This window comes from Roseibium sp. QJM3NY_11 (assembly GCF_056173175.1).
In genome coordinates this window covers 3,053,402-3,111,072 of sequence record NZ_CM149660.1, presented here as the reverse complement: position 1 = coordinate 3,111,072, position 57,671 = coordinate 3,053,402, and the positions used below count along the sequence as shown (strand labels likewise).

At 61.5% G+C, this 57,671-nt stretch carries 49 protein-coding genes, 1 tRNA gene and 1 pseudogene (1 of these 51 cut by a window edge); 18 read left to right on the top strand and 33 right to left on the bottom strand.

Annotated elements, in window-relative coordinates:
- Positions 1-84 precede the first annotated feature (84 nt).
- The gene (locus AC0VX3_RS14395) at positions 85-426 is read right to left on the bottom strand and encodes an FtsB family cell division protein (protein ID WP_475521096.1); all 342 of its coding nucleotides are present in this window, start codon (positions 424-426) and stop codon (positions 85-87) included.
- 138 nt (positions 427-564) lie between these two features.
- Here AC0VX3_RS14395 and AC0VX3_RS14390 point away from each other — a divergent pair, with 138 nt between their 5' ends.
- The gene (locus tag AC0VX3_RS14390; RefSeq protein ID WP_475521095.1) at positions 565-1,221 is read left to right on the top strand and encodes a protein-L-isoaspartate(D-aspartate) O-methyltransferase; all 657 of its coding nucleotides are present in this window, start codon (positions 565-567) and stop codon (positions 1,219-1,221) included.
- 69 nt (positions 1,222-1,290) lie between these two features.
- Here the strand turns inward: AC0VX3_RS14390 and mfd are convergent, their stop codons facing one another.
- Together mfd and AC0VX3_RS14380 are read right to left on the bottom strand one after the other, a co-directional pair.
- Positions 1,291-4,776 (bottom strand): transcription-repair coupling factor, encoded by a 3,486-nt coding sequence (gene mfd / locus AC0VX3_RS14385; RefSeq protein ID WP_475521094.1) that lies wholly within the window; start codon positions 4,774-4,776, stop codon positions 1,291-1,293.
- 18 nt (positions 4,777-4,794) lie between these two features.
- Entirely contained in the window at positions 4,795-5,091 is a 297-nt protein-coding gene (locus AC0VX3_RS14380; RefSeq protein ID WP_475521093.1) for an FAD assembly factor SdhE, read from the bottom strand.
- 229 nt (positions 5,092-5,320) lie between these two features.
- Here AC0VX3_RS14380 and recG point away from each other — a divergent pair, with 229 nt between their 5' ends.
- A complete protein-coding gene (recG, locus tag AC0VX3_RS14375) occupies positions 5,321-7,423 on the top strand; it encodes an ATP-dependent DNA helicase RecG (RefSeq protein ID WP_475521092.1) in 2,103 nt (700 codons plus the stop codon).
- Here the strand turns inward: recG and AC0VX3_RS14370 are convergent, their stop codons facing one another.
- Positions 7,424-8,164: a DUF502 domain-containing protein gene (locus tag AC0VX3_RS14370; protein ID WP_475521091.1), complete on the bottom strand. Its 741-nt coding sequence runs from the start codon at positions 8,162-8,164 to the stop codon at positions 7,424-7,426.
- 141 nt (positions 8,165-8,305) lie between these two features.
- Here AC0VX3_RS14370 and AC0VX3_RS14365 point away from each other — a divergent pair, with 141 nt between their 5' ends.
- Positions 8,306-8,707 (top strand): YbaN family protein, encoded by a 402-nt coding sequence (locus tag AC0VX3_RS14365; RefSeq protein WP_475521090.1) that lies wholly within the window; start codon positions 8,306-8,308, stop codon positions 8,705-8,707.
- Between the two features lie 126 nt (positions 8,708-8,833).
- Here the strand turns inward: AC0VX3_RS14365 and glmS are convergent.
- Together glmS and glmU are read right to left on the bottom strand one after the other, a co-directional pair.
- Positions 8,834-10,661, bottom strand: a pseudogene (gene glmS, locus AC0VX3_RS14360) (glutamine--fructose-6-phosphate transaminase (isomerizing)).
- A gap of 109 nt (positions 10,662-10,770) precedes the next feature.
- Complete coding sequence (gene glmU, locus AC0VX3_RS14355; RefSeq protein WP_475521089.1) at positions 10,771-12,174, bottom strand: bifunctional UDP-N-acetylglucosamine diphosphorylase/glucosamine-1-phosphate N-acetyltransferase GlmU; 1,404 nt, start codon at positions 12,172-12,174, stop codon at positions 10,771-10,773.
- A 182-nt stretch (positions 12,175-12,356) separates the two neighbouring features.
- On the opposite strand from glmU, the gene AC0VX3_RS14350 reads away from it, so the two are divergent.
- The gene (locus AC0VX3_RS14350; protein WP_475521088.1) at positions 12,357-13,580 is read left to right on the top strand and encodes a hypothetical protein; all 1,224 of its coding nucleotides are present in this window, start codon (positions 12,357-12,359) and stop codon (positions 13,578-13,580) included.
- 13 nt (positions 13,581-13,593) lie between these two features.
- On the opposite strand, the gene AC0VX3_RS14345 is transcribed toward AC0VX3_RS14350, so the two are convergent.
- The 3 genes from AC0VX3_RS14345 to AC0VX3_RS14335 all read right to left on the bottom strand — a co-directional run bounded on the left by AC0VX3_RS14345 (position 13,594) and on the right by AC0VX3_RS14335 (position 16,166).
- On the bottom strand, positions 13,594-14,334 hold the full coding sequence (locus AC0VX3_RS14345; protein WP_348147138.1) for a cytochrome c biogenesis CcdA family protein: 741 nt from the start codon (positions 14,332-14,334) through the stop codon (positions 13,594-13,596).
- Positions 14,335-14,449: 115 nt separating this feature from the next.
- Positions 14,450-15,520, bottom strand: a complete 1,071-nt coding sequence (locus AC0VX3_RS14340) for a TAXI family TRAP transporter solute-binding subunit (RefSeq protein WP_475521087.1) — start codon at positions 15,518-15,520, stop codon at positions 14,450-14,452.
- A gap of 352 nt (positions 15,521-15,872) precedes the next feature.
- Entirely contained in the window at positions 15,873-16,166 is a 294-nt protein-coding gene (locus tag AC0VX3_RS14335) for a hypothetical protein (protein ID WP_342895112.1), read from the bottom strand.
- A 373-nt stretch (positions 16,167-16,539) separates the two neighbouring features.
- On the opposite strand from AC0VX3_RS14335, the gene AC0VX3_RS14330 reads away from it, so the two are divergent.
- Positions 16,540-16,615: transfer RNA gene (locus AC0VX3_RS14330), tRNA-Lys, on the top strand.
- Between the two features lie 451 nt (positions 16,616-17,066).
- Here the strand turns inward: AC0VX3_RS14330 and AC0VX3_RS14325 are convergent.
- The 6 genes from AC0VX3_RS14325 to tpiA all read right to left on the bottom strand — a co-directional run bounded on the left by AC0VX3_RS14325 (position 17,067) and on the right by tpiA (position 25,793).
- Positions 17,067-20,213 (bottom strand): efflux RND transporter permease subunit, encoded by a 3,147-nt coding sequence (locus AC0VX3_RS14325; protein WP_475521086.1) that lies wholly within the window; start codon positions 20,211-20,213, stop codon positions 17,067-17,069.
- Positions 20,214-20,219: 6 nt separating this feature from the next.
- Positions 20,220-21,377 (bottom strand): efflux RND transporter periplasmic adaptor subunit, encoded by a 1,158-nt coding sequence (locus AC0VX3_RS14320; protein WP_475521085.1) that lies wholly within the window; start codon positions 21,375-21,377, stop codon positions 20,220-20,222.
- A 329-nt stretch (positions 21,378-21,706) separates the two neighbouring features.
- Positions 21,707-22,531 carry a VOC family protein gene (locus AC0VX3_RS14315; RefSeq protein WP_475521084.1) on the bottom strand — a complete coding sequence of 275 codons (825 nt, stop codon included), beginning with the start codon at positions 22,529-22,531 and terminating at the stop codon, positions 21,707-21,709.
- Positions 22,532-22,613: 82 nt separating this feature from the next.
- Positions 22,614-24,242, bottom strand: a complete 1,629-nt coding sequence (locus AC0VX3_RS14310; protein ID WP_475521083.1) for a CTP synthase — start codon at positions 24,240-24,242, stop codon at positions 22,614-22,616.
- 133 nt (positions 24,243-24,375) lie between these two features.
- Positions 24,376-24,756, bottom strand: coding sequence for a preprotein translocase subunit SecG (secG, locus tag AC0VX3_RS14305; RefSeq protein ID WP_342895107.1), 381 nt, complete (start codon positions 24,754-24,756; stop codon positions 24,376-24,378).
- Between the two features lie 272 nt (positions 24,757-25,028).
- Positions 25,029-25,793 (bottom strand): triose-phosphate isomerase, encoded by a 765-nt coding sequence (gene tpiA, locus AC0VX3_RS14300; RefSeq protein WP_475521082.1) that lies wholly within the window; start codon positions 25,791-25,793, stop codon positions 25,029-25,031.
- A gap of 226 nt (positions 25,794-26,019) precedes the next feature.
- On the opposite strand from tpiA, the gene AC0VX3_RS14295 reads away from it, so the two are divergent.
- From AC0VX3_RS14295 to AC0VX3_RS14275, 5 genes are read left to right on the top strand one after another with little or no spacing between them, the layout of a single operon-like run.
- Positions 26,020-27,912 carry a SurA N-terminal domain-containing protein gene (locus AC0VX3_RS14295; protein WP_475521081.1) on the top strand — a complete coding sequence of 631 codons (1,893 nt, stop codon included), beginning with the start codon at positions 26,020-26,022 and terminating at the stop codon, positions 27,910-27,912.
- A 23-nt stretch (positions 27,913-27,935) separates the two neighbouring features.
- On the top strand, positions 27,936-28,949 hold the full coding sequence (trpD, locus tag AC0VX3_RS14290) for an anthranilate phosphoribosyltransferase (protein WP_475521080.1): 1,014 nt from the start codon (positions 27,936-27,938) through the stop codon (positions 28,947-28,949).
- Between the two features lie 3 nt (positions 28,950-28,952).
- Positions 28,953-29,765 carry an indole-3-glycerol phosphate synthase TrpC gene (gene trpC / locus AC0VX3_RS14285; protein WP_342895103.1) on the top strand — a complete coding sequence of 271 codons (813 nt, stop codon included), beginning with the start codon at positions 28,953-28,955 and terminating at the stop codon, positions 29,763-29,765.
- 8 nt (positions 29,766-29,773) lie between these two features.
- Positions 29,774-30,286 carry a cyclic pyranopterin monophosphate synthase MoaC gene (gene moaC, locus AC0VX3_RS14280; protein WP_475521079.1) on the top strand — a complete coding sequence of 171 codons (513 nt, stop codon included), beginning with the start codon at positions 29,774-29,776 and terminating at the stop codon, positions 30,284-30,286.
- Positions 30,286-31,491 carry a molybdopterin molybdotransferase MoeA gene (locus tag AC0VX3_RS14275; protein WP_475521078.1) on the top strand — a complete coding sequence of 402 codons (1,206 nt, stop codon included), beginning with the start codon at positions 30,286-30,288 and terminating at the stop codon, positions 31,489-31,491. The genes moaC and AC0VX3_RS14275 overlap by 1 nt, the downstream gene beginning before the upstream one ends.
- Positions 31,492-31,508: 17 nt before the next feature.
- Here AC0VX3_RS14275 and AC0VX3_RS14270 read toward each other — a convergent pair whose 3' ends face one another.
- The 13 genes from AC0VX3_RS14270 to AC0VX3_RS14210 form a co-directional block, all read right to left on the bottom strand.
- A complete protein-coding gene (locus AC0VX3_RS14270) occupies positions 31,509-32,300 on the bottom strand; it encodes an HlyD family type I secretion periplasmic adaptor subunit (protein WP_475521077.1) in 792 nt (263 codons plus the stop codon).
- A gap of 540 nt (positions 32,301-32,840) precedes the next feature.
- A complete protein-coding gene (locus AC0VX3_RS14265; protein ID WP_475521076.1) occupies positions 32,841-34,592 on the bottom strand; it encodes a type I secretion system permease/ATPase in 1,752 nt (583 codons plus the stop codon).
- A gap of 287 nt (positions 34,593-34,879) precedes the next feature.
- Positions 34,880-35,680: an FAD binding domain-containing protein gene (locus AC0VX3_RS14260; protein WP_475521075.1), complete on the bottom strand. Its 801-nt coding sequence runs from the start codon at positions 35,678-35,680 to the stop codon at positions 34,880-34,882.
- Positions 35,681-35,860: 180 nt separating this feature from the next.
- Positions 35,861-38,221 carry a xanthine dehydrogenase family protein molybdopterin-binding subunit gene (locus tag AC0VX3_RS14255; RefSeq protein ID WP_348147091.1) on the bottom strand — a complete coding sequence of 787 codons (2,361 nt, stop codon included), beginning with the start codon at positions 38,219-38,221 and terminating at the stop codon, positions 35,861-35,863.
- 206 nt (positions 38,222-38,427) lie between these two features.
- The gene (locus AC0VX3_RS14250; RefSeq protein WP_475521074.1) at positions 38,428-38,919 is read right to left on the bottom strand and encodes a (2Fe-2S)-binding protein; all 492 of its coding nucleotides are present in this window, start codon (positions 38,917-38,919) and stop codon (positions 38,428-38,430) included.
- Positions 38,920-39,049: 130 nt separating this feature from the next.
- Positions 39,050-39,733, bottom strand: a complete 684-nt coding sequence (locus AC0VX3_RS14245; RefSeq protein ID WP_475521073.1) for an SRPBCC family protein — start codon at positions 39,731-39,733, stop codon at positions 39,050-39,052.
- Between the two features lie 260 nt (positions 39,734-39,993).
- Positions 39,994-42,237, bottom strand: coding sequence for a bifunctional diguanylate cyclase/phosphodiesterase (locus AC0VX3_RS14240; RefSeq protein ID WP_475521072.1), 2,244 nt, complete (start codon positions 42,235-42,237; stop codon positions 39,994-39,996).
- A 1-nt stretch (position 42,238) separates the two neighbouring features.
- Entirely contained in the window at positions 42,239-43,795 is a 1,557-nt protein-coding gene (locus AC0VX3_RS14235; protein ID WP_475521071.1) for a sensor histidine kinase, read from the bottom strand.
- Between the two features lie 489 nt (positions 43,796-44,284).
- Complete coding sequence (locus tag AC0VX3_RS14230; RefSeq protein WP_475521070.1) at positions 44,285-45,088, bottom strand: response regulator transcription factor; 804 nt, start codon at positions 45,086-45,088, stop codon at positions 44,285-44,287.
- 296 nt (positions 45,089-45,384) lie between these two features.
- Positions 45,385-46,731, bottom strand: a complete 1,347-nt coding sequence (locus tag AC0VX3_RS14225) for a FliI/YscN family ATPase (protein ID WP_475521069.1) — start codon at positions 46,729-46,731, stop codon at positions 45,385-45,387.
- Entirely contained in the window at positions 46,700-47,485 is a 786-nt protein-coding gene (locus AC0VX3_RS14220) for a hypothetical protein (protein WP_475521068.1), read from the bottom strand. Before AC0VX3_RS14220 ends, AC0VX3_RS14225 begins: the two co-directional genes overlap by 32 nt.
- The gene (gene flgF, locus AC0VX3_RS14215) at positions 47,482-48,213 is read right to left on the bottom strand and encodes a flagellar basal-body rod protein FlgF (protein WP_475521067.1); all 732 of its coding nucleotides are present in this window, start codon (positions 48,211-48,213) and stop codon (positions 47,482-47,484) included. The genes AC0VX3_RS14220 and flgF overlap by 4 nt, the downstream gene beginning before the upstream one ends.
- A 3-nt stretch (positions 48,214-48,216) precedes the next feature.
- Positions 48,217-49,005, bottom strand: coding sequence for a DUF1217 domain-containing protein (locus AC0VX3_RS14210; RefSeq protein WP_342895088.1), 789 nt, complete (start codon positions 49,003-49,005; stop codon positions 48,217-48,219).
- A 188-nt stretch (positions 49,006-49,193) separates the two neighbouring features.
- Here AC0VX3_RS14210 and motA point away from each other — a divergent pair, with 188 nt between their 5' ends.
- The 8 genes from motA (at position 49,194) to AC0VX3_RS14170 (ending at position 55,535) form a co-directional block, all read left to right on the top strand.
- Entirely contained in the window at positions 49,194-50,081 is an 888-nt protein-coding gene (gene motA / locus AC0VX3_RS14205; protein WP_342895087.1) for a flagellar motor stator protein MotA, read from the top strand.
- A 3-nt stretch (positions 50,082-50,084) separates the two neighbouring features.
- Positions 50,085-51,044, top strand: a complete 960-nt coding sequence (locus tag AC0VX3_RS14200; protein ID WP_342895086.1) for a flagellar motor switch protein FliM — start codon at positions 50,085-50,087, stop codon at positions 51,042-51,044.
- On the top strand, positions 51,025-51,630 hold the full coding sequence (locus AC0VX3_RS14195) for a hypothetical protein (RefSeq protein ID WP_342895085.1): 606 nt from the start codon (positions 51,025-51,027) through the stop codon (positions 51,628-51,630). Before AC0VX3_RS14200 ends, AC0VX3_RS14195 begins: the two co-directional genes overlap by 20 nt.
- Positions 51,630-52,022 (top strand): flagellar motor switch protein FliN, encoded by a 393-nt coding sequence (fliN, locus tag AC0VX3_RS14190; RefSeq protein ID WP_475521066.1) that lies wholly within the window; start codon positions 51,630-51,632, stop codon positions 52,020-52,022. The genes AC0VX3_RS14195 and fliN overlap by 1 nt, the downstream gene beginning before the upstream one ends.
- 69 nt (positions 52,023-52,091) lie before the next feature.
- Positions 52,092-53,156, top strand: a complete 1,065-nt coding sequence (locus AC0VX3_RS14185) for a flagellar motor switch protein FliG (RefSeq protein ID WP_475521065.1) — start codon at positions 52,092-52,094, stop codon at positions 53,154-53,156.
- Between the two features lie 52 nt (positions 53,157-53,208).
- Positions 53,209-54,282, top strand: coding sequence for a flagellar biosynthesis protein FlhB (gene flhB / locus AC0VX3_RS14180; RefSeq protein WP_342895083.1), 1,074 nt, complete (start codon positions 53,209-53,211; stop codon positions 54,280-54,282).
- A 25-nt stretch (positions 54,283-54,307) separates the two neighbouring features.
- Positions 54,308-54,754 (top strand): hypothetical protein, encoded by a 447-nt coding sequence (locus AC0VX3_RS14175; RefSeq protein ID WP_475521064.1) that lies wholly within the window; start codon positions 54,308-54,310, stop codon positions 54,752-54,754.
- A 523-nt stretch (positions 54,755-55,277) separates the two neighbouring features.
- On the top strand, positions 55,278-55,535 hold the full coding sequence (locus tag AC0VX3_RS14170; RefSeq protein ID WP_475521063.1) for a hypothetical protein: 258 nt from the start codon (positions 55,278-55,280) through the stop codon (positions 55,533-55,535).
- Positions 55,536-55,678: 143 nt separating this feature from the next.
- Here AC0VX3_RS14170 and AC0VX3_RS14165 read toward each other — a convergent pair whose 3' ends face one another.
- The 5 genes from AC0VX3_RS14165 to fliR form a co-directional block, all read right to left on the bottom strand.
- Positions 55,679-56,134 (bottom strand): hypothetical protein, encoded by a 456-nt coding sequence (locus AC0VX3_RS14165; RefSeq protein ID WP_342895080.1) that lies wholly within the window; start codon positions 56,132-56,134, stop codon positions 55,679-55,681.
- The gene (locus AC0VX3_RS14160) at positions 56,131-56,595 is read right to left on the bottom strand and encodes a hypothetical protein (protein WP_475521062.1); all 465 of its coding nucleotides are present in this window, start codon (positions 56,593-56,595) and stop codon (positions 56,131-56,133) included. Before AC0VX3_RS14160 ends, AC0VX3_RS14165 begins: the two co-directional genes overlap by 4 nt.
- A complete protein-coding gene (locus tag AC0VX3_RS14155) occupies positions 56,595-57,026 on the bottom strand; it encodes a rod-binding protein (protein WP_342895078.1) in 432 nt (143 codons plus the stop codon). The genes AC0VX3_RS14160 and AC0VX3_RS14155 overlap by 1 nt, the downstream gene beginning before the upstream one ends.
- A gap of 142 nt (positions 57,027-57,168) precedes the next feature.
- Positions 57,169-57,549, bottom strand: coding sequence for a flagellar biosynthesis protein R (locus tag AC0VX3_RS14150; RefSeq protein ID WP_342895077.1), 381 nt, complete (start codon positions 57,547-57,549; stop codon positions 57,169-57,171).
- A 30-nt stretch (positions 57,550-57,579) separates the two neighbouring features.
- Positions 57,580-57,671: the 3' portion of a flagellar biosynthesis protein FliR gene (fliR, locus tag AC0VX3_RS14145; RefSeq protein ID WP_475521061.1), read on the bottom strand. The gene runs 685 nt beyond the window's last position; only the last 92 of its 777 coding nucleotides appear in the window; its start codon lies beyond the right edge, outside the window; the stop codon is at positions 57,580-57,582.

The following is a 57,671-nucleotide window of genomic DNA, read 5'->3' as shown; positions in this document are numbered from 1 at the left end:
ATAAATCAGCACTAAACCAATGTTAATGCTTGTCTATTTATATTTTAACTGAATTTTTGTTAAACGCGGAAAATGAACTATTTTTCAGTTCATCTCATAGCGGTGCCCCGGGCGCAGGACCACCAGCTCGTCAGCATGCACCAGATTGAGATTGAGTCTGGCCCGCTCGTCCAGCATATCCGGGTCGAGACTTTCCGGCCGCAGCAGACTGACCCGGGCGAGCAGGTCATGGCGCTGCGCAGTCAGCACCGACAATTCCTGTTCGAGTTCGGACACCTGCCGCTCGATCATGGCACGGCCGACAATCCCGAGCTCACCACTCATTGCGTGAAACCCGAAGTAACCCAGGGCTGCAATCGCAATGGCAGGTGTGATCAGGCGGCGAAGAAAGGATTGCTTTCGCTGACGGGTGGCTGCTCGGGGCACTCTTTGGACCTTAACGCTGAACTACTGGTCTCTTTATCCCCTCACTATGCGGATTTAGGTTTAATAGAGTCTTGAGAGGGAAAATGAATCCCCCGACAAATTTCAACCGGCGAAGATTCAACCGGAAGAAGCAATGCCATGGACCCGTTTGCGGACGAACGCGACAAAATGGTGACTTCCCAGCTCCGCCGGCGAGGTATCAGCGACGCGCGGGTCCTGGCGGCCATGGCGAAGGTGCCAAGGCATCTGTTCGTGTCCGGCACGCGCCGGACAAAAGCATATTGGGACGGGCCGCTGGCGATCGGACATTACCAGACAATTTCCCAGCCCTACATCGTTGCCCTGATGTGCGAGGCGCTCGCCCTGACCAGAAACTGTGATTGCCTGGATGTCGGCACAGGCTCCGGTTACGCGGCAGCGGTGCTCTCGGAGCTCTGCCGCTCCGTTGTTTCCGTCGAACGCATTCCGGAACTGACCGCTCTCGCCAGGAAGAACCTGCAACAGGCCGGCTATCGCAACATCGAGGTTCACGACGGTGACGGCTCTCTCGGCTACGAGCCGAAAGCTCCTTACGACGCAATCTCGGTCGCCGCCGGGGCGCCGGTCGTACCCGTGGAGCTGAAAGCGCAACTGAAACCCGGTGGCCGTCTGGTCATCCCGGTCGGCAACCGGCAATCAGATCAGGATCTCATTCGGGTCACGCGGATGCCGGACGGCTCGTTTCACACGGACAATCTGGGAAGCGTCGCATTCGTTCCGCTTGTGGGCGCGGAGGGCTGGCCGGAAGGAAACTGAACGGAGAGCCTGTGCCCGGCCCCGGAACAAGCCGGCCTGTGCGCCCGGAAAATCCGCGCATCAGAGCCATCAAGGCGTTGCCAGACGTGCCAGTTTGGTCAGGACCGCCGCTGCCCCTTTCAGGCGCGTGTCCGTATTCTCCCAGTCCCGTGTCAGCACAACCTTCTGGTCCGGACGGATCTTGGCCAGCACGCCCTGCTCGGCAATATAGGAGACGAGCCCGGCTGGGTTCGCGAATTCACTGTTGCGGAAGGTCAGGACAATGCCCTTCGGCCCGGCATCCACCTTCTCCACGTTGGCCTTGCGGCACAGCCCCTTGATGTAGACGATCTTCAGGAGATGCTGGACCTCTTCGGGCAACGGTCCGAACCGGTCGATCAGTTCGGCTCCGAACGCGTCGATCTCTTCGGCTTCGGTGACATCGCCGAGACGCCGGTAGAGCTGCAGGCGCAGTTGCAGGTCGCTGACATAGGTCTCCGGGATCAGAACCGGTGTGCCGATATTGATTTGCGGCGACCATTTTTCGTCGCCGAAATCGGCGCCACCATCCTTCAGCTGGGCAACCGCCTCTTCCAGCATCTGCTGATAGAGCTCGAAGCCGACTTCCCTGACGTGGCCGGACTGCTCCTCGCCCAGAAGATTGCCTGCGCCGCGAATATCCAGGTCGTGGCTGGCCAGCTGGAAGCCGGCACCAAGCGTTTCCAGCGACTGCAGCACCTTGAGGCGCCGCTCGGCCGTCGCCGTCAGCGTCTTGTTGGCAGGCACGGTGAAGAGCGCGTAGGCCCGGGTCTTCGACCGGCCCACCCGGCCGCGCAACTGATAAAGCTGTGCAAGGCCGAACATGTCGGCCCGATGCACGATCAGCGTGTTCGCGGTGGGAATGTCGAGACCCGATTCCACGATCGTGGTCGACAGCAGGACGTTGTACTTGCCCTCGTAGAAGGCATTCATCACGTCCTCGAGTTCGCTCGGCGGCATTTGCCCGTGGGCGACCGCCACCTTCAGTTCGGGGACCTGGCTCTCCAGGAACTCGCGCCGCTCGGCAAGATCGGCCAGCCGCGGACAAACGTAGAAACTCTGCCCACCCCGATAATGCTCCCGAAGCAGGGCTTCCCTGACAACAAGCGGGTCGAAGGGAGAAACGAAGGTTCTGACCGCCAGCCTGTCGACCGGCGGCGTCGCGATCAGCGACAGCTCCCGCACACCGGTGAGGGCAAGCTGAAGCGTGCGCGGGATCGGCGTGGCCGACAGGGTCATCACATGAACGTCCGACTTGAGTTCCTTCAGCCGTTCCTTGTGCTTGACACCGAAATGCTGCTCTTCGTCGATGATCAGGAGACCGAGATCGCGGAACTGGATCGATTTGCCGAGCAGGGCATGGGTCCCGACGACGATATCGACCGAACCGTCCGCGATCCCCTTCTTGGTCAGGTTCAAATCCCGTGTCGGCACGAGACGGGACGCATGGCCGACGTTGATCGGCAAACCGTGGAACCGTTCGCTGAAAGTCTTGTAGTGCTGGCGCGCCAGCAAGGTTGTCGGGACAACCACCGCCACCTGGCGGCCCGACATGGCGGCAAGGAACGCCGCCCGCAGAGCCACTTCCGTCTTGCCGAAGCCGACATCTCCGCAGATCAGCCTGTCCATCGGCCGTCCGGAGGCAAGATCGTCGAAAACGGCGTCGATCGCCGTCAGCTGATCTTCCGTTTCCTCGTATGGAAAACGGGTGGCGAACTCGTCATAGACCCCTTCGGGCGTTTCCACGACAGGGGCAGTTTTCAGCGCACGTGCCGCCGCGGTCTTGATAAGGCCGTCGGCAATCTCGAGAATGCGTTTCTTGAGCTTGGCCTTGCGGGCCTGCCAGGCACCGCCGCCGAGCTTGTCGAGTTGTGCCTCCTGGTCTTCCGAACCGTAGCGGGACAGGAGCTCGATGTTCTCGACCGGCAGATACAGCTTGTCGCCACCTGCATATTGCAGTTCCAGGCAATCATGTGGCGCGCCGACCGCCTCGATCGTCTTCAGTCCGATGAACCGGCCGATGCCGTGCTCGACATGGACGACCAGATCGCCTTCCGCGAGGCCGGTCGCCTCCGTTATGACATTGGCGCCCTTGGCCTTGCGGCGCGATTTGCGCACCAGACGGTCGCCCAGAATGTCCTGCTCGCCGATAAAGCTGATATCGGCGAGTTCGAAACCGTGTTCGATACCCAGAACGCAAAGTGCGGTGGTCTTGGCCGGCAGCGCTTCAAGGCCCGCGAGCGTCTCAACCTCCTGGACCGCACCCAGGCCGTGATCGCCGAGGATCTGCCCCAGCCGGTCGCGGGAGCCTTCCGACCAGCAGGCGATCACCGTCCGCTTGCCCTGCTTCTGCAAGTCACGAACATGGGTTGTCAGCGCGTCGAAGATGTTGACATCGCCGGCAGCGCGTTCCGCGGCAAAGCTTCGCCCCTGGCGCCCGCCAAGGTCCAGGACCACCTTGCCGCTGCCCGGTGGCGGCGTGAACGGATCGAGAGACGCGGTTGCCCGGTCCGCGATCGCGGTCGTCCATTCGTCCTCCAGCACGTAGAGGCTTTCCGGTTCGACCGGCATGTAAGGCACGTTCCCGGCAGCCGTGCCCAGTTCCCGGGCTTCCTGGCGGGCCTGATAATATTCTTGCACCTGGCCGCTGCGTTCGCGCACGGCATCGGCGGTGCTGGTGTCGAGCACGACCGGCGTGTCGCCGATATAGTCGAACAGGGTTTCAAGCCGCTCGTGAAACAGAGGCAACCAGTGTTCCATGCCCGCATAACGCCGGCCATCGCTGATCGACTGGTAGAGCACGTCTTCCCGGCTGGTTGCACCAAAGCCGGCCAGATAGGACCGCCGGAACCTGGAAATCGCGTCCTGCGACAGCACGACCTCGCTCATCGGCACGAGGTCGAGGCGCCTGAGCTGCTTCGATGTGCGCTGGGTCTCCGCGTCGAACGAGCGGATCGATTCCAGCGTGTCCCCGAAGAAATCCAGCCGGACCGGTTCTTCCGATCCGGGCGCGAACAGGTCGACAATGCCGCCGCGTACGGCAAATTCACCCGTCTCGCGCACTGTCGGCGTGCGCGAGAATCCGTTCATTTCCAGCCAGGAGGAAATGGCGGCCATGTCCACCTGATTGCCCGGAGCCATCGAGAAGGTCTGGTCCGCCATGAACGAGCGTTCCGGCATGCGCTGCAGCGCCGCGTTCAAGGTGGTCAGCAGGACGGTCTTCCGGCCGGGCGCAACCCCGCGTGCCAGTTGCCCCAGCGCCAGAAGCCGGCGCGCGCTGATGGCCGCATTCGGCGATACCCGGTCATAGGGAAGGCAGTCCCAGGCCGGCAACTGGAGGATCTCGACACTGCTGTCGAAGAAACCCAGAGCTTCCGAGATCATCGAAATGCGGGTGGCGTCGCGGGCAATGAAGACGAGCGCCAGACCGTCATCGCCGGCTTCGGCCAGCATGCGCGCAAGCGCAAAACTTTCCGCACCATCCGGCACGCTGGCCAGCGTGACGTTGGCCCTGTCCTTGAGCAGCCTGTCAAACACGGAATGCAGTCCTGTCTGTTATTTTGCGAAGCCGGCCGGGCCGGCTGTTTCATGATAGGCGATGATCCGGCGGTAAAGCGGCCCGTCCCATTCCTCGGGCAGCGGCTTGCGGCCGGTCATCCAGGCGTAGAGATCCTGATCATATGCGGTCAGGAGATGTTCCAGTTCGCGCAGTTCTTCTTCGTCAAGGCGATCGATCTCGGCATCGGCGAAACCGCCCAGAAGCAGATCCATTTCCTTCATGCCCCGGTGCCAGCACCGGAACAGGATCTTTTTGCGCCGGGGATCGCGCGTGTCGCCGGAAAATTCTGACATGGACAGCCTGTTTGAAACTGGCCGGCGCCGCGAGGCGGAGACGGTTTTCCGCTCTGCCGAAAGCCCGGTCCGGTGAATTCGTGACGGATATATAGCGTCACAATTCCGGCTTGTCAGCGCCCGGTTCACAGATTGTTCTAATTGTTGCGCGGGCGTCCGTGTTCATGGCAGAACAGGAGCCTCGCTCGCCGAAAGGCCCGCCGATCCCATCAAGGTTTGCCAGCCGACCATGCGCCCTCCGGTCCTCGATCCCCTTTTTGCCCCGGTCTCGACCCTCCCCGGCATCGGACCGAAGATCGCCAAGCTGGTTTCCGCGCTGGTCGGCAGCCAGCCCGACCGGGATGCCACCGTCGCCGATCTCCTGTTCCACCTCCCCCACAGCCTGATCGACCGCCGTCACCGGCCCGGAATCGCCTATTCGGAAAACGGCGACATCGTCACGCTCGATGTCATTGTCGGCCGCCATATGGCGCCGCCCGGAAGTTCCAGGGCGCCCTACCGGATCAGCGCGCATGACGACACCGGCGAGATCACGTTCGTGTTCTTTCATCCACGCCGCGACTGGTTGGAAAAGACCTTTCCGGAAGGGGCCCGGCGGATCGTTTCGGGAAAGGTCGAATGGTTCCATGACCGGCCGCAGATGGTGCATCCCGACTATGCGCTCGCCCCGGAGGAAGCCGCCGAGATGCCGGCGGTCGAACCGGTCTATCCGCTGACCGCCGGACTTGCCTCCAAGACCCTGCAAAAGGCCGTTCGCGCCGCGGTAGGCCGTATTCCGCGATTGCCGGAATGGCTGAACGATGCCTATCTGCACCAAACCGGCTGGCCGGATTTCGCCGAGGCCCTGAAGACGGTTCACGCACCGGCGGAACGGCAGGATCTGGACCCGAACTCGCCGTATCTGCAACGCCTTGCCTATGATGAGCTGCTGGCAAGTCAGTTGGCCCTCGCAATGGTCCGGGCTCACATGCGCACACTTGGCGGAATTGCCCGCCGCCCGACGGGAGACCTGCAGCGGGCGGTCATCTCCGCCCTTCCCTTCCAGCTCACGGACAGTCAGGTCGGGGCCATCGAGGAAATCAACGAGGATCTTGCCAGGCCGGTGCGCATGCTCCGTCTACTTCAGGGCGATGTCGGCGCGGGCAAGACCGTGGTTGCCCTTGCCGCGCTGGCACAGGTGATCGAAACCGGCGCGCAAGGCGCGCTGATGGCCCCGACCGAGATCCTTGCCCGTCAGCACTACGCCTCCCTGGCCCCGCTGTGCGACAAGGCCGGCATCCGCCTGGCCCTGATGACCGGCAAGGACACCCAGAAGGAGCGGCGCTCCCGCCAGGCGCAGATCGACGCAGGTGAGATCGACCTTGTGGTCGGCACACACGCCCTGTTTCAGGGAACCGTCACCTTCCGGAACCTCGGGCTGGTGGTGGTCGACGAGCAGCACCGCTTCGGGGTGCATCAGCGTCTGGCCCTTTCCGAAAAAGGCCAGGGCGTCGACGTTCTGGTCATGACGGCAACCCCGATTCCGCGCACGCTGGTACTCACGTGTTTCGGCGACATGGACGTCTCCCGGCTGACCGGCAAGCCGGCAGGCCGCAAACCGATCGCCACGGTCTCGGTGTCCCTGGACCGTCTTGAGGAAATCATCTCCCGCGTGGGCGCGGCGATCGCCGAGGGACAGAAAGTTTACTGGGTGTGCCCACTGGTCGAGGAATCGGAGAAAATCGACCTCGCCGCGGTGGAAGACCGGCACCGGGTCCTGGAACAGGTTTTCAGGCAAAAGGTCTCGCTGGTCCACGGCCGTATGACCGCCGCGGAGAAGGATGCCGCAATGGGCGACTTCAAATCCGGCACGACCAGGGTTCTTGTCGCCACCACCGTCATCGAGGTCGGTGTGGACGTTCCCGACGCCACCATCATCGTGATCGAACATGCCGAGCGGTTCGGGCTCGCACAGTTGCATCAGCTCCGGGGCCGCGTCGGCCGCAGCGACAAGACGTCCTCCTGCGTCCTTCTATACAAGGGACCGCTCGGCGAGACCGCGGGCGCCCGGCTCAACATCATGCGCGAGACCAATGACGGCTTCCTCATAGCGGAGGAGGATCTGAAACTGCGCGGCGGCGGTGAAATCCTCGGCACCCGCCAGTCGGGCACGCCGGGCTTCAGGATTGCACGCGCCGAGGATCACGCGGACCTGATGGAAGTTGCCAGAGACGATGCCCGGCTCATTCTGGAAACAGACCCCGACCTGACCTCTCCGCGCGGAACCGCGCTGCGCTGCCTGCTGTACCTGTTCGGTAGGGACGCCGCTATCCGGCTGCTGAGAGCTGGCTGATCAGGTCTCATCATCAGCGGCGACACGTTGCAGCTGCTGCGGATCGACAATCACGTCCTTGAGTACCTCGGGATGTTTCGGACTGACCAGACCTGCGGAGATGACGAGCTTGGCGGCATCCTCGACACTCATGTCCAGCTCGACGATCTCCTCCTTGGGCACGAACAGGAGAAACCCGGAGGTCGGATTGGGCGTTGTGGGAAGAAACACGGACATGGTCTCAGCTCTGTCGGCGAGACGCCGTGCCACTTCCCCCTTCGTCTCGGTGGAAATGAACACGATTGCCCAGAGCCCCTTGCGCGGATATTCGATCAGGGCCGCTTTGTTGAAACTGCTGCCACGTTCATCAAGTACGGTCTCAAATATTTGCTTCAAGCCGCTGTAAATATTACGAACAAGCGGCATTCTTCCAACGACGTTTTCGCCGAAGGATATGAGGCTGCGACCAAGAAAATTGGCTGCCAGGAAGCCGACGATCGTCAGCACGAAGATTGCCACGATCAACCCGAAGCCAGGCACGGAAAACGGCAGGTAGGTGTCCGGATTGTAGATCTTCGGCACAAACGGTTTCACCCAGCCGTCGACCCATTTGATGAAGGTCCACGTCAGCCACAACGTGATTCCGATCGGACCGGTGATCACCAGCCCCGTCAGAAAATAGTTTCGAAGACGCGTTGCCGCACCCGGCCTATGATGGCCTATCTTGTGCGTGTCATCTGATTTATGTTTGCTGCGGCTCATGGGCGACACCCGGCTGAAGTCCCTATATGTGCACGTCTTTTCAACGGACCGCTGTTAGATAAGCATTTTTACCGCGCCGCGGTATCCTTCGCTCGGTTAATTTTTCAGCGATCTACCCAAAAAATGCGGATTTCGGAGGCAGTGTTGCGGCGAACCACGTTCAAACTCTTGGGAGCCGGGTGTGTCGGGATAGGTCTTCTGGGCGCAATTCTGCCACTGCTGCCCAGCACGATCTTCTTCATCCTGGCGGCCGCCTGCTTTGCAAGGTCCTCTCCCGCCCTGGAAGCCCGGATCCTCGGCCATCCCGTATTCGGACCGCCCGTGGTCGCCTGGCGCAAGCACGGTGCCATCGGCAGAAAGGCGAAGACGCTGGCAGTCTCCGGCATGGCCTTCGGGTACGGCATGTTCATCTACACCGCCCGGCCGGATCTCTGGCTGGCCGTTGTCGCCGGACTGTTTATCGCCGCAAGCGCGGCCTACGTGCTGAGCCGTCCATCCGGTGCACCCGTCCGCTCGACCGACGACAGCCCGGACCAGTCCTGAACTCGCCTGTCCTGTCCTGTCCTGTCCTGACTTTCCATAAGGTGCGCCTCCCGGCGGCCGCCCGGTGCATTTTGCTCCCGGTCCCGTCCCGAGCCCACAGTCGCGCCGCATCTCAGCCCGCCAGGGTCATTCCACCGTGACCGATTTTGCCAGATTGCGCGGCTGATCCACGTCCGTCCCCATGAATACGGCCGTGTGATAGGCGATCATCTGCACCGGCAGGGCATAGATGATCGGGGCGACGATGTCGGACATGTTCGGCATTATCACGATGTTCTCGGCCGCGTTGCCGCTTTCCGCCGCGCCCCGTTCGTCGGTAATAAGCACGATCCGGCCTCCGCGCGCCGCCACTTCCTGCATGTTGGAAACGGTTTTCTCGAAGATCGCATCGAACGGCGCGATCACGAAGACCGGCATGTTCTCGTCGATCAGGGCGATCGGACCGTGTTTCAACTCCCCGGCCGCGTACCCCTCGGCGTGAATGTAGGACAGTTCCTTCAGTTTCAGCGCCCCTTCCAGGGCAAGCGGAAAACTGGTCGACCGGCCGAGATAAAGGGCGTTGCTGGCCTTGGAAAGCGGCTGAGACAGGGTCTCGATTTCCGCCTCCGCCGCTAGCGCCTTCAGCGCAAGACTGGGAACCTCGGTCAGTTCCGCGACCAGTTCCTGCTCCCGCTCCGCGGACAAGACGCCTCTTTCGCGGCCGGCCTGCAGCGCCAGCGCGGCCAGAACCGCAAGCTGGCATGTAAACGCCTTGGTCGAGGCAACGCCGATTTCCGGCCCGGCGATAGTCGGAAAAATCTGGTCGGCTTCACGCGCGATCGTGCTCTCTGGCACATTCACGATCGCCCCGATCGCGGCGCCGTGCGCCTTGCAGTAACGCAGCGAGGCAAGAGTGTCCGCCGTCTCGCCCGACTGCGAAATGAACAGCGCCGTGTCTTTGTCCGTGACCGGGGTCTCCCGGTAGCGGAACTCGCTGGCAATGTCGATTTCAACCGGCAGGCGCGCGTATTTCTCGAACCAGTACTTGGAGACGAGACCGGCGAGATAGGCCGTGCCGCATGCGGTGATGATCAGCCTGGACAGATCCTTGAACCGGAGGGCTCCGGCGTCCTCGACGCTTGCCCGGTTCGACGTGTAGTCGAAATAACGCGACAGCGTATGGCCGAGCACTTCGGGTTGCTCATGGATTTCCTTGGCCATGAAATGCTTGTAGTTGCCCTTGTCCATGAGGCTGGAACGTCACCGAGGACTTCGCCTCGGGCCGCTCGACGGGGGCGTTGTTCTCGTCGAAGATGCTGGCACCGGAATGGCTCAGCACCGCCCAGTCGCCCTCATCCAGATAGGTAATCCGGTCGGTGAAGGGGGACAGCGCGATCGCATCCGAGCCGAAGAACATTTCCCCGTCGCCATGCCCGATCGCGAGCGGCGATCCCTTGCGGGCGCCGATCAGCAGATCGTCCTCGCCAGCGAACAGAATCGCCAGCGCAAAAGCACCCTTCAGACGCGGCAGCACGCCCGCGACGGCCTCCCTTGGCGTCTTGCCGCGCTCCAGCGCCAGATTGATCAGGTGGGCGACGACTTCCGTGTCCGTTTCCGTCCCCAGAACGGCCCCGGCCGCGGCGATTTCATCGCGCAATTCCAGATAGTTCTCGATGATGCCGTTATGGACCACAGCCACCGAACCGGCCAGGTGCGGATGGGCATTGGAAACGGTCGGCGCGCCATGGGTCGCCCATCTCGTGTGGCCGATCCCGGTTGTTCCCGACAGCGGCGTTTTTTCAAGGGCGGCTTCCAGGTTTCGAAGCTTGCCTTCGGCCCGGCGGCGCACCAGCGCGCCGTCCACCAGCGTGGCGACCCCTGCGGAATCATAACCCCGGTATTCCAGGCGTTTCAGAGAGTCCACAATGCGGGGGGCAACTTCGGTACGACCCAACACGCCAACAATGCCACACATGAAAAATGCCCTTTGATAAAATTTTCCAGAACGCCGCCCTGCTTTAGACGACAGAAGCGATCAAGCTGAAATCAATCCCTGTTTCAGAAAGTGACAAGATCCCGACGCGTCAGGATTTGGCGTCCCTGGCAGCGTCCCCGGCGGATTGCCCGTTGGCTTCCCTGGCCGCCTCCTTGGCCGACTTGAGTCGCGCTTTAAGCTGCACGGCCTTGCCGTCCTTGACCACTTGCCGCGCGCGTCCGAACGCCATCGCGCCGTGCGGCACGTCCTCGGTTATCACGCTGCCGGCGGCAATGAAAACGTCGTCTCCCAGACTGACCGGCGCCACCAGCGTCGAGCTGGAGCCGACAAAGCTGCCTGCGCCGATTTCCGTGCGGTGTTTCAGGAAACCGTCATAGTTGCAGGTAATGGTGCCGGCCCCGATATTCGACTTCGACCCGACACTGGCATCGCCAATGTAACTGAGGTGATTGGCTTTGGCCCCGGGAGCGAATGTGGCGTTCTTGACTTCCACGAAATTGCCGATCCGGGTTTCGGCTCCCAGCACCGCCCCCGGCCGCAACCGCGCATAGGGACCGATGACGCTGCCCTCACCGACAACAGCGCCTTCAAGATGGCTGAATGCGCGAATGCGGGCCCCCTTTGAGACCCGGACCCCGGGGCCGAACACGACATTCTGTTCGACCGTCACGTCCGGTTCCAGATGCGTGTCATGGGAAAAGAAAACAGTGTCCGGCGCCAGGAGCGTGCAGCCGTTTTCCAGCGCTGCCCGGCGCATGCGCGCCTGATAGTCGGCCTCGCAGGAGGCAAGTTGCGCACGGGTGTTGATCCCCTGCGTCTCCACTTCCTCCCCCGCGACCGCAACGACCGTCAGGCCACGCGCATTCGCAATTTCCACGGCGTCGGTCAGATAATACTCGCCCTTGATGTTTTCGTTGCCGATCGCTTCCAGAAGCGCCAGTACCTGAGACCCGCGGAACCCCATGATACCCGAGTTGCACAAGGTGATCCTGCGCTCCTCGTCCGTGGCGTCCTTTTCCTCCCGGATCGCGACCAGCCGTCCGTTTTCCGTCAGCAACCGGCCGTAACCGAACGGGCGAAGCGTCTCGAACCCGAGAACGGCGACATCCGCGCCCTCCTCCAGGGACTTGCGAACCGCGCCGATTGTCTCGGCCGTCACCAGCGGCGTATCGCCGAACAGGACGAGGACGTCCTCTGCTGCCGTTTCCAGGGCCGGTCTGGCCGCCAGTGCCGCATGCGCCGTGCCCAGCCGTTCTTCCTGAACGTGACAGGACACTCCAGGCGCGATGTCATGCACCAGCGCCTCGAGTTCGGACATTGCCGGACCGGTCACGACGGAAATCCGGTCCGACCCCGCCTGCTCGAGTGCCTTGACGACATGACCGACGAGCGGCAAACCGCCAATCTCGTGCATCACCTTCGGAAGATCGGACTTCATCCGGGTTCCCAGCCCCGCGGCAAGGACGATTGAAAGGCAGGAACGCAATGTCATGAAAGATCCAGTGTCATTTTTTCGGGTACCGCGGACGCGAATGCGCCTCTATATGCCCCGATCCACAGAACATTGAAAGATCTGACTGCACAAGCGCTCCGGTTTGCGTTTCATTAACCATAATCAGCCCCTGATAGGGTAACGTTGGTAAGATTCGCAGGCAGTTTCAGGAAGCGGGGACTTTGGCAAAAGGGCAGGCGCAAAAATCTATTCGGGACATCGTCCGGGATACATTCACGCCGTCGCGCGTCGGCCTGTTGTCGTGGGCGTTTGCCGCGGTTTTCATGGGCACCGTCGGGCTGGCCTCCTATCAGTTCAGTTACAACCATGCGGCATTTCTGCCGCCGGTCTCGGGAACAGGCGGCCTTGCGCTGCCACCCATCGGCGATGTTGCGGCAACCGCATCCACGCCGGCAACGGCGGGCGACAGCGCCTCGATTGCGTTGATGCGCCTCCCGCCGGCGTCACCGGGCATGCCCGCTTCCGACATCAGCCAGGGCCAGATCGAGGTCCTGCAACGCGAGCTTGTCGGTCTCCGCCGCCGCCTGAGTGCCCTTTCGGAACAGAACGGAGCCTATTCCCGGCGGATCGCCGCACTCGAAAAACAGGTTGCCTTCGCCAGGCTCTCCGGAACGGCGGCCGTGACTGCGGACCGGGACAAATCGACCGAACCGGGGCCCGGTGTCGTCATTACCAAGGCTACGCCGGCGCAAATGTCCGAGAGCGCGCGCCGGGACACGCCTGCGCGAAAACCGCAACCGGCAAAAGCGCCGGCGCCCAGCCCGGTGATGGCCGGGTCTCAGCAGAAATCCGCTCCGCGGCAGATCGATCTTTACCGGACCGGCGCCGCCACACAGCTGGTTCCGGCAGGTTCCATTGACCCGAGCGCACCGGTTCGGATCGTGCCGCAGGTGCCGGCCGCCTTGCCGCGGGTCCCGCTGCCTGCAACTTCGGACGCTCCCGCTTCGACAGGCTCGATCCCCACGTTGCAGGAAGCGGCCCTTCCCGATGAGTTCGACGCGGCGCCGACACAGACAACCGAACGCCCGAAAATCATCACCCCGTCCAGCCCGGCCGGGCGGCTGAAAGGCGGCGGCGATGTCCACCTCAAACGCAGCGATTTCGGCGCCATAATCGGGCACTTCCGGTCAACCGCCGCAGCAGCCAAGGCCTGGGCGGATTTCAAGATGCAAAATGCCGAGCGCATGCGCGATCTCCGTCCCCTGCTCATGGGCAGGCAGACCGATGAGGGCGGCATTGCCCTGATGGTCGGACCATTCGCCAACGCCGCCGATGCGGCGATCGCCTGCCTGCATCTGCTGGATGTTACCGAGCTTTGTCAGCCGGCCATTTACGCCGGAGACCCGCTCGTGACGGCTGCCCAGTTCAGGGACACGGCATTTTGAACGCGAAGCCGCGTCAGCCGATGGTTTGCAGTGCCGGGAAGGTTTCCAGCAGCCAGTAGGACAGAACCGCCATCTGGCCGGTCAGAAACATGACGCCGGTCACGACGAGCACTCCGCCCATGGCTTTTTCAACCAGTCCCATATGCTTGCGGAACCGTTTCATGAAATTCAGGAACGGGCCGGCGAAAAGCGCTGCGATCAGGAACGGTATCCCGAGACCGAGCGCATAGGCACTCAACAGAAGCGCCCCTTGAGTGACCGTGTCCTTGGAGCCGGCAACGAACAGAATGGTCGCCAGAATAGGCCCGACGCAGGGTGTCCAGCCGAACCCGAATGCGAGCCCGATCAGATAGGCCCCAAGGGGCCCCGCCGGCCGGGTCTCCACATGGACCCGTGCTTCCCGGTAGAGCAGGCCGATCCTGAAAACGCCCAGAAAATGTAGCCCCATGACGATGATGGCCGCACCGGCGATATAGCTGAACAGGTCCAGATAACCGCGAATGAACTGGCCAGCGAAGCTTGCCGTGGCGCCGAGCATGACAAACACGGTCGAAAACCCCAGCACGAAAAACACCGCGCTGAAAAAGACCCGCCTCTTCGCCGCGCCGCGGTCGTCGCCCTCACCGCCCAGTTGTTCCAGGGAGACCCCCGCCAGAAAACCGAGATACGGCGGCACAAGCGGCAGCACACAAGGCGAGATGAATGAAAGAACCCCGGCAAGCGCGGCGCCGATGATTGTCACGTCCTGGATCATTTGAATTCCGGTTGTTGCTTGGATCACGGATCCGGTCAGACCGCAGGTTCTAGTCTGTTCGCGTCCCGAGGCAAATTCACGATGCACTCACCATTTGGAGAGGTTCGGGCTCGGCTCAGTCGGACCCGTCCGTGCCGTCCGCGGGCACTAGACCCAATTCGCGATACAAGGTCAATGCGCCAGGATGTAGCGGTGCGCTCATGCCGTGACCGGCCATGTCCCGCAGGGACAGGTTGCTCAGCGCCGGATGCAGGCGCTTGAAACTGTCGAAATGATCGAGCAGGGCCTGAACCATGGTCCTGACGATCGCATCCGGCATCTTTGCGGAGGTCACGAATGTCGCGACCACTCCGAAGGAATTGACCGGGCCGTCTAGATTGTAAAGGTCGGCGGGAATGACGGCCGGCATGTAGTAGGACGTCTCTTCAAGCAGGCTGTCCACCGCCGCGCCTTCAATCCCGATCAGCCGGATGGCGCATTTTTCCTGCGTCTCCTCGATCAGTCCTGCCGGATGGCCGATCAGAACGAAATAGGCATCGACGGATCCCGAACAGAGCGCTTCGGCCAGCTCGGACGTCTTCAGGCCGGACAGGTTTGCCTGATCAGTGGCTGTCCATCCCAGCTGGCTGATCAGGGCGTGCCAGGAGGCAGCCGACCCCGACCCCTTGCTGCCCACGCTGATCCGGGCCTGTTTCAGGTCCGCGAAGGACCGGAACAAGGTGTCCTGCCGGACGACGACGGTGGCAACTTCCGTGTGCAGGGAAAACACCGATCGCAGGTCTGAAAACGGTCCGGCTGTCTCGAACGCCGAGGTACCGTGATAGGCGTGAGACTGCCAATCCGACTGGACATAGCCGAAATCGATTTCGCCGCTGCGGATCTTGTCGATGTTGTCGATTGACCCGGAGGTCGTTTCCACGGAGCACCGGACACCGTGCACGGCCCGGCTGGCGTTGACAATCTTGCAGGTGGCCCCCCCGGAGGGATAATAGACGCCCGTGACACCGCCGGTGCCGATCGTGACAAATTGCTGGTCGGCGGCCCGGCTTGGCGCGTTGCTGTCGAACCCGGCCACAACGGCTGTCAACAGCAGGAGCGTCAGGACCGGCCACCGGGGCTTCGGCATCACGGCCGCGCCGATCCGGTGAACGGCCGGGCGCAACAGGTTCGGCAATGTGTTGACCAAGGCGATGTTCGCTCCCTCCGCCGACGGTTCCAGGGCACCGCCTCCCCAACGGATAACAAACACCCGTGCCCTTGACCAGATTACCACCCGCGATTAGGGCATGAATGAAGTGATTGTGAGCAAAAATACCCGTTTGACCGACAGGCGGCGCGAAAACCGGCGCGAAACGCCACCCAGAAAAGCCGACCCTCAAAACCGCCCGTGAAAGCCGGCCAAAAAGTTGCTTTGCCACCCCGTGAATCAAAAAAGGCGCCTCAGCGCCCCGTCCCGTCTCTGTCGCGTCCTGCTTCGTCCGTCTCAGCCTCGCAAATATGCTCCGGCCCCCACCCCAGGGCCGGTCATATCCGGCGACCTAGCTTGTACGTCCACCCCGGATGACCTCGAAGATCTGCCCTTTCAGCTCATCTTCCGCATCGCCGTCCCGCAACCCCTGACGCCATTGATCGATGATCAGCCGCAAGCCGAGCGTTTCGCGGCTGTGTGGAAGGTCGCCGATGAAGGCTGCGAAAAAGGCGTCCAGCCGTTCCCGGTCGATCAGGCCCTGATCGATCAGCCCGTGAATCAGGGTCATCGTCGCCGCGATGTGCCCTTTCACGAAATCGAACTCGACGGAGCTCGAATGTGGATCCATTGTCGGTGTATGCATGTAACCTCTCATGTTTGGGATAACGTTACATCACAAAGCTTTATTGCGCTACCTGACAGTTTTTGCAGGAGAACGAACTTTATTTTCTTAAAAATGAAATAAGTTGATTAGCATCCACGAACATATTTCGAGTTGTAAGTGATTTTATTGACGTTCGGTATTTTATTATTAAAGAACAATTTCGGAAAACACGGCTTGCAACCGGTTTCAAGTCTGTGAATGCGCGGTCACCCGGCAGGAAAAACACCTTTCCCCGGCTCTCTGGAAAAAATCGTATTTGCCTCTTGCATTGTCGTCACTGTCGGCCTAAACACACGCCACCAACGCGGCGGCGCTGCCAAAAATCGCACCCGCCCGCGCCGGAATTTGGTGAGAGCCGATAGCTCAGCTGGTAGAGCAACTGACTTTTAATCAGTAGGTCCAGGGTTCGAACCCCTGTCGGCTCACCATTTATTCCAACGACCTATCCAGACAGATCGCTCCTGCCGAAAACGCACCCGCCCCGGGGCCGAGCGCAGGTTGAGCTGCGCGCGGATTGATGCGTGTTGCTCCCATCCGGTGTGGCGGGACACGCCCTGTTGAGTGCGCGCAAGCCACCATCCGGCGGAAGCCAGGCAGCCATCAGACCTGAAATTCCGCTCACCTGCGACCGGCCGGTTCGCAACGGCCCCAGACAGAACGCAGTTGATAGGCCCCGTTTACTGGCATAGTCCCGGTTCGCCGACCCGGAGCGCTGCACACCGCTGATAGGCGGGCCGGAACAAGCCTCCGATGGCCGCGTCTGGAGACTGTTCTGCCGCGCCGCAGGGCCTGACAAATGACCCATATAGCACTAGACGTGCTCCTTGCCGGACAGTCTCCAAACGCGGTCAAACGGGTTTCTAACAACCACGGTTGGAATTACACGGCGGGCGCTTCTTCCGTGGCCGGTTTGGTGCCGCCGAGCCAGCCCTTGACCGTTTCGCGCATGGACTGCAGGCAGACATAGAGGATCGGGATCATCATCACGCCGATCACGGTGGCGAACAGCATGCCGCCGAAGACGGCGAAGCCGATGGCCTTCTGGCTGGCCGCGCCCGCGCTGGAGGCCGTCATCAGCGGCACGACACCGAGCAGGAACGACAGCGCGGTCATCATCACCGCCCTGAAGCGCAAATGCCCCGCTTCAATGGCGGAGTCGCGAATAGACATGCCACTGTCGCGCTGTTCCATCGCGAATTCGACGATCAGAATGGCGTTTTTGGCGCCCATGCCGACCAGCATGATCATGCCGATCTGCGTATAGAGATTGACGTTGCCCCCGGTCACAAACACGGCCACAAGCGCGCCCATGATGGCGAAGGACACCGACATCAGGATCGCGACCGGCATGGTCCAGCTCTCGTATTGCGCCACCAGGAACAGATAGGTGAACAGGATCGACAGCAGCAGGATGAACAGGACGATCTGGCCGGACCCCTGCTGCTGCTGGGCCGTGCCCGTCCATTCATAGCTGTAGCCGGGTGGCAGCGCCTCAGCGGCCGCGGCCTCGACTTCGTTGATCACCACCCCGGTGGACGCGCCTGGCCCCGGATCGGCCATCACTGCCGCGGACCGGAACATGTTGTAGCGGGTCAGGATCTGCGGACCGAGAACGTTTTCCGTCGTCAGGACGCTGCGCATCGGCACCATGGTTCCATCCGTCGCGCGGACATAGAGCCGTCCGATGTCCCCGACCTGGTTGCGAAAGGCCCCGTCGGCCTGGATCATGACCTTGTAGACCCGGCCGAAAATGTTGAAGTCGTTGATGTAATAAGAGCCGAGATAGGCCTGCAGCGTGGAAAAGACATCAGCAACATCGATGCCGAGCGACTTGACCTTGTCCCGGTCAAGATCGATGAAAACCTGCGGCACATTCGCCCGGAAGGTTGAATAGGCCCGTGCGATATCCGGGCTCTGATTGGCCGAATAGACCATCGATCCGACGGCGGATGCCAGATCCTGGGGTGTGCCCTCGCTTTGCTGAAGCATCATCTGAACGCCGCCGGTGGTGCCCAGACCCGGGATCGGCGGCGGATTGAAGGCGATGATATTGGCACCCGGGATGGTCGAGAACTCGGCCCAGAACTTCGCGAGGATCGCATTGATCCGCAGATCCGGCGCCTGCCTGTCTTCCCAGTTGGACATGGTCGCGATCACCAGAGCCGCGTTCGAGGAGGTCGCGCCGTTCAGGATGGAGTACCCGTTGACGACGACCAGATTCTCGACGCCCGCCGTCTTTTTCGCCAGATCCACGACCCGGGCGGTGACGGTTTCGGTTCGTTGCAGCGCCGAGCCATCCGGCAATTGCACGTCCACCATCAGGTATCCCTGGTCTTCCGAAGGCAGAAAGCCCTGAGGCAGCGTGCTACCGAGCGACATGATGACCGCCACCGCCCCGGCGACGATCACAAGTCCGACAAAGGCGACCCGGACCAGGCGCCTGACGATGGCGGTATAGCCATCGCGCACATTGGTGATCCCCCGGTCGAACAGGCCCATGATCCCGCGCGGCGGCCCGGACCGGGCCTTCAGGATCAGCCCGCACAGGGCGGGTGACAACGTCAGGGCGTTGATGGAGGAAATGACCACCGAGACGGATATGGTCACGGCGAACTGGGAATAAAGCGCGCCCGTGATCCCCGGCATGAAGATCGTCGGCACGAACACGGCCAGCAGCACCAGCGTGGTGGCGATCACCGGGCTGGTGATCTGCTCCATCGCCTTGGCGGTTGCCTCCTTGGGCGGCAGTCCCTCATCGGCAATGATGCGTTCCACGTTTTCCACGACCACGATGGCGTCGTCCACCACGATCCCGATGGCCAGCACAAGCGCGAACAGGGAAATCGTGTTCAAGGACATGCCGAACACGAGCAGAATCGCGAAGGTGCCGATCAGGGAAACGGGAATTGCAACTGTCGGAATGATCGTTGCCCGCCAGTTTCCCAGAAACACGAACACCACCGAGACCACGAGCAGGAAGGTCAGGAACAAGGTGGCAATCACGTCGTCGAGCGAGGCCTGGACAAAATCCGTGGTGTTGAAGGGAACGCCGTATTTCAGGTCGTCCGGAAAGACGCTGGACAGGCTCTCAAGACGGGCCAGCACATCTTCGGCCACCTGAAGCGCGTTCGCGCCGGGCGCCTGATAGACGGCGAGAACCGTTGAGGCCTGACCGTTGAATTCGCCGGACGCATTGTAGAATTGCGCGCCCAGATCGACCCGCGCGACATCGCCGATGGTGACGACTGCGCCGTCGTCTCCCGTCCGCAGGATGATGTTTTCGAATTCCTCCACGCTCGTCAGCCGGCCCTTGGCCTTGATCGTGTATTGAAACTGCTGTCCGTCGGGGACCGGCGGTGCGCCGATCTGGCCGGCGGCAACCTGAATGTTCTGGTCCTTCACGGCCGCGATGAAGTCGCTCGGGGCCATGCCGAGGCTCGCCAGCCGGTCCGGGTCCAGCCAGATGCGCATGCCATAGGCGTAGTCGGTCATCACGTCGGCACGGCCGACGCCCGGCACTCGTGCCAGCGCGTCCTTGAGATTGATCGAGGCGTAGTTGGACAGGAACACCTCGTCATAGGTGCCCTTCGGCGAATACAGCGTGATCACCAGCAGCATGTTGGTGCTGGCTTTCTGCACGGTCACACCATTGGCCGTCACTTCGCTGGGCAACTGGCTGGTCGCCTGATTGGCGCGGTTCTGCGTGTTGACCGTGGCAATGTCCGGATCGGTGCCGACCGCGAATGTCACGTTCAGGGAGTAGGTCCCGCTGTCATTGCTCGTCGACTGCATGTAGAGCATGTCGTCGACGCCGTTGACCTGCCCCTCGATCGGGGCCGCGACGGTCTCCTCAAGCACTTCCGCGTTGGCACCGGTATAGGTTGCCGCGACATTGACCACTGGTGGCGTGATGTTCGGGAACTGCTCGACCGGCAGCGACACATAGCCGAGCAACCCGGCGATCGTGATCACGATGGAGATCACCAGCGCGAATTTCGGCCGGTATATGAAAAAGCGGGAAAACATCTGGCTTTACTCCACCGGCTTGGTGGCAAGAACCGGTGTCACGACGACACCTGGCCGCACTTTCTGCAGGCCCTCCACGATGACTTCCGTACCGTCGTCCAGTCCCTTGGTGACGACAAAATTGGCCGCCACCTGCGCGCCGAGTTCGACATATTTCTGCTCGACCTTCTTGTCGGCCGTGATCGCCAGCGCGAAAGCGCCTTGCTGGTCGCGCTGTATCGCGGCCTGCGGCACCATCAGAGCGGTCTCGGTCTTGGGCGCCTCCAGAACAACGGTGACATAGGTTCCGGACAGCAGCCGCGTGTCGCTGTTTTCAAACTGGCCGCGGAAGGAGATTGTCCCGGTGGCCGCATCGACCTGATTGTCGATATAGACAATCTTGCCCTTCTCGCCGTAGGCCTGCCCGTTCGGCAGCACCAGATTGATATCGGGAGATTTTTCCGGCGAGATGTCTGCCGGGTTGATGCCATGCGTTTTCACCGCATTGAGATACTCGGCTTCGCTGACCGAAAAACTGACATAGACCGGGGCCAGCCGGATGAGCTTGGCGAGGGCCTGCGTGTCGGGGCCGACCACTTCGCCGACACTGTAGGTCGTCTTGCCCATCTGGCCGGGAAACGGCGCCTTGACGTCCGTATAGCTGAGGTTGAGTTCGGCTTCCTCCTGCGCCGCTTCCGCCGCGTCGACCGAGGCATCCGCCTGCTCTTTCTGCGCGAGCGTCGCTTCGTAGGCGGCCTCCGAAACATGGCCCTTTTCCAGAAGGTCCTTGTCGCGTTTCTCGTCGGCTGCCTTCAAGGCGGCGTCGGCTTTCGCGCTTGCCAGATCGGCTTTCGCCTTGTTCAGGGAGGCCTCGTATTGCGCCTTCTCGATGGTGAACAGCAGATCACCCTTTTTGACGATCGATCCGTCCGGAACCGCTTTTTTTTCCAGAAACCCGCTGACGCGGGCAACCAGATCCACCTGATCGACGGCGGCAATCTGACCGACGAATCGCGTGCTTTGGCGAATATCCTGACTGCTGACTTTCGCCACGGTCACGGAAGGCGGCGGCGCTTTGGGCGCGGCCTGCTTCTTGCTGTCATCGGAACAACCGGCCAGAAAAACCGATGTTACCGTGGCAAGGGCAAGGAAACGGGACTTCGAGGCGAAACGCAAAAAGGGCATTATGAAACTCCGCTGGCCGGCCGCCGGGTCGCGGTGCGTGCCTGGCCTCACTATAAAAGGGCTGAATGATTCAACAAGAGGCTAATGTGCCCGTGTTTTTCAATTCACAAGGGAATTTCGCCTGCATTTTCAATCCCGGATACCCTCTCACATGGAAGTGACCGTCAAACGACACGTCTTCGGCCCAACGGGCGGCATGACGAGACGCAAAGACCGGGCGGCCAGATCGGCTTGCCAGACAAGGCGGCCAGACGAGGTGGCCAGAATAGGTGGCCAGAATAGGTGTCAGAAAAGGTGACCAGACGGAGCTGCCAAATCGGGCAGCCTGACTAATCCGCGGGTGACAGGATCAGGGTCAGGCCCGACAGCCGGTCGGCGGGCACGGTCCTGCGTTGTTCAAGCCCCTTGCAGGCAACGTCCAGAGCCGCGATCCTGGGCAGACTGCCTCTGGCACCGGCCAATGCGTCCGGTCCCAAAAGGGATTCATAGGCATGGGGCGTCACCACATGAATCCTGCCCCGCGCCGTGGCGATCTCCAGCCCGAGACTGGTGGCACGCATTTCGCGCTGACCGGTAAAACCGCCGAGAAATTCGTGATGATCGGAAGGGTCTTCGGCGAGCAGATAGACCGCGCGAACGGACGTCGCGCCGTTCCGGTGTTTTTGAAAATCGGGTTTCCAGAAACTGTCCGGATAGCGGTTGCAGCAGGCGAAATACCCGATTTCGGGGCTCAGTGGATTCTCGGCGAAGGTCAGGTCAAAGGCGACCTTCGCGGTTGAGCCGTCCGGCAGATTGGCGATGCGCTCGAAGGAAAACGGCTGGAACAGCGTGAGACCGGCTTTCTGAAAGTCGGACCGGTCCTGCTCAGCGCCGGAACTGTCCAGCACCAGCATGCTGGCCCCTTGCCGTTGTTCAAGAAAGTCCCGGTTGAAGGCGCCGAATGAAAACACCCCGGGGGAAGCCTCCACAATCTTTTCGGGCTCGACAACACTCAAGAGTTCGATGAAGAACCCGTCCAGTTGGACAAGCCGGTTGGCAGTTCCCCAGGCGTGCCGGTTTTCCGGGGTCACGGTGAAACCGAGTTCCTCGAACGCCCGACCGGCGGCCTGGTGATCGTTCACCGCTACAACAACGTGATCCAGTCCGCGCACCATGGTCCTGCCCTCTCGTCCCCAGCCTTCTCGTCCCCAGCTTTCTCGTCCAATGCCTTCTCGTCCAATGCCTGGCACCGGCGCCCTAGACGAGCCGGCTTTGCTGAACAGCCGCACCGATGAACGAGGCGAACAGCGGATGTGGCTCGAACGGACGGGACTTGAGTTCCGGATGATATTGCACACCGACAAACCAGGGGTGGTTTGCGATTTCGACCGTTTCGGGCAGAACGCCGTCCGGAGACGTTCCGGCAAAGATCAGGCCGCATTTCTCGAGCTGCTCGCGATAGCCGATATTCACTTCATAGCGGTGACGATGCCGTTCGGAAATGTGGGTCGCGCCATAAATGTCGGCGATCCGGGAGCCGGACTTGAGGGCCGCGGGATAGGCGCCAAGCCGCATCGTGCCGCCGAGATCGCCTTCCGAATCGCGGACTTCCCTGGCATTGCCCTTGGTCCATTCGGTCATCAGGCCGACGACCGGTTCCGGCGTCGGGCCGAATTCGGTCGAGTTGGCCTGCGTGATGCCCGCAAGATTGCGGGCGGCTTCCAGAACCGCCATCTGCATGCCGAAGCAGATGCCGAAATAGGGAATCTCGCGCGTGCGGGCGAAATGCGCCGCGGCAATCTTACCTTCCGACCCGCGTTCGCCAAAGCCGCCCGGCACCAGAATGCCGTGCACGCCTTCCAGATAGGGTCCCGGATCCTCCTTCTCGAAGGTTTCCGATTCGATCCATTCGAAGTCGACCTTCACCCGATTGGCGATACCGCCATGGACCAGCGCCTCGATCAGCGACTTGTAGGCATCCTTGAGCACCGTGTACTTGCCGACAATGGCGATCTTGACCTCGCCCTCGGGATTCGCAACGGCTTCCGAAATGCCTTCCCAGCGGTCGAGGGTGGGTGCGGGCGCACCCTTGATGCCGAAGGCTGCCAGCACTTCGTCGTCAAGACCTTCCTTGTGATAGGCGATCGGCACGTCGTAGATCGACTTCACGTCATAGGCCGGAATGACCGCGCTTTCACGCACGTTGCAGAACAGCGAAAGCTTGCGTTTTTCCGTCTCCGGGATCGGCCGGTCGCAGCGGATCATGAGAATGTCGGGCTGGATGCCGATGGAACGCAGTTCCTTCACCGAGTGCTGGGTCGGCTTGGTCTTCATTTCCCCGGCACTAGGAATATAGGGCATCAGGGTCAGGTGAACATAAACCACGTCGCCACGCGGCAGATCGTTGCCGAGCTGCCGGATCGCCTCGAAATAGGGCAGACCCTCGATATCGCCGACCGTCCCGCCGATTTCCACCAGCACGAAGTCATAGTCTTCATTGCCGTCGAGAACAAAATTCTTGATGGCATCGGTCACGTGGGGAATGACCTGAACGGTTCCGCCAAGGTAATCGCCGCGCCGTTCCTTGGCGATGATGTCCTGGTAGATCCGGCCGGTGGTGATGTTGTCCTGCTGGTTGGCGGGCCGCCCGGTGAAGCGTTCGTAGTGCCCCAGGTCGAGATCCGTTTCGGCACCGTCGTCGGTGACGAAGCACTCGCCGTGCTGATACGGACTCATGGTGCCCGGATCGACATTGAGATAGGGATCGAGCTTGCGCAGTCGAACCTTGTAGCCACGCGCCTGGAGCAATGCACCCAGAGCCGCCGAAGCCAGACCTTTACCAAGCGAGGAGACCACGCCGCCAGTGATGAAAATATATCGCGCCATGGACCGATACCATATTCTTGCCGAGGGCGCCTTGGCCACTCTGGAGTTGCGTTCTCAACACATAAAAATGCCCTGCGAGTTCAGCCGCAGGGCATATGTCGGATGAACGGGCCGTTCGGCCCTCTCGGCCGCCTTACTGCGCGGCCGGGACCTGGGGTCCGGAAGGTTGGCTCTGCTGTTTCAGCGAATCGAGGATGCCGCCGGTCCCGCTGTCCGCCGGCGTGTCACCGGTCGCAGGAGCGCCCTGGGTCGCAGTGGGCACCGCGTCCAGAATGGATCCGGGACGTTCCTGGTTCTTCGCGATCAGGCTGAGCGCCAGGGACGTCACGAAAAATCCGACCGCCAGGATCGCCGTTGCGCGCGTCAGAATGTTGGCAGTGCCCCGGCTGGACATCAGGCCACCGCCCCCGCCACCGCCTATACCAAGCGCGCCGCCTTCGGATCGCTGAAGGAGGACAACAAGCACCAGGGCCAACACGACCATCAGGTGGATGACGATGACTACGGTTTCCATCGAATGCCATTCTGTATGAATTCAAGATTGGCGGCCTTCTACACCAGACGCCACCAGCTTTCCACCCTTCAATTGCGCCTTCGTCACACAAGCTTCAAGAGCCGAGAGCGTATCTCGTTCACCTGGACCCGTTTAATGGCGGCAAACCGCCCATCGGCGGCAGCGCGCCGCTTGCTCAAGGTTTGCCCGCTCAAGCATGCGGCACTCTTTAGGCGTCCGTCAGCTCCACGTCCGCCGGGTTGGTCCGGATTGCGCGCTTTTCAGCCCGGATCCTAGCTCCGTGAATAGGCGTCCAGGATGCCGAGGAAGTCGTCCGCCTTGAGGCTGGCACCGCCCACCAGGGCACCGTCCACATTGCTGACCGCCATCAGTTCTCCGGCATTCGCCGGCTTGACCGACCCTCCATAGAGCAGGCGCATGGAACCGCCGGCATCGGCCAGGCGGCCCACCAGGGCCTGCCGCATCGCCTTGTGCATGTCGGCAACGTCGCCCGCGGTCGGGGTCAGGCCGGTGCCGATTGCCCAGACAGGCTCATAGGCAATCACCGTGTTTTCAGCTGTGGCTCCATCCGGCACGGATCCCTCCAGCTGCCGTTCGACAACACTGACGGCGTCTCCGGCCTTGCGCTGTGTTTCAGTCTCCCCGACACAGATGATCGCGACAAGGCCCGCCCGCCAGGCCGCCTGTGCCTTGGCTCTCACGTCCGAATCGGTTTCGCCGTGATCCGCCCGCCGTTCCGAATGTCCGACGATCACGGCGCTGGCGCCGGCATCGGCAAGCATTTCCGCCGATATGTCACCCGTGTGGGCGCCCGAGGCTTCGGCGTGACAATCCTGTCCCCCGACCGTCATCGCGCCCCTGCCGGCCTTGTCGGCCAGCGCCGCGATGAGCGTTGCCGGTGCGCAGATCATGGCGTCAACGGATTCGGCAAGGTCGTCCGGAATTCCGGCGATCATCTTGTAGAACTCCGCCTGGTTCGATTTCAGGCCGTTCATTTTCCAGTTACCGGCCACCAGCGGTTTGATCCTGGCGCTCATTTTCCGTTTCTCCCGCAGATGATATGAATTTTGCTGCTTATAGAGCAGAAGCGCGGGGGCGTTGCAATCGTCCCGTAAGTGGCTAAAAGCAATTAGGCTCTGAAGTTGACCGATGCCGCCTTGCGGCCACGGCACCACCTCTTTATGATCCGCCCGCTCCGGCAAGGCCGGCCCTGAGATCAGCCCTGTTTGCGGCTGCTGGAATAAGAAGAATACGGGAGACGTCATGCTCGACGCGCTGCGCAAGGGCGCTGGCACCTGGCTTGCCAAGATTTTCATCGCACTGCTGATTTTCAGCTTCGCCGTCTGGGGCGTGAGCGGGTTCCTGACCGGTGTCGGCCAGAACACCGCGGCAAAGGTCGGCGACACGGATGTCTCCCTTTTCGACCTGGACCGGACCTATCGTCAGGATCTCAACCGGGTCAGCCAGCAGTTCGGGCGTCAGTTGACCCCGGCGGAGGGCGCCACGCTCGGCCTGTTGCAGCAATCGCTCGGCAAGCTGGTCGCGGAGGCCGCCCTGAACGACACCGCCAACCAGATGAACCTCGGCGTCTCCGATGACCGTCTGGCACAGATCATCCAGAGCGACCCTGCCTTCCAGGGTCCCGGAGGACGCTACGACAGGAACAGGCTGCAGCAGGTTCTGCAGTCGAACGGCTACCGTGAAGACGAGTATGTGGTCCAGCGCCGCAAGGTCGCCGAACGCGGCCAGCTGGCCGAGGGGCTCGCCGGCGGCATGAAGGCACCTGCAGCCTACGTGGAAGCCTTCGATGCCTTCCAGGGCGAAAGCCGCAAGGTGGATTATCTTTTGATCGCACCGGATTCCATCGGCGAGATCGAAGATCCTTCCGACGAGGTTCTCAAGGCGTATTTCGAAGACAACCTGTCCGACTTCCGGGCACCTGAATTCCGGGAAATCAAGTATGTCGCGCTGACGTCGGATGCGCTTGCGCGCCCGGACGACATCGCTGCGGAGGATGCGCGTTCCGAATATGAACGCCGGCAGGACGATTTCTACCAGCCGGAGCGCCGCAAGATCCGCCAGATGTCGTTCCCGTCCGAGGAAGCTGCCAATGAGGCGGCCGAGGCACTGGCGAACGGCAAGACATTCGACGAATTGATGGCCGAACGCAATCTGAACGCCAACGATGTGACCCTGGGTGTCATGGCGCGGGCCGACTTTCTGGACGAAGCCATTGCGGAGGCCGCCTTCTCCCTGGAAGAGGGATCAACCAGTGGTACGGTCGACGGCCGGTTCTCCACCGTGATCGTGAATGTGGAAGAAGTTCTCCCGGAAAGCACACAGCCATTCGAGGACGTGCGGGACGACATCGTCCAGAGCCTTGCGACGGAACAGGCAGAACGGGAAATTCTCGATCTTCTCGACGAGATCGAAGATGCCCGGGCCGGTGGCGCCCTGCTCGACGAGGTCGGCGAGCGGTTCTCGCTGCCGGTCGATGCTCCGGCAGCCTTTGATGCGTCGGGCAACGGCGTTGCGGGCGAAACGATCGACCTGCCGGACGCCGAAGGTCTGGTCGCCGGAACCTTCCAGAGCGATATCGGCATCGAGAATGATGTCCTGCAACTGGGTGGCCAGGGGTTCCTCTGGTACGACGTGGTCAAGGTCATCCCTGCCCGCGACCGCACCCTGGACGAGGTCCGCGCGGATGTGATCGAAGCCTGGAAGCGGGACGAACTTGCAAGCAGACTTCAGGACACGGCCGTGGATCTGCTCGCCAAGGCCGAAACCGGAACACCCTTCTTCGCACTTGCCGCGCAGTCGGGGCTCGAGGCCCGGACAGCTTCCGATCTCAAGCGCAATACGCCGTCCGGCGATCTGGGCCGTGAGGCGATAGAAGCGGTGTTCGGCGGGCCGGTCGGCACGACGGCGGAAACCGTTTCTGCCGACGGCACGGGACGGCTGGTCCTGAAAGTCACCGGTTCGACCGTTCCGGAGTTCGACCCCGCCGCGTCGCAGGCAGCAAGTATCGGCGGCCAGCTTTCCCGGCAATTGTCGGACACGCTGCTTGGCCAGTTCATCACGGACCGCGAGAACAAGGCGGGCGTCGAAATCAACAACGCCGCCGTCAGCCAGATTCTGGGACTGAACGAATACTGACCTGAAGTGGGTGGACAGACTTCATGAGCACATTCAAGGACCTGATCGCCAAGGTCGCTGACGGCCATGCCCTGAGCCTCGACGAGGCCAGGGAAGCCTTCGAGGTGATCCTGTCCGGTGCGGCCACTCCCTCCCAACTGGGCGGCTTCCTGATGGCGCTGCGCGTGCGCGGCGAAAGCATCGCCGAGGTCACAGGCGCTGTCGCCACCATGCGCTCGAAGATGCTGCCGGTGGTGGCACCGGACGATGCCATCGACATCGTCGGCACCGGTGGCGACAATTCCGGCAGCTACAACATCTCGACCTGTACCGCGTTGGTGGTCGCCGGCTGTGGCGTGCCCGTCGCCAAGCACGGCAACAGGTCCCTGTCGTCGAAATCGGGCGCCGCCGAGGCCCTGGCGGAACTTGGCGTCAATATCGACATTGGTCCGAAACAGATATCCGATTGCCTCCACAAGGCCGGCATCGGTTTCATGTTCGCTCCGCTCCATCATGCGGCGATGAAACATGTCGGTCCGACCCGGGTGGAACTTGGCACGCGGACAATTTTCAACCTGCTCGGGCCCCTGTCCAATCCGGCGGGCGTCAGCCGGCAGCTGGTCGGTGTATTTGCCCGAAAATGGGTGGAACCGGTTGCGGAAGCCCTGAAGGCGCTGGGGTCCAGGAAAGCCTGGGTCGTGCATGGCTCCGACGGCATGGATGAAATCACGACAACCGGCCCTACGTTTGTGAGCGAACTCAAGGACGGCGAGCTGAGATCGTTCGAGATCTCGCCACAGGATGTCGGACTGCCGATCGCCGATCCCGCGGACCTGAAGGGCGGCCTGCCGGCTGAAAACGCAAGGGCGCTGCGTGAGGTCCTGGCCGGAACCCGGAACGCGTATCGCGACATCGTCCTCTTCAATGCCGCAGCCTCACTGCTGGTCGCGGACAAGGTGAGCGATTTGAAGACCGGCGTCGAGCTGGCTGCTCAATCCATTGACAGTGGCTCGGCGGCGGACACACTTGAAAAGCTTGTTGCAGCGTCAAACGGATAGAACATGGCCGATATCCTCCAGAAAATCGAAGCCTACAAACGCGAGGAAATCGCCGCCGCGAAATCCGCGACGCCACTGCCCGATCTCAAGGCCCGGCTGAACGATGTCTCCGCGCCGCGCGGTTTCCTGAAGGCGATCGAGGCCAGGTGCGCCTCCGGCGACTATGCACTGATCGCGGAGATCAAGAAGGCAAGCCCGTCCAAGGGCCTGATCCGGGAGGATTTCGATCCCCCGCTTCTGGCCAGGGCATATGAGGCCGGCGGAGCGGCCTGCCTGTCCGTTCTCACCGACGCGCCCTCCTTTCAGGGCAGGCCGGACTATCTGACTTCGGCCCGGGATGCCGTCGCCCTGCCCGCCCTGCGCAAGGATTTCCTTTACGATCCCTACCAGGTCTACGAGGCCCGCGCCTGGGGTGGCGACTGTATCCTGATCATCCTCGCCGCGGTGGACGACGACACCGCAAGGCGGCTCGAGGACACGGCGTTCGACCTGGGAATGGACGTGCTTCTGGAGGTCCATGACAGTCAGGAGCTTGATCGCGCGCTGAAGCTTTCCTCTCCGATGATCGGCATCAACAACCGCAACCTGAAGACATTCGAAACCCGGCTGGAAACCAGCGAGGAGCTGGCGCCCAAGGTACCGGATGACCGCATCGTGGTCGGAGAATCCGGATTGTTCACCCCGGCGGATCTGGACCGGATGAACAAGGTCGGCATTGCCGCGTTCCTGATCGGAGAAAGCCTGATGCGGCAGGACGATGTCGCCGCTGCGACGAAAACCCTGTTGGCGCGTCCAGCTCTTTCACCAGCGCAATAGGACGGACAATGGGCGGGCCTGATTCCAAACTGACTCATCTGGACGAGGCCGGCGCCGCCAACATGGTGGATGTCTCGGACAAGAACGTCACGCATCGGATCGCGGTGGCGCGCGGCTCTGTCACAATGCGGCCGGAAACGCTGGAACTGATCCGCTCCGGCAATGCCAAGAAGGGCGACGTTATCGGCACGGCCCGTCTTGCCGGAATTCTCGCCGCCAAGAAAACCCATGACCTGATCCCCTTGTGTCACCCCCTGATGCTGTCCAAGGTCACCGTCGACATCGAACCCGACGAGACACTGCCCGGGCTCGTCGTGACCGCCTTGACCAAGGTCAGCGGCCAAACCGGCGTCGAGATGGAAGCCCTGACCGCCTGTTCCCTGGCTTGCCTGACCATCTACGACATGGCCAAGGCCGTCGACCGCGGCATGGTCATCGGCGACATCCGCCTCGTCGAGAAAGCCGGTGGCAAGTCGGGCCACTGGACACTGGAAACCGACGGCAGCCAGGGCGGCACCTGATGAGCCTGATGCCCGTCGAGGAAGCCTTGCGCAAACTGTTGGCGGACGCTGCGCCGACAGAGACGGAGCAGGTGCCGCTCGCCCGTGCGAACGGCCGCATTCTGGCGGCGCCGCTCATATCCACACGCACGCAGCCGCCTTTTGCCGCCTCCGCAATGGATGGCTATGCCGTTCGACACCGGGACTTGCAGGCAGACCGGACACGGCTGGAGGTCATCGGCGAAGCGCCGGCCGGGCACGGGTTCACCGGTCAGGTGCAGGCAGGCCAGGCTGTGCGCATCTTCACCGGAGCGCCCGTTCCCGAGGGCGCCGACACCATTCTCATTCAGGAAAACGCCAGTCGCGACGGCGATCGCATTACCGTGCTTGAACCTCCGGCAATCGGCGCCCATGTTCGGCCTGCCGGCCTCGATTTTGCCGAGGGCGACGTCCTGCTGGAGCCGCCCCTGAAACTGAGCTACCGGCATCTTGCACTCGCCGCCGCCATGAACCATGCGGTTCTCCCGCTCCGCCGGCAGCCCAGGGTGGCGATCCTGGCAACCGGCGACGAACTGGTCCGGCCCGGCGCCACGCCCGGCCCGGACCAGATCATAGCGTCCAACCACGCGGGCATCGCCGCTCTTGTCGAGGATTGCGGCGGGGCACCGGTCGATCTCGGCATTTCGCCCGACAATCCGATAGCGCTGGCGGAACACGTGCGCGGTGCCATCACCGGACGCGCGGATATTCTGGTCACGCTCGGCGGGGCTTCCGTTGGTGATCATGATCTCGTTCAGGAGGTTCTTGGCCAGCAAGGCATGGACCTCGCGTTCTGGCGCATCGCCATGCGTCCCGGAAAACCGTTGATGGCCGGCCGGCTCGGCGCGACCAGAGTGCTCGGTCTGCCAGGCAATCCCGTCTCAAGCCTGGTCTGCGGGCTGCTGTTTCTGAAACCGCTGATCAGGGCGCTGCTCGGGGCACCGGCCGAGACCGGCCTCCCGTCGACCGCCGTGCTGGCAGCTCCCCTGGCTCAAAACGATCGCAGGCAGGACTATGTCAGGGCGACCCTGTCGGAAGACGGCAACGGGCGCCAGATTGTAACGCCGTTCTCCAGGCAGGACAGTTCCATGCTGAACCTTTTGGCCCGCTCGGGCGCCCTGATCATCCGTCCCCCGCATGCGCCGGCCGTCGATGCAGGATCCGAAGTCCCCGTTCTCAGGCTCTGAAATCAACGGGTTTCCGGTCACCGCTCCCGCAAGGCATGGGCAATCTGGTCGGTCACCGGCTTGACCAGGTAGCTCAACACCGTCCGGTCGCCGGTTTGCAGGAAGGTTTCGACCGGCATGCCGGGCACCAGCGCCTTGTCGCCAAGTTTCCTCAGTTCCGTGTCGTCGATAACCAGGCGGGCAACGTAATAGCTGACGCCGGAACGTTCGTCCTCCGTCAGATCCGCAGACAGTGTCAGCAGTTTCGCATTCAGCTCAGGCGTTGTCCGCTGGTCGAAACTGGGAAAGCGCACCCGCGCGCTTTGTCCGGGCGACATCTGGTCGATATCGACCGGACGGACCTGCGCTTCCACGATCAGTTGGTCCTCCCTGGGAACAATCTGCATCACGGTCTCGCCCGGAGCGATGACACCACCGATCGTATGTACCGAAAGCTGATGAACGTAGCCGTTTCTCGGAGCCAGTATGTCGACCCGGGTCAATTCGTCCTCGGCCGCTATCTGCTGCTCTTCAAGCTGGGCAATGCGCGAGCGCACTTCCTGCAATTGTTCAAGAACTTCCGCCCGATAGGACTCCTCGATCTGGAGGATCTGGATCCGCCGCTCGCTGATGGCTTCCTTCGTCTGGGCAATCTGCGCAATCAGGTCGCCGTATTCGCCCGCCAGACGGGCCTTTTCACGCCGCAGCGCGATGACGCGGCTCTTGGAGACAAGCTGCCGGTCCAGCAAGCCACTGAGATCGGCCAGTTCCTCCTCGATCAGCTCGATCTCCGAGTCCTTGGCCGTCACCTGGGCTTCCAGGCCCTCCATCTGCTTGTGGAACTGGAGGATCTGCTCTTCGAGCTGGTTCTGACGTTCCGACCTTGGAGTTCCGGCGTGCTTCCAGCAGCATCTGCTGTCCGCGTTCGATTTCTCCCAGAGTGGCCTTGCGATCCTCGGGCCAATCGATGCTGTCGCGCTCATCCCGCTCGGCCTGCAATCTCAGGGTCTGGGCGGTCAGTTCGGTCAGCTGTTTGGTGATGACGGCCAGGTTGGCGCGGGTCACCGTGTCGTCAAGGCTGATCAGCAGTTCCCCTGCCTTGACCGTATCTCCCGCCTTCACACGGATGTCGCGGACGATACCGCCTTCCCGGTGCTGAACAAGCTTGGTGTTGGTTTCCACCACAATGGTCCCCGTGGAGACCACCGCCCCGGAGATTTCCGTGAAGGCCGCCCACCCCCCGATACCGCCGACAACCGCAATCGCGACGAATAGCGCGAACACCAGATGGTTGCGCACCGTGCGGCGCAGCAGGTCATCGGCCCCTTGCGGACCGGATTGGCTGCCCTGATCGGATTTCCCGGGCATCGTCACCGTCCCGTGACTCCGCCGGCACGCATATTCTGCACCGGCTGCACCACCTGTTTGAGAACATCTTCCTTCGGCCCGAAGCCGGCCATCTTGCCGTCCTTGAGGCACAGGATCTTGTCCACCGTTGCAATCGCGCTCGGACGATGCGCAATGACGACCACAACCGATCCCTTCTCGCGCATGGCCCTGATGGCATTGGTCAGAGCCCCCTCGCCCTCCGCATCCAGATTGGAATTCGGCTCGTCCAGGACGACGAGAAATGGATTGCCGTAAAGCGCCCTGGCCAGCGCCATCCGCTGGCGCTGGCCCGCGGACAGCAAGCGCCCGGCTCGGCCGATCACGGTGTTATATCCTTCCGGCAGTCCGACGATCAGGTTGTGAACATCGGCGAGCTTTGCCGCCTCGATGATCAGGTCCGGCGTCGCCCCCGTACTGAAGCGCGCGATGTTTTCGGCAATCGTGCCGTCGAACAATTGCAGGTCCTGGGGCAGATAGCCGATGAATTCGCCGCGCCGTCCGCTCGGCCACTGGCCGAGTTCCGCCCCGTCATACCGGATGACGCCCTTGAGGGCCGGCGTTGCGCCGACCAGCGCCCGCGCGAAGGTCGATTTGCCCGATCCGGACGGACCGATTATGCCCAGACCGTCGCCTGCCTCAAGTTCAAGCGAAACATTCTGGACGAAGGGCGTGGCCTCCCCGAAGGGGCCGCAGAACACCTGCTCGACCGTTATCCTGTCCGTTGGCAGCGGCAGGTCCATTTTTTCGGGTTCCGCATCGGCCACCTGCAGAACTTCTCTCAGACGGCGCAGCGCCTGGCGGCTGGCCACGAAGCCGCGCCACTGGGCGACGGCCTGTTCGATCGGCGCCAGTGCGCGCGATGTCATGATCGAGGACGCGATCATCACGCCCGGCGTAATCTCCTGCAGGATGGCCAGCCAGGCCCCCACCCCGAGAATGGCCGACTGCAGCACGAACCGGATGGTCTTGATCGTGGTGCCGAACAAGCCGGACCGGTCGGCGGCCCGCCGTTGTGTCGCCAGATAGTCGCTGTTCTGCGCATCCCATTTGCCCGTCAGCGCATCCTGCATGCCCATCGCGGTCACGACTTCGGAATTCCTCTGGCCGATTTCCACGTCCGAGGAGCGACGGCCGGCATGTCCCGCCGCCTCTTCGGCCGGGCCTCGTGACAGCAACTCGTTCAGACCGATCAGCACCGTGATGACAACGGCTCCTGCAAGCCCGACCACGCCCAGAAGGGGATGAAACAGGAAAACGATCCCGAGATAGAAGGGCAACCAAGGAATGTCGAAGATTGCCGCCGGGCCCGGGCCGGAGAGGAACTGGCGAACGGTATCCAGATCTTGTACGGGCCGCAGGCGGGCAGCCTTGCGCCCCAGGCGGACCGGCAGGCTGGTGGACACCCGGTAGACGATCCCGGACAACCGCGCGTCGACCCGTTGGCCGAGCCGGGCCAGGATCCGGCCCCGTACGCCCTCCAGAAGGCCGTAAAAGGCATAAAGGACAATGGCCAGGGATCCGATCACGACCAGCGTCGGCACGGAGCCGCTCGACAGCACCCGGTCGTAAACCTGAAGCATGAACAAGGGGCCGGTCAGCATCAGGATGTTGATGACAAAGCTGACCAATGCGACGCCCCAGAAGGCCTTGTGAACGGGCTTGAATGCTGTGGCTACCGGATTTTCTTCTGTCCGCTTGCCGCCATTCAGGCTCCGGTGCCGTGTTCCTGCCATTCAGTCCCCTGTTTCCAGTCCGGCCGCATGCTACCGAAGCCTCCGGTACATGGTCCGGCTTCGGCAGCATTCATGTGACACCATTTTCACACGAGATTTCTTTCAACAAATACGAAGTCACTTGCAACAGTTTCAAAGTCAATTGACCCGGTTTTCCGTTTCGCCGGAAGCTCCGGTCCGGCAAGCGAAAAAACATGCCGTCTGTAGATCTTATCAGCCCGTTCCCTGAAAAAAAATGCCCGGCCGCGAAACGGCCGGGCTGAAATCGCATTTTGTCCGCGCGCCCGTCAGCCGGCGGCGGCCACAGCCCGTTTGGCCATCACGGTGACCAGGTTGGCCCGGTAGCGGGAGGAACCGTGAATATCCTGCAGCATGCCGCCGGAATCGACAGCGATGCCGGCAACCGCATCCGGTGACCAGTTGGCCGCCAGGGCAGCTTCCATGTCGCCGACACGGAACACCCCGCCGTCACCGGCGCCGGTCACGGCCACGCGCACGGACCCATCGCCCCGACGAGCGACGAACACCCCGGCCATGGCATAGCGGGACGCCGGGTTCGGGTATTTGGCATAGGATGATTTTTCGGCTGCCGGGAAAGAGACCGAAACCACGATCTCGTCGTCCGCAAGCGCGGTCTCGAACATGCCGACAAAGAAGTCTTCGGCCGAAAGCGTCCGTATGCTGGTGGTAATCGTGGCATCCAGCCCGACAAGCGCCGCCGGATAGTCGGCGGCCGGGTCGTTGTTCGCGATCGAGCCCCCGATCGTCCCCATGTGACGGACAGCGGGATCGCCGATCCCGCCTGCAAGTCCCGAAAGACCGGGGAGCTTGCCCTTGATCAGCGCGGAGGCCGCGACTTCGGCATGGGTCGTCGCGGCGCCGATGACGATCTGGCCGCCGTCTTCGCGAATGCCCTTCATGTCGGGTATCCGGGTCAGGTCCACCAGGTCCGACGGCGCTGCCAGCCGTTGCTTCATGGTCGGCAGCAGGGTCTGCCCTCCGCCAAGGAATTTTCCGTCTTCCGCCTTTGCGATCAGCTGGGCCGCCTCGGCCACCGATCCGGCACGGTGATAATTTGTTTCGTACATTTCGCGTCTCCCAAAAGAATGGGTTCAGGTTTCGTCAAGTCTGTCGGCGTTGAAATCGGCCGGCGGCGAGGAGCCCGTCGATGCGCCCGTCCACCTTCGCTCACCCGTTTCATCAAACGAACGGGTGCGTTCATGGCGTTCAAGCGCAGTCGATCGGAGATCCGCCACCACCTGCCTCATTTACTCCGCAGCCTCCCGGATGGCCGGCTGGCACAGCGACCAGACCCTTTCCGGCAGGGCCGGCATGGACAGGTTGTTGTTGCCGATCGCGTCGGTGATCGCATTCATCACCGCAGGCGGCGAACCGATGGCCCCCGCCTCGCCGCAGCCCTTCATGCCGAGCGGGTTGCCCGGACATTCGGTAACATGCGTCGACAGCTGATAGGATGGCACGTCGTCGGCGCGCGGCATGCAGTAATCCATGTAGGAGGCCGTCAGGAGCTGGCCGGTCTCGTCATAGGACGCGTTCTCCAGCAGCGCCTGTCCGATGCCCTGCGTGATGCCGCCATGCACCTGGCCTTCCACGATCATCGGATTGATGATGTTGCCGAAATCGTCCGCGGCAACAAAATTGACGACTTCGGTCTTGCCGGTTTCCGGATCGACCTCGACCTCGCAGACATAGGTGCCCGCCGGGAACGTGAAGTTGGTGGGATCATAGAACGCGCCCTCCTTCAGGCCCGGCTCCATGCCTTCCGGCAGATTGTGCGCCGTATAGGCGGCGAGCGCCACCTCGGTGAAGGACAGTTTCTTGTCCGTACCGGCGACCTTGAGTTCACCACCCTCGATCTGGATGTCCCCCTCGGAGGCTTCCATCAGGTGCGCAGCGATCTTCTTGGCCTTGGCTTCAACCTTGTCCAGCGCCTTGACGATGGCCGACATGCCGACGGCTCCGGAGCGGGAGCCGTAGGTTCCCATGCCAAACTGGACCTTGTCCGTGTCGCCATGAACGATGGCGACCGAGTCGGTGTCTAGTCCGAAACGCTCGCTGATCAGCTGAGCGAAGGTGGTTTCGTGTCCCTGGCCATGGCTGTGGGACCCGGTCAGGACCTCGATCGTCCCCACAGGGTTCACCCGCACCTCGGCGGATTCCCAGAGGCCGACACCGGCGCCCAGCGAGCCAACCGCCGCGGAAGGAGCAATGCCGCAGGCCTCAATGTAACAGGACAGGCCGATGCCGCGAAGCTTGCCCCGCGAGGCGGCTTCCGCCTTGCGCGCCGCGAAGCCGTCATAATCGGCGGCAGCAAGGGCTGCATCCAGGGTCGCGTCATAGTCGCCGGCGTCATAACACATGATCACCGGTGTTTGATGCGGGAACGACCTGACGAAGTTCTTGCGGCGGAACTCCGCCGGGGACAGCCCGACCTCGCGCGCCGCCGTCTCCATCATCCGCTCCACCAGGTAGGTTGCCTCCGGACGGCCCGCGCCGCGGTAGGCATCCACGGGCGTGGTGTTGGTATAGACCGTCTTCACATTGGCATGGATCGCCGGAATGTCGTACTGGCCCGACAACAATGTGGCGTAGAGATACGTTGGCACCGACGACGAGAACAACGACATGTAGGCGCCGATATTGGCAACGGTCCTGACCCTGAGGCCCAGGATCTTGTTGTCCGCATCCAGCGCCAGTTCCGCCTCGGACCGATGATCCCGGCCATGGGCATCAGTGAGGAAGGCCTCGGTCCGGTCCGACACCCATTTCACCGGCCGTCCGACGCGTTTGGCGGCCCACAGGCACACCATTTCTTCCGGATAGATGTAGATCTTGGAGCCGAAACCGCCACCGACATCCGGCGCGATCACACGCAGCTTGTGCTCGGGCGCCACATTGTAGAACGCGGACAGCACAAGCCGGGCCACATGGGGGTTCTGAGAGGTCGTATAGAGCGTGTAATGCTCTTCGGCGTCGTCATAACCGGCGAGAGCCGCCCTGGGTTCCATCGGATTTGGAACCAGACGGTTGTTGTGAATTTCCATGCGGGTGACATGGGCCGCCTTTTCGAAGGCGGCCGTCGTGGCGGCGTCGTCACCGATCTCCCAGTCGAAGATCAGGTTGCCTTCGGCTTCCGGATGAAGCTGCGGCGCACCCGGCTGCAGGGCGGCGACCGGATCAATCACGGCCGGAAGCGCTTCATAGTCGACAACAACGGCGTCGGCGGCATCGCGCGCCTGGGCCTGCGTGTCCGCGACGACAACCGCGACCGCCTGTCCCACGTGGCGCACGATTTCCGGCTCGAGGGCGCGCCACGCCCCCATTTTCATGGGCGACCCGTCCTTGGAATGGACCATCCATCCGCAAATCAGGTTGCCGATTCCGTCACCAACAAGCTGGTCACCGGTCAGGACCGCGTCCACCCCCGGCATCGCCAATGCGGCGCTTGCGTCAATGCCGGTCACTTTCGCATGCGCATGGGGCGAACGGACGAAGGCCGCGTATCCCATCCCCGGCATGTTCATGTCATCGGTATAACGGCCCTTGCCGGTAATGAAGCGCTTGTCTTCCTTGCGCAGGGCGCGGGCGCCAATCCCCTCAACTGCCATGATCTCTCTCTCCCAAATGTCTGTTCCGGTTCTGCCAGAACCGGATAATTCTTCAACCGGCCATGCCGGCGTCCGCCCGACGGGCGTCTGTCTGCTTCAGGACCTGGCGGTCAGCCGAAACCCGGCGATTTCCTCCCGGCAGGTTTCAGCAAAAGGTCCTGGTGTCCCGGCGCGGTCATACCGCGTCAAGCGTGAGAGCTTGCCGCCTACTCCGCGGCCTGGGCCATACCGGCCATCTGGTCGGATGCGGCCTTGATGGCCTTGACGATGTTCTGATAGCCCGTACAGCGACAGATATTGCCTTCCAGCTCATGCCGGATTGTGGTTTCGTCGAGGTTGCCGGCGCCGTGCCGCTGGATCATGTCCACAGCCGTCATGATCATGCCCGGCGTGCAGAAACCGCACTGCAGGCCGTGATGCTCGCGGAAAGCCGCCTGCACCGGGTGCAGGTTGCCGGCGTTCCCCAGTCCTTCCAGTGTCAGCACTTCGCTGCCGTCGGCCTGGGCCGCCAGCAATGTGCAGGATTTCACGGCCTTGCCGTCCACCTGAACGACACAGGCACCGCATTGCGACGTGTCGCAACCGACATGGGTGCCGGTCAGTCCGCGGGTCTCGCGGATAAACGATACGAGCAGCGTACGGTCTTCGACATCCGCCGAAACCGTCTTGCCGTTCAATACCATCGATACTTTCGACATGAATTTCTCTCCCTCATGCAATTCCCTGGGCTGTTGCCCGTGCGTCCTCCGGCGTTTTCACCGTTTTTATGGGGGGCTTCGATGCGCGCCGCAGTCAGGCCCCGATCAATTCATATTTTGCCCGGCCCGGTCAACTTGCCAGAGCAAGAACCACGATAATCGCCCCGAGCAGAATCAGGCCCCAGACCATCGGGCCGCCAAAGGCGTTGCGCCCGGCCGCGGCCTCGATATTTTCTTCGGCCTTGTGGATCCGCTCCTCCACAGCGTGTTCCGCGTCCTCGATCGCGATGCGTTTGGCCTCTTCGGCAACGCCTGCGTCCAGATCCGTGTCCGCCGTTTCACCCGACGTCCCGTCCACGGCTTGCGCGGCGCCTTGCCCGCCAACCGTTTCGGAAAATTTCGTGAAGAAGTCGTCCGCCATCTTGCGAGCGGTCGAGTCGATCAGACGGCTGCCGAGCTGCGCCAGCTTGCCGCCAACCTGTGCATTGGCCTCATAGGTCAGAACGGTCTCATCGCCTTCCTCGGCAAGGCTAACAGTGGCGCCCCCCTTCGCAAAGCCGGCCACGCCGCCCTTGCCTTCTCCCGAAATCGTATAGCTCTCCGGCGGCTTGATGTCCCCCAGAGTCACCGCGCCTTTGAACTTGGCCTTGACCGGCCCGATCTTCGACGTCACAGCGGCGGTCATCTCCGTGTCCGACGTTTTTTCAAGACTTTCACAGCCCGGAATGCAGGCCTTCAGGATTTCCGGATCGTTCAGTGCCGCCCAGACTGTTTCCCGTTTCGCCGGAATCCGGTGGGAGCCGCTCATGTCCATGTTTTTTCTCCCCAAGTCGCGCGTTTAGCGCTTTGCCAGGTTCTTCAACAACTTACGGGACACGCAATATGAAAGTTGCGAACCCGCAAACGCCTTTGCGTTATGAGAGCGTGTTTCGTGCAAATATTCAATTGCTTAAATGCAAGAGATTTCAATTTGGCAGGTCTTGTCGGAGCAAGGTCCCGCGCGGACCGCCCGGCCAGGGGCTGCAAACGGGCATGTGTCGCCGACGGGATCCCGGATTCCGGCCTTTGAAGGTCTCAGCCGAAAGCCACCCCCGGTTCGATCGATTTCTCGATGAAGGAGGACAGGCCGTCGGAGCTCTGCGGCTTGGAATAGAGATACCCCTGCAGGTAGTCGCATTGCAGCTCCTGCATGATCTTGCGCTGCGTGATCGTCTCGATCCCTTCTGCAGTCACATCCAGGTCAAGTGCCTTGGCCACGGCGATGATGGATTTGACCACCGCCAGCTCATCCGCGTCCTGATCCATGTTCATGATGAAACTACGATCGATCTTGATCCCGTCCACGGGCAACTTGCGCAGGTAGCTGAAGGAGGAATATCCGGTCCCGAAATCATCGATGACGACTTTCGCGCCCTTGTCGCGGAGCCATGTCAACAACGAGATCGTGACCTGGTCGTTGCTCAGGAACAGGCCTTCGGTGACCTCGAACACGAGCCGATGCAACGGCAGGCAGGCGGCCGAAGCGGCATCTTCAATGTCCTTGTAGATCCGGTTGGTCTGCACCTGCTGCGGGGACAGGTTCACATTCAGCCGGACATCCCCGGACAGGCCCTGCAGCCGGCTGAATTCCGAGAACGACGTCATGAACATCCATGCGCCGATTTCGGTGATCAAACCGCTCGCCTCGGCTGCTTCAATCATCCGCGCGGTGTTCATGAACGTTCCGGACGGCGTGCGAAAACGCATGAGCGCTTCGAACGAGGCCAGGGATTCGTCTTTCGCCAGCATGATCGGCTGGTAATGGACGGAAAATTCCATCTGGTTGCTGCTGCTGGTCAACAGGGACGCAAGCCGCAGCCGCTCGAAAGCGGCCTCCTGCATTTCCGGATGAAACACCGAATGGCTGGTGTGCCCCTGCTGGCGAACATTATTCAGCGCGATCGAGGCAAACCGGACCAGCTGCTCTGCGTTCTGGTTGCCGGCGGTGCCCGCAGCAAACCCCAATCGCATGCGCAAGGAAATCTGGTTGTCGTCGAGCGTGATCGGTTCCTGAAAGGCCTCCTCGACCCTGGCGACCACGTCCTCGACCCGGTTGGCATCGCCGCCCTTGAGCAGGATCAAGAACTCGTCCTTTTCCTTGCGCGCGATCGTCAGCGCGTCCGGAAACGTCTGAGACAGGCGGTGTCCTGTCTTTTTCAGCACCGCACCGGCTTTTTCGTCGCCGATCCCGTCGACAATCACCCTAAATCTCTGGACATCGGCATGAACCACCAGCAACGGCGTGCACTTGGCCGCATTGCGCTGGAAGGTTTCGATGAAACCGGAGAAGGTCGACAGACCGGTAATCCGGTCCACATAGGCAAGGTTCCGAATATGCTCCAGCAGGCCTGTTTTCTCATAGCCGAGGGCAACATTCGACACAAAGAGCTTGAGAAGTTCCGATCCGACCAGCTCTTCCAGAATGTCTTCCGCGACATCCAGATAGAGGGCACCCGCCATCCCGTTTCTGGTCACCAGCGGCAAGGCCACGCCTGTCGATGACCGGCAGGTCTCGCGGGTCTCGGCACATTTGACGACACAGCCCCGGACCGCATCGTCGCTGATGACGTTGACAGGCAGGTCGACCTTGTCCTCGAAACAGCCCGTCGCGGCCAGCACACGGATATTTGTCCGGTCGAAGGCACCGTACCCTGGAAGGGATTCCAATCCGCAAAGAAGGCAGTCAACGGGTTGACCAACGAGTTCGGAAACATGTTCCACCACAGCGGATGCAAATTCACTGAGAGCGTTTTTTTCAACGATTGCGGAAAAATGCGCGTTCAGTTGCTGCAGTTTCCTCCGGTTTGTCTCCAGAGACATCACAAGCTTGTAGCCGCGCAGACCGGTGACCACCGCCGTGATCAGCTTGGTTCGCGAAAGTTCTGCCTTTTCCGTATAGCCATCGATGTCGAACTTCATGATCACGTCGGTCTGCGGTGCATAGCCCGGCTGACCGGTGCGCAGTATCAGACGCGTGAAATGGTTCTTGAGCTCTGACCGGATCCAGCTGACGAGACCGAGACCGGCGGTATCGCTCTCCATCACCACGTCGACAAGCGCAACAGCAATGTCCTGCTGTTCCTCCAGAATCTCGCGTGCTTCCCGAGCCGACAAGGCGTGCAGCAATTCGAATGCGCGGTTTTCAAACATGCACCCGGCCACGGCGATCTTGGTCACTTCGTGCACGTCGGGATCGTCATCGACGATGAGAATTTTCCAGGGGTTCCTGGTCGTTGTCCTGACTGCCGGCTCCGAAGGCGCAAGAAAATCCATCACCATGTCAATGCACCTTCTGTCCGCGCTGCGTCGTTGTCTTCACGGGCACGATTGCCGGAAATTCGATGGTGAACTCGGTACCGGAACCGACATTGGAGGAGACCGAAATGGTCCCGTTGAGAGCTTCCGTCACAAGCTGGTAGCAGATCGCCATGCCCAGTCCCGAGCCTCCCTTGCCGAATTTTGTCGTGAAGAAAGGCTCGAATACCTTCTTGAGATTCTTCTCCGGAATGCCGACGCCAAAGTCCTGGCACTTGAAGACGATCTTCTGCGTCGACGGAATGCCCAGGCCCTCGTCCCTGGTTGCGACCATCCGCGAGGACAGTTTGATCACGCCTTCGGTGCGGTTCTCGTATCCGTGTTTGATGGCGTTTTCCACCATGTTGGACACAAGCTGACTGACCGCACCGGGATAGCTGTCGACGACTTCATCGGCATGCAGATCGAGTTCGACGGAAAAGGGTGTTTTCTTGAGTGTCGGCTGCAGAGTGGCGAGCGTTTCGCGGATGATATGGTCGAAATTGAACGATCGCTTCTTCTCACTTTGCCGATCGACGGCGACCTGACGAAAGTTGCCGACGAGATCCCGCGCCCGTCCGAGTGTCTTTTCGATGATACTCGCGGTATCCGATATGCGCTCGACCTCGTTTTCAAGCGCTTCCTTGCTCAAGCTTTGCTCCTCGAGTTCCTTGCCTAGATAGCTGGTGGAATCCTTGATCGTGGTCGCCGCCATCAGGGCATTCCCGAGCGGCGTGTTCAGTTCATGCGAAACACCGGCGACAAGTGCGCCGAGGGCGGCCAGATTGTCCGCCTGAATAAGCTCTTCCTGCACCAGCTTCAGCTGATCCGTGCGATGGGCTACCAGGTCCTCGAGGTTGGTCTGATATTCCTGAATTTTCTGCAAGTCCAAATGACGACGCTGCACCATCGACTGGAGGCTCGCCGAGAGAATTCCGATTTCGTCCGCGCGTCCGGGCATCAACTCCGCCTTGGGAGGATCCTCGATCAGACGCGGCGTCGAGAGATATTCGACAATTGCGGACAGTGGACGGCCGATCAATCGCCTGAACACCATCCGGATCACGACGCCGAGAAGCAGCAGATAGATGATGATTGCAGTGACGATGAAGCCGACCGTCGATACGATCTCGTAGGAGATCGTGTTCCGGTCGATCAGGATAAAAACCTGACCGATGGCGTTCTTCTGCAAAATTGTACTCGGAGAATTCAGCGTGTAGCTGAGCGCCTCAGACGCGCGCGCGCCTGTGACGGGCTCGCCGAAATTGCCCGTGTCCGGGGTTTCGACCCAGACCTTTTCGACCACTTCCAGGCTTTCCAGCCCGCGAATGAGTTGCAGCGTCGCGTCCGCGTTCACCGTCCAGATCGCCCGTTCAAACGGCCGCTTCGTGGCTTGAAAGAAAGCTTCGGTCACACGAATGGCCCGGGCGTTAGACTCATCCCAGGTGAATTTTGCAAGGATGCCGATAAAGACGACACCAAGCACGGCAAACAGGCCGAGCGTGTAGAGTATAAATGTCCGTGAAAGGCTCGAACGTCCCATTTCTCTGGGCGTATATGGCAACGACGCACTGCCGCTAAGACTCAAGACGTCCACCTCGATCCAGAGTGCCTGCTCGACCGTTCGGACAAGGCGACAAACCGCTTTCCCCTGAACGGACAAGTGTATCGCGAAGACCGCACCGATTGCGGACCGCGGATTGCCAATACCTGCTGCACAGACACGAAGCATGGCCCCACGCTCCGCCATCACATTCGCGCGGTGCACGCCACGCTCGACGGTCAAAGCTTTGCTACGATGCCATTGTGAGCAAGGTTTCTAAATTTTCCATAAAAATCAATTGTAAATAGAAACAAGTTCCCGCGCTATCTCGTGCCTTGCATTCACTGCGCCCGGTGGTGCCCGGCCCGCGCGGCAGATCGCAGCCCCCCAACGCCCGGGTCAGAGCGCGTTCATCCGCCAGGCAGGCTTGCGCGGATTATGACCGCACGATGACCGCACAGCTGGGGCCGCGCGCCTGGCACGATGTGCTCAGGCGTGAACCACGGACAAGGTCGGTTTGCCGGAGACACGCGCGTCGCCTGCCGTTTCAATCGCCTGCGATGTGCCGGCGGACGCCTGAACCGGACGACGGGTGTCACCGATTTTCTGCTTCGAGGCGGATCCATCCTTGAGCATGTAGCCGATGTAGCGCGTCGATTCGATGGCATCAAAGCCGAGCTTCTTGCGCAATTTTTTCCGCAGCTTCGAAATGTGGCTTTCCACGACGCACTCATCGACACCGTCATTCATGACGCCGTAGACAGCATTGAAAATCTGCGTCTTGGTGACCCGGCGGCCCTTGTTCTTGACGAGGTGCTCGAGAATCCGGCGTTCCCGGCGCGGCAGTTCCATGACTTCGCCGCCGACCAGCGGGTCGCGGCCGTCATAGAAGACTTCAATCGCTCCTGTGCCGGCGGAGTTGTTGCGCGACGTGATCCGGCGGCGGAAAGCACCGACCCGGGCGATGATCTCCCGCACATGGACCGGTTTTCTCAAGACATCGTCCAGGCCTGCGGAAAACAGCTCAAGCGTGCTTTCCAGGTTTGCCGTGTCTTCGAGCGCGACGATCTGCGCCTCCGGACACCGCGTGCGGATCGACGTCACGAAGCTGCACCGCTCCGCACTTTCGCCGAGCAGGATGGCGTCGACCGCCCCCAGGTCCTGCGCGCTGGTAATCTCGAGCCAGTCAAGCAGCTCCAGCGGTTGCAGTTCCAGGGAAGCGTAGCCTTCCCGTTCGAATGCCGAGGCATAGCCTGCGGTCACTATCTCTCGTGAATCTACTATGATGAACATGTCAGCCCCTCGAAAATCCCAATAAAGAATTGGTAATTTTCCGGAGCCTTCAGGTCAACACTTCTGCCCTAATCAGGACACTATTTCGATTTTCATGGTAGAATATCTTCTTACGGACACAATGTAATCTAAATAAAAACTCAATGACATTACGAACAAACTGAGAGAAAATTTTATTAAAATGAAAAATACCGCGAAGTTCTGCGTTTTTGACTAAGCCGTGACAAGGTATATACAAAAAATGCCGCTCGTTGAAGCGGCATTTTGACTTTTCTACTTTCAATTGGAGCTGTGGACTATCCGTCCGTCGCCAGAGCCTGCGCAAGATCCGCGAACGGATCTGTGGGCACCACCTGATCCGCCCGTTGTCGCAAAGCCTCATAGATCTTCGGCACCAGGCGGCAGGCCTTCTCCAGCTTTTCATCGCCGGTGGTCTGGAAACCCCCCATCAGACGCAGATCCTTCGTATCTTCATAGTGGGAAATCAGTCCCTTGATACGATGGATCAGCTCCTGCTGGTCCGGTGACCAGGCCCTGTCCGCGAGACGGGACGTGGACCTGAGCACGTTGACAGGCGGAAACCGGCCTGATTCCGCGATCTGCCGGTCGAGCACGATATGCCCGTCGAGCAGTCCGCGGATTGCGTCGGAAACCGGATCATTGTGATCGTCGCCATCGACAAGCACGGAGAAGATGCCGGTGATCGAGCCCTCGCCCGAGCTTCCCGGACCGGCCCGCTCTATCAGACGCGCAAGATCCGCAAAGACGCTGGGCGGATACCCGCGCGCGACAGGCGGTTCGCCGGCGGCCAGGGCGACATCGCGCGCGGCGTGCGCGAATCTCGTGGCCGAATCCAGTATGAGCAGGACCTTGTGCCCCTGGCTCCTGAAAAATTCCGCGACGCTCATGGCGGTCTTGGGGGCCAGACGGCGCTGCATGGCGCTTTCGTCGCCGGTGGAGGCGATGACCACCGAATGCGCCAACGTTTCGCCGAGAATGTCGTCGACGAATTCCCGGACCTCGCGGCCGCGCTCTCCCACGAGTCCGACCACCACGGTATCGAAATCCCCGAAACCGGCCAGCATGCCCAGCAAGGTGGATTTGCCGACCCCTGAACCGGCGAAAACGCCAACCCTCTGACCGACGCAGAGAGGCGTGAACAGATCGATCACGCGAACGCCGGTCTTCACGCCTTCGGAAATCTTGCTGCGGTTCATGGCCGGCGGAGGCGCCCTGTCCAGAAGAAAGGCTTCAACGCCGTGACTGAGCGGCCCCAGACCGTCAATCGGCTCACCGAGCGCGTTGATGATCCTGCCCCGCCAGCCCATGTCGGGATGAATCGCCAGCCCGCCCATGACGGAGGCAACACTGCCGATACCGATATCGGTCACCCGCTCCAGCGGCTTGACCACCACATCTCTCTGTTCCAGGCGGATGATTTCGCCCTGGCGGATCCCCGCGCGTCCCTCGAATTCGACCAGGTCTCCCAGGCACACGACGCGTGACAGACCCGATACCCGGATCGCCTCGGACGACACCTGGGTCACCCGGCCGCTCACCTTGACAGGTCCGACTTCCGTCTCCAGCGCCGCGAGCGACGCTGATATCTGGTCAAGAGCGTTCAGATGCGGAGCGTTCGGCATGGCGGACCTGGAGAGCCTTCAAGACATCGAGAGGAAGATGATTGGACTTGTGGGTGGCAATACGGCTGAGACCGTCCTCACCGGGCATGACCGGAGACGGCACTGTGGTTGTGCCCAGGAGGTCGGTATAGGAAACGGACGAGGCCAGCCCGTTGACCGGGTCGTTTCGGTCCGGTTCCGCCTTGTCCGCGCTGTCCGGAGTTTGCAGGGAAAGGCTCACCGGCATGGCCGGAGGCGGTGCCTTTGCAGCCGGCAGTCCGGTGGTTGCGACGGTCTCGCCGAGAAGGGCCTTCTGCTGAACAGGCTCCGGGCTTGCGTCCGGCCCGGCGCCGGGTTTGCGCGGTGGCACCGGGATCTCGGCCGCCTTCCCCGTTCCGGCGGCCGGAGTTGCCTCGGCAACCTGCATAGTTTGCGGACCGGCCGATGAGGGCGCATCGTTCAGACGGTCACCGACCTCGTTATAGGCCAGCATCGCGCCAAGGCCGACTGGACCGCCCAGGGCAAATCCGTAAAGTGCATTGCCGGTCTTTCTGGCGCCGTCGGAAATCTGGTCGTTGGTCACCGAACGATAGAGCTCGGCCACACCCGGAATGTGCTGAAGCGGGTTGATGACGTTCATGAAATCCCCGAAACTGAACCCCGTCCGCTCGGCCTGCGCCGCCCCGGATCGCGCTGGTTCCGGCGCCCGTCCGCTCATGACGGCATTCAGGTCCAGCGGGCGCCCGACAGGCGCGGTTGGATCTACGGCCGTCATGATGTCGACCCCAGTTCGCGGATCGCCTTTTCCTGGCTTTCATTGCTGGTGTCGATCATTTTGGTCGCACTTTCGAACGCCCGCGAGATCATGATCATCTTGGTCATTTCACGGACCGGATTGATGTTCGCTCCTTCGACATAGCCCTGGCGGACACCGTTCCGGTCGAAAATCTGCACGGGTGTCACGGGCTTGTCGGGAATGACCGCGGAGTTGTCGGAGCGCACGAGCGTGGCGTCTTCGGGGATCAGAAACAGACCGACCTGTCCGACAACCCCGGCCTCGCCCTGGCTGACATCGCCGGACTGGGTGATCAGGGGGGGACCGGCATCCGGATCAAGAGCAATGGGCTGACCGCCCGCGCCCAGGATCTGCTGTCCGGTCAGGGTGCGCAATGTGCCATCCCCGGCGATCTGAAGCCGTCCGTCCCGTGTATAGGACAGCGTGCCGTTGACGTTGCGGATCGCGAACCAGGCATTGCCTTCGACCGCCAGATCGAGCGGATTGTCGGTCTTGGACAGGCCGCCGCCCTGACGCGAGATGTATTTCTCGCCGCCAGTGGCAAAACTCACCTTGTCCTGCCCCGCCTTGGAGACCAGTTCGGCGAACTTGACCTCGTCGGCCCGGTAGCCGGCCGTGTTCATGTTGGCGACGTTGCGGGCGACCGTGTCCAGACGGTTGGACAGGGCGACTTGCGCCGACAGCGCCACATAAAGAGCGGATTGCATGGATCAGACGCCTCCGAGACGCAGGTTCTGGATACTGGCGAGAAGTCCCTCGCCCATCTGGATGGTGCCGCTGCCGTTGTTGTAAAGACTGAGCGTCGGCGACGTTGCGCCCGCCGACCCGTTCGACAGGTCGTAGAGCGCGGAGAAGCGATTGAGGAACTCTGCCAGGTATTCCGGCTCGCCGAATTTGTCGAAGTCCAGGTTTTCCTCAAGATGGGCCGCCTGCTTGTCGATGTCGGCCAGGGCGAACGCCTGAGGCAGGCCGAGAGACGTATAGACCGCCTCGGCAAGAGCCGGGTCCGCGAGCACGTCATAGGCATTGGTGATGTCGGGTGCCCGGCGTTCGAAATAGAGCGCCAGCCGCACACCCTGGTTCTGTTCGCCTTCCCGCACTTCCAGCGTTTGCCGGTGAAACTTGTCGACGATCCCCTCCTGCGTCCGGGTGAAGGACGTCGTGGTCGTGCCGTACCGCTTGAAATTGAAGGTTTCGGCGAAGCTCTTGTACTTGGTGTCCGCAAGCTGGTTGGCGAAGGCGGAATTTTCGTCGACGCCTTCTTCCAGGACCTTGCGCATGAACGCCTTGGCGTAAATCATGTCCTCAAGGCCCATCGCGGTCATCGCATAGCGATAGATCTGGTCATCTCCCAGAAAGTCGTCGATGGACTCAATATTGCGGATGTTCTCGCGATAGTATTCGCTTTGACGCTCGACAGTCGGATCCGCCGCCACCGTGTCCAGCGAGCGCTCCATGTTGGTTCTCAATAGTTGAACCTGGGTCAAGGTATTGATCATGGTTCTAAATCCCCGTAGCGGGCCCGGATCCGGGCAGACGTTCGGGCAAACCATCTCTACCGGAGCTTACGCCAGGCTGACGGCATGAAGACGGTTTCCGCCCTCTACCCGGGTCAGCTTCGGGCAAGTCTCCACCGCTAGCGTCCTCCCGAACTGAATTGAACTCCACACCAGTTGGGAGCTGTTAGGTGACTATTCTTATCGGCCTGTTCATAGCGGGCGCGTCCCTTATCGGCGGCTTTGCCGCGCTCGGAGGCAAGGTCTCCGTTCTCTGGCAGCCCTGGGAGCTTGTCATTATCCTGGGCGTTGCCATCGGTGCCTTCATCGTCGCCAACCCGATGAAGGTGATCAAGGGCACCGTGCTCGCGGTTTCCGACGCCCTGCGCAACACGGTGCCCGACAAGCGGGAATACCTTGACGTGCTCGCGCTTCTTTACGGTCTGATGCGCGAACTGCGCGCCAAGGGCCGAAACCAGGTTGAACCGCATATCGAGGATCCGAACACATCGCCGATCTTCCAGAAATATCCGACGGTTCTGCGCAACGCCAACCTGACCACCTTCATCTGCGACTATTTCCGGCTGATCATTGTCGGCAATGCGCGGGCACATGAAATCGAGGCGCTGGTCGACGAGGAACTGCATACGATCCACCGCGATCAGATGAAACCGTTCCATGCCATGAGCAGTGTCGCCGACGCCCTGCCGGCCATCGGCATCATTGCCGCCGTGCTCGGCGTCATCAAGGCGATGGGCGCCATCGACCAGTCGCCGCAACTGCTCGGAAGCCTGATCGGCGCCGCCCTGGTCGGCACGTTCGTCGGCATCTTTTTCTCCTATTCGCTCTTCGGCCCGCTGGCGGCGAAGATCAGGAGCGTCCGCGAAAGCCGGCTCAGGACCTACATCGTCGTCAAGCAGACCCTGCTCGCCTTCATGAACGGGGCCGATCCCCAGATCGCCCTTGAACACGGCCGCAAGACCATTTCCGACTTCGACCGGCCGACCATCGACGAGGTCGAGAACGAAACCATGAGTGCCAGCACGGAACCCGTCCAGGACATGCAGGGAGCTGCCTAAGCCATGATCGAAGCAGCAACCGCCAGCTCCGCCAATTCCAGCTCCGAACGCGCGATGATCGCCGACCGCCTGCTGGATGCCGCCGGCATCTCCGTCGACCGTCTGCCGATGCTTCCGGTGGTGTTCGACCGCATGGCCCGGCTGATGGCCGATGCCATGCGCCAGAAATCCCCCTCGCCGTCCTACATCTCGGTGAGCTATGTGGAAAACAACCGCATCGGCGACGTTCTCGACGAGTTTGAATCCAACGCGCTTGTCGCCGTGCTCTATTCACCGGAGTGGGATGCGCGCGTGCTGGTCGGCTTCGACCGGGATTTCATCTTCACCCTTGTGGACGTGCTCTTCGGCGCCGATGGGACCGAACCACCCATCGACGACGAGCGCCCGTTCTCCAACATCGAGACCCGGATCGCCCGGACCATGTTCGAGGTCGCGTCCAAGGCGCTGGCCGAGAGCTTTGCCCCGATCGCGGAAACCACGCTGAAGATGGAACGCATCGAAAGCCGCATGGATTTCGCGGTTGTCGGCCGGCGCAACAATCCGGCTGTGGTCGCCCGGCTGCTTCAGCAGGCCATCGGCCGCGGGGGCGAGGTCTTCGTGGTGATGCCGCACTCCACGCTCAACCCGCTGCGCCAGCGGCTTTCCCAGGTCCTGTCCGGGGAGATGTCCGGCCGCGACAAGCAATGGACGCAGCACTTCCACAACGAGATCCAGCGCACCGAAGTCAAGCTGGAGGCAATCCTGGAAGAACGCGAAATGTCCCTCGGCGAGCTTTCCGACCTGAAGGTCGGACAGGTTATCGAGCTGCAGGCGACGGCGCGGTCTCCGGTCACTCTCTCCTGCAACGAACAGCCCGTGTTCACCTGCCAGCTCGGCCAGTTGAACGGCTCCTACACGTTGCAGATCGAGGAACTCATTCACGAGGAAGAAAAGGATCTGTTCGATGATCTCCGCAATCGTTGATGGCGTCCTGCTGCTTGCGCTGGTCGCGACCAGCATCCGGATGCTGACCATGCACCGGGAGCTGCGCCGGCTCGGCAGCTATCACGCTGATTACCAGCGCATTTTCGACCAGACGTCTCTGGCGCTGGACGGCATCGAGGTGTCGATCCAGGAGATCAACGTCAAGAGTGCCCAGATCCTCAACGCGCTCGGCAGCCGCATGGATGACGCGCGCGAACTGATCGCCGAGATCGATGCCCTGACACGGGAAGCCAAGCGCCAGCAGGCGGTGCTCAAGTCGGAGCTGAAGGAACTCTCCAAGGCAACCGCCCTGATGGAGGCTCCAAGAAGTTTCACGCCTTCGCGGAACGACCTGGATCTCTTCGTCGAGGACACGGTGGCTGACCAGGCCGTCGCGGCGACCCTGCAGGCGGCCACGGCTGCCACCGCTGCCACGGGGACTGCGTCGACTGCCGGCGGCCGCAAACCGGCAACCATCCATCGTGGCCCGGTCGTGGAACAGCCGCCTGCGCGTGTGCACCGCATCGACACCCCGCTTCAAAGCCCGTTCCGCACCGTCTCCATGAACCAGAAGGACAAGATGTAATGAGCGACACCATCATCGAACACATCGAGGCTGAAAAAGGCGCCAAGGCCAAACCGGCCGACGCCACCAATTTCGCCAAGGTGGAGGCGCCCGACAAGGACAAGATGGCCGACACCATCGGCGACGACCGCAACCTGGACACCATCCTGGGCATTCCGGTCAACATTCAGGTGGTTCTGGGATCGGCGACGATGCTGGTCTCCAATCTTCTCAAACTCGGCCGGGGCGCGGTCATTCCGCTCAATCACCGGGTCGGCGAGCCGATCGACATCGTCGTCAACGGCCGGGTGATCGCGCGCGGCGAAGTCGTTGTCGTGGAAGACGACAATTCCCGTTTCGGCGTGTCGCTGACGGAAATCATCAGCGCCCAGACTGGTGCCCTGGAAATGTGACACCCGGAGCGGAAGGCTCGCTGAGCCCGCCGTTTTCGACAAGGCTGTCTCCTGAGGATCAATGAAAGAATGACCAGCACCGCCAACGCTGCCGCCGCGACCGCCGCGTCCCTGGCCCGACCGCCGGCCCCGCCTGTCAGACGTCTCAGCGGCGTCCAGCGTGTGGCCGCCCTGCTCCTGTCGCTTGGCAAGACCAGCTCGCAGAAGCTGTTGCGCCACTTCGACCAGGAGGAAATCCGCCTGATCACCGTCACCGCAGCCCAGCTCGGTACGGTGGCCTCGGAGGAACTCGACAAGCTGGCGGAGGAGTTCATCGACCAGTTTTCCCACGGCACGACCCTTTACGGGTCCGCCAACGAAGTGGAAAAACTGCTGGAAGGCGTGCTGCCGGACGAAGAGCTCGCCGACATCATGTCGGATGTGCTTGGCAACTCCAACCGGTCCATCTGGGACCGGCTGACAACCGTGTCGGAAACCGTGTTCGCCAATTATCTTCTGAAGGAACACCCGCAGACCGCGGCCCTGATCCTGACCAAGATAAAGCCGAGCGCGGCCGCCAAGGTGCTTGGCCAGATCAATGTGAACACGCGCAACGCGCTTGTCCGGCGCATGTTGTCGATCAAGGCGGTGGTGCCGGAAATCATGCGCGATGTGGAAAAGACCATGCACGAGGATTTCATGCTCAACCTGTCCGGCACGCTGGAAGCCGACAGTCACGCCCGCATGGCCGACATCCTCAACAAGATGGATCGCGAACACATGGAAGACGCGCTGGACAACCTCAACGAGGTCCGGCCGAAGACCGCGGAACTGCTCAAGGGCCTGCTGTTCACCTTCGACGACATCACCAATCTCAATGCCCGCACCCGCATGGCGATCTTCGACCAGATCCCGACGGACCGGATCGTCATGGCCCTGAAGGGCACCGACGCCCAGTTCCGGGAGGTGATCCTGTCCTCGCTGACCTCACGTGCGCGGCGCATTGCCGAACACGAGCTGGCGGCGGCGGAACCCGCGGCGCAGCGCGATGTCCTGGACGCCCGCAGCGCGATCACCAACCTGGCCCTGGAAATGGCCGGGCGCGGCGAAATCGAGCTCAATCCGAAGCAGGACGACGGGGCATTCTTTGCCTGACGGCACCTGCAGTCGCATTGGAACGCACTAAGCCGGAGCCACGCACAGGCAGATGTCGGACGAAGACAAGGACTCAAAAACAGAGGAACCTACCGAGAAGAAGATCAGCGACGCCCAGGAAAAGGGCAACACGCCGGTATCACGGGAAGCCCCCGTTCTGGCAACCTTTGTCGCGACCCTTCTGATCGGCAGTTTCGTCCTCACCGCCGCGTCGCGTAAGCTCCTTGAAAAGCTGACGCATCTTCTCGACCTGTCAGGAGAGGTGACCCTTGCAAACAGCGCCGATGCCCTGCTGCTCACACATGCGGTTTCCGTCGAGGTGCTGGTCTTCCTGGCACCCATCGTCGCGTTGCTCGCTGCGGCCGGTCTCGCCTCCGCCTTCCTGCAAAACGCTCCGCGTATCGTCCTTCACCGGATCAAGCCGGACTTTTCCAAGCTCTCGCTCGCCAAGGGCTGGAACCGGATCTTCGGCGCACAGGGTCTTGTGGAGTTCCTCAAGGCTGTATTCAAATTTTCCACGGTCAGCGCCATCGTTTATGGCCAGTTCCGGGCAAATGAAGCGGAACTGATCAACGCCATGTTCACGGACCCCAGTGCCCTGCCCGAAGCCATCCTGCAGATCTCCATGAAGCTGATCGCGGGCGTGTGCATCGTCACCATCCTGCTCGTTACCGTCGACATCCTGTGGTCGCGCGCCCACTGGCGCAAGAACCTGCGCATGAGCCAGCAGGAGATCAAGGACGAGCACAAGCAGATGGAGGGCGACCCGATCGTCAAGGCGCGCCAGCGTTCCCTGGCCCGCGACCGCGCCCGCAACCGCATGATCGCCGGCGTGCCCCAGGCGACCCTCGTGATCGCCAATCCGACCCACTTCGCAGTGGCGCTCAGATATGACGGGGACCAGAGCCCCGCACCGATCGTCGTCGCCAAGGGGCAGGACCTGATTGCCCTCAAAATACGGGAGATCGCGGAAAGCAACAATATTCCGGTGATCGAGGACCGCCAGCTCGCCCGTTCTCTCTTCGCCGCGACAGAAGTCGAAAGAATGATCCCCCCGGAATTCTTTCGGGCGGTTGCGGAAATCATCTGTTACGTGTACTCACGCCAAACTAAGACTGCGATGTGAGTTGATCTATTTGGAGGTGCGGAGAATGCACGAGCGGCCGGAAGGTAAAAGCACCATGCAGTCGCCGCTGGAAAGCGACCGGCAACGCCAGGAAGCAATCGCCTCCGCCCTCACCGATTTCATCGAGGATCTGAAGCTCGTCGATGTCGTCGATTTCGTGGCCTACATCCGCACCGACCAGCACGGCAATATCGAGGAATTGATCAAGACGTTGGCCGAGCTGTTCTTCAAGGACGGCTCCCTGCGCTACTCCATGGCCGCCCAGGCGGAGGTGGAATGGGACGAGACCCCGAAGATCTCGCTTGATCTGGAATTCTTCAACAAGGGCGTCTGGATCTATTTCACCGCGGTGCTGGCCTGGCCCGACAACGCGGTCAACGTCTCCTATGTCGAGGCCCCCGACGCCGGCGGCGACCGGGTCCGGGAGACGGAGATGCTGCTCGAGGCATTGAAGGATGCGCGGTTGAGGTAGGCATTGGGCCGGCTTTCCTGCCTTTGGCGTCACGCCGGCCTCTGAGGACCTGCAGTCGCTCGGGCCGCCGGAAACAACAGGTCTTCCGCCTCAGTCCTCACACAGTTTCCCGGTCCGCGCCTTGCAGGAACGCTGACGGACAACCTCGCGATGAACCCACTGGGTAGACTCCGTATTGGACATGGTCACGAAAACGCCCTTGCAGGTCGCGTTGGCGATCGACCGGCCGGTATCGGTGTTGTAGAAGCTCTCCCGCTTCAGTTTCTCGCACCGGTTCCCGGGCGAAGCTGAAGCCTCCGGTGCCGGCGTCCCGGTCGATTGGCAGCCCGCAACCGCAAGCACACACAGCAGCGGCAATATCATTGTTTGCATTTGACGAGGCAAGTCACTCTCCTGAAGGGCTGAAAACGACCAACCGTTTCCTGGCAGGATACTGACAGGATTCAGGATTTGTCGTGCTAGAAACATCCGCTAAGCACGATAGCGCCAGAATGACGTTTTCAAAACGATGGAACTTGCAAGAATGAAAAAAATCCCCATCCCGGAGGATCCGGCCCTCATGGTGACGGCAATGGTCGCCTATGCCGGCATCGCCAAGCGCCTGCATGTAGAGCTTTCAAACCACGCTCGCATGACAGGCGTGGACCTAGAAGCCATCAAGGCAGATCTGATTTATGAGGCCAAGAAGGCGGTGCCTCACGGGGATTTCGCAAAAAACGAAATCGGTGTCTACAACACGATGTTTCAAGCCATAAACACGATCTTTGATCCTGACAAATGAGACCGGATCTCACAATCTCCGACCAGGTCCTGTGAGACTTCCAGCTCTCAGGACATGGGCGGAACTGGCCGGATTTTTTTGAACAAGCGCCGGCACTTCCGGGACGGCAGGGCCAGATCGCCGGCCAGGAACGCACGCTTCAGCTAGTGCGTGATCACGTCGTCCTTGTTGAAATAATTGAACTCCTCCACCAGGACTTCGTTGACGACCGCCTGACCCAGGCGGTTGTTGGTGGATTGTTTCAGGCGTTTGGTGAAGGCCTTGAGATCATAGCGTTCAAGGCTGCCAAAATCGAGAGTTTCGTCCGAATAGAGCACCCGGAAAGCCTCGTCGACAAGGAAGGGGTGCGGCGGCACCGGCAGCCGGCGCAACGTGTCTCCATCGGCGGTGAACACCATCTTGATGACCACATATCCCTGGAGAATGCCGTCGGACAGGATGGGCACGTTGACCGGGTTGACCGATTCGTAATCGAGCCCGACAAAGGACGGTTCCACCTCGCCGACCCGCTTCTGCCCTGCGATGAACTGCGCGGTGCCGTAGCCGGAAACCAGCATGGTTGCGGACAACCACAGGCCGGAGGCCAGCAACTTGATCATCGCGCCGGCTCCGGAAACGGCGCCTGGTAGGTTCCGTCGCTGTCAAAATCGATCATCGTCCGGGACATCATCTGCACCACTTCCGAAACCGCGTTCATGTGCATGTGCAGAAGTCCGACATTTTCCTCCAGTGCCGCCTTGAACGCGGCCAGCTCCTGCCGGAGATCGTCGGAAAAGGCGCCCGGGGGAACCAGCGAGCGGGCCCTTGTCAGGTCAAGAAGCGCCTGGCTCTTGCCGTATTCGAACGCCTTGAGATCGGTCGTCGGATTGGACCGGAGCGCCCGTGTCTCGTCACGCACCGCCCTGATGGCGCGCCGGACCGCGACGGTCAACGGCGTCGACCGGACCGGGTCCGGCCGATCGGCCTGCACGACGATTTCCGTCGAGTCCTGCGTGGTTTCCGTCACACCGCTGTTCGGGGTGTCGGACTTCGGGGTGTCAGTCTCCAGGCGTGCGTTCATTATGCTTTTACTCCGTGCTCAAGCGAATCCGAGATCATGTCGGCGAAGCCGACGCCGCCACTTGCGGCAAGCTGGGTGGCGACCTGTTCAGCCAGCATGGATTTCCAGATTTCCCCGGAAGCGCCCTTGCCGAACACCATTTCGGCGTCGTCCGGCAGCATGGTCTCCACGAACTGGGTAAGGATCATTGCCTCGAACTTCTCGCCAGGCGACCTGGAGGCTGATCCGCCCAAGGCCGTCGATCCTGCCGCACGAAAACCATTTCCGTCCGGGGACACCCGGCTGGAAGCGCCTTTGAAGGCAAGCGCGAAGCCATCGCCGGAACCGCCGGCGGCGATCGACCGGAGGCGGCTGGTGGCCTCTCTGAGGCCGACCGGATCGGCTGCCTTGGAGACTTCCAGAATAAGGTCTGACGGTGGCGTGATCGCCATGACAAGCTCCTTGCAAATACGTCTGGTGCAAACAGGACCCGGCAAGTGACAGGTGGGAACGCAATCGGGCTTTGCCGGACCCTGTTTGCACTCGAACATCTACCGCACCCAGCTTGCGGGAGGCTTGCGCACCGACGCGCGTTCAGCCGTACCGGCGTTCCAGGAGATCCAGGAGATCGCGTTCCTCTTCGGCGCGCATTTCCTCGCCGCGCATCTTCGACAGGCGTTCGGCCATCAGTTTCAGCATCAGGCGCTGGCGGTCATATTCCGAATTGACCTTGGCACGGGCCTCGCTGAGGCGTGACATTTCCTCGATGATCCTGCGCAGACGCTCCGCCGCATTGGCGATGAAGCGGTCGTGCTGGGCCAGGTCCCCGTTGGAAAGGGCCAGCAGGATGCGCCGTTCCTTTTCGTTGAGCTGGTAGACCTGGGCATCGAGCTTTTGCAGAAGCCAGGAGGAGAACAGGAAGATTTGCTTCTGCATGCGGAACAAACGTTCGATATCCTGACTGTTTCGTGCCATCGAACCGGAGCCTTTCAAGGTCAGTTTGAACTAACCCAGCTGGAGCCATTGGAAGTAGCCGTCGAGGAAGATCATGATGGCTTCCGCGATGACGAGATAAAGGAAGTAGAGACCACCGGCGA

Bases quoted from the DNA above. Each gene is read 5' to 3' on its own strand.
- AC0VX3_RS14390 (WP_475521095.1), top strand. From the start codon at position 565: ATGGACCCGTTTGCGGACGAACGCGACAAAATGGTGACTTCCCAGCTC.
- AC0VX3_RS14380 (WP_475521093.1), bottom strand. From the start codon at position 5,091: ATGTCAGAATTTTCCGGCGACACGCGCGATCCCCGGCGCAAAAAGATC.
- recG (WP_475521092.1), top strand. From the start codon at position 5,321: ATGCGCCCTCCGGTCCTCGATCCCCTTTTTGCCCCGGTCTCGACCCTC.
- AC0VX3_RS14370 (WP_475521091.1), bottom strand. From the start codon at position 8,164: ATGAGCCGCAGCAAACATAAATCAGATGACACGCACAAGATAGGCCAT.
- glmU (WP_475521089.1), bottom strand. From the start codon at position 12,174: ATGACATTGCGTTCCTGCCTTTCAATCGTCCTTGCCGCGGGGCTGGGA.
- AC0VX3_RS14345 (WP_348147138.1), bottom strand. From the start codon at position 14,334: ATGATCCAGGACGTGACAATCATCGGCGCCGCGCTTGCCGGGGTTCTT.
- AC0VX3_RS14335 (WP_342895112.1), bottom strand. From the start codon at position 16,166: ATGCATACACCGACAATGGATCCACATTCGAGCTCCGTCGAGTTCGAT.
- AC0VX3_RS14325 (WP_475521086.1), bottom strand. From the start codon at position 20,213: ATGTTTTCCCGCTTTTTCATATACCGGCCGAAATTCGCGCTGGTGATC.
- AC0VX3_RS14320 (WP_475521085.1), bottom strand. From the start codon at position 21,377: ATGCCCTTTTTGCGTTTCGCCTCGAAGTCCCGTTTCCTTGCCCTTGCC.
- AC0VX3_RS14315 (WP_475521084.1), bottom strand. From the start codon at position 22,531: ATGGTGCGCGGACTGGATCACGTTGTTGTAGCGGTGAACGATCACCAG.
- AC0VX3_RS14310 (WP_475521083.1), bottom strand. From the start codon at position 24,242: ATGGCGCGATATATTTTCATCACTGGCGGCGTGGTCTCCTCGCTTGGT.
- secG (WP_342895107.1), bottom strand. From the start codon at position 24,756: ATGGAAACCGTAGTCATCGTCATCCACCTGATGGTCGTGTTGGCCCTG.
- tpiA (WP_475521082.1), bottom strand. From the start codon at position 25,793: ATGAGCGCCAGGATCAAACCGCTGGTGGCCGGTAACTGGAAAATGAAC.
- AC0VX3_RS14295 (WP_475521081.1), top strand. From the start codon at position 26,020: ATGCTCGACGCGCTGCGCAAGGGCGCTGGCACCTGGCTTGCCAAGATT.
- trpD (WP_475521080.1), top strand. From the start codon at position 27,936: ATGAGCACATTCAAGGACCTGATCGCCAAGGTCGCTGACGGCCATGCC.
- trpC (WP_342895103.1), top strand. From the start codon at position 28,953: ATGGCCGATATCCTCCAGAAAATCGAAGCCTACAAACGCGAGGAAATC.
- moaC (WP_475521079.1), top strand. From the start codon at position 29,774: ATGGGCGGGCCTGATTCCAAACTGACTCATCTGGACGAGGCCGGCGCC.
- AC0VX3_RS14275 (WP_475521078.1), top strand. From the start codon at position 30,286: ATGAGCCTGATGCCCGTCGAGGAAGCCTTGCGCAAACTGTTGGCGGAC.
- AC0VX3_RS14270 (WP_475521077.1), bottom strand. From the start codon at position 32,300: ATGGAGGGCCTGGAAGCCCAGGTGACGGCCAAGGACTCGGAGATCGAG.
- AC0VX3_RS14265 (WP_475521076.1), bottom strand. From the start codon at position 34,592: ATGGCAGGAACACGGCACCGGAGCCTGAATGGCGGCAAGCGGACAGAA.
- AC0VX3_RS14260 (WP_475521075.1), bottom strand. From the start codon at position 35,680: ATGTACGAAACAAATTATCACCGTGCCGGATCGGTGGCCGAGGCGGCC.
- AC0VX3_RS14255 (WP_348147091.1), bottom strand. From the start codon at position 38,221: ATGGCAGTTGAGGGGATTGGCGCCCGCGCCCTGCGCAAGGAAGACAAG.
- AC0VX3_RS14250 (WP_475521074.1), bottom strand. From the start codon at position 38,919: ATGTCGAAAGTATCGATGGTATTGAACGGCAAGACGGTTTCGGCGGAT.
- AC0VX3_RS14245 (WP_475521073.1), bottom strand. From the start codon at position 39,733: ATGGACATGAGCGGCTCCCACCGGATTCCGGCGAAACGGGAAACAGTC.
- AC0VX3_RS14240 (WP_475521072.1), bottom strand. From the start codon at position 42,237: ATGGTGATGGATTTTCTTGCGCCTTCGGAGCCGGCAGTCAGGACAACG.
- AC0VX3_RS14235 (WP_475521071.1), bottom strand. From the start codon at position 43,795: ATGGGACGTTCGAGCCTTTCACGGACATTTATACTCTACACGCTCGGC.
- AC0VX3_RS14230 (WP_475521070.1), bottom strand. From the start codon at position 45,088: ATGTTCATCATAGTAGATTCACGAGAGATAGTGACCGCAGGCTATGCC.
- AC0VX3_RS14225 (WP_475521069.1), bottom strand. From the start codon at position 46,731: ATGCCGAACGCTCCGCATCTGAACGCTCTTGACCAGATATCAGCGTCG.
- AC0VX3_RS14220 (WP_475521068.1), bottom strand. From the start codon at position 47,485: ATGACGGCCGTAGATCCAACCGCGCCTGTCGGGCGCCCGCTGGACCTG.
- flgF (WP_475521067.1), bottom strand. From the start codon at position 48,213: ATGCAATCCGCTCTTTATGTGGCGCTGTCGGCGCAAGTCGCCCTGTCC.
- AC0VX3_RS14210 (WP_342895088.1), bottom strand. From the start codon at position 49,005: ATGATCAATACCTTGACCCAGGTTCAACTATTGAGAACCAACATGGAG.
- AC0VX3_RS14200 (WP_342895086.1), top strand. From the start codon at position 50,085: ATGATCGAAGCAGCAACCGCCAGCTCCGCCAATTCCAGCTCCGAACGC.
- AC0VX3_RS14195 (WP_342895085.1), top strand. From the start codon at position 51,025: ATGATCTCCGCAATCGTTGATGGCGTCCTGCTGCTTGCGCTGGTCGCG.
- fliN (WP_475521066.1), top strand. From the start codon at position 51,630: ATGAGCGACACCATCATCGAACACATCGAGGCTGAAAAAGGCGCCAAG.
- AC0VX3_RS14185 (WP_475521065.1), top strand. From the start codon at position 52,092: ATGACCAGCACCGCCAACGCTGCCGCCGCGACCGCCGCGTCCCTGGCC.
- flhB (WP_342895083.1), top strand. From the start codon at position 53,209: ATGTCGGACGAAGACAAGGACTCAAAAACAGAGGAACCTACCGAGAAG.
- AC0VX3_RS14175 (WP_475521064.1), top strand. From the start codon at position 54,308: ATGCACGAGCGGCCGGAAGGTAAAAGCACCATGCAGTCGCCGCTGGAA.
- AC0VX3_RS14170 (WP_475521063.1), top strand. From the start codon at position 55,278: ATGAAAAAAATCCCCATCCCGGAGGATCCGGCCCTCATGGTGACGGCA.
- AC0VX3_RS14165 (WP_342895080.1), bottom strand. From the start codon at position 56,134: ATGATCAAGTTGCTGGCCTCCGGCCTGTGGTTGTCCGCAACCATGCTG.
- AC0VX3_RS14160 (WP_475521062.1), bottom strand. From the start codon at position 56,595: ATGAACGCACGCCTGGAGACTGACACCCCGAAGTCCGACACCCCGAAC.
- AC0VX3_RS14155 (WP_342895078.1), bottom strand. From the start codon at position 57,026: ATGGCGATCACGCCACCGTCAGACCTTATTCTGGAAGTCTCCAAGGCA.
- AC0VX3_RS14150 (WP_342895077.1), bottom strand. From the start codon at position 57,549: ATGGCACGAAACAGTCAGGATATCGAACGTTTGTTCCGCATGCAGAAG.